This window comes from Flectobacillus longus, from assembly GCF_030056705.1.
Lineage (GTDB): Bacteria > Bacteroidota > Bacteroidia > Cytophagales > Spirosomataceae > Flectobacillus > Flectobacillus longus.
Genome location: NZ_JASHIC010000038.1, coordinates 1 through 57,671, shown reverse-complemented (window position 1 = coordinate 57,671; position 57,671 = coordinate 1). Strand labels below are relative to the sequence as shown.

The window sequence follows — 57,671 nt, the reverse complement described above, 5'->3', positions numbered from 1 at the left end:
TAAGATAAAATCAAGCTTTTGGTCAGAGCTAAAAAGTGTCCTAATCTGTTTTTTTAGAATTTCTTTACATTCTTCATTTTTTTGAGATGTAATGTCTTTGGCTAGAACTAGCCAGTAAATTATTTCAGTGTTGAGGTCGTTATAAATAGGGCTAATTTTAATATTTGCCCAAAAACTTTCTTTTGACTTTTTATATTGTAGCAATGAAATTTCGGCTATGCTCTTTTTCTGGAGTGTTTCCTTCAGATGATATATCTGTCGCCAATCGGTATTGGGGCCATTTAATATTTGTATTGTATTGCCGATAACTTCGCTCAAGCCAAAACCTGTAAGCTCACAAAAAGCTTGATTGACATATACGATTTCAGGTAGTTCGGTTTTATCTTGAAGTCTTTCTAAGATTAATACAGCATCGGTGGTATGTGCGACGACCTTTTCAAAAAAATTTGTATTATTGATTAATGTCGATTCTTGAGCTGAGACTGTCAGCAGTATATATACACCATGATTATACTCAAAATAGCAACATTGAATTTCTATATGCTCATGTTGTAATGTATTTGCGATGTCTGATTTAGTGCGTAGAGATTCTTGTATAACAAGTAGGCTACATTCAGCAAAAGAAGCCTTGAGAAATGGGATAAACTCTTGATATTTTTTTTTAAGGGGCTTAGAACTAATGCCCATCATCTTAGTGAAGGCATCATTTATGTCGGCGATAATGATGTCATTACCAATTATCTCAAATAGTAGATATGGTTTTGTGAGTTGCTTGATTACATTCAACATATATTCGAATAGTTAAGAATATACAAACTTAGATTATCAATTTGGGTGATAATATATGATTTTTTACAGTTGAATTTACTTAGGTAAAACAATTTTTCATTGATATTGTTGAGCAAAAATAGAAAATTCTTCTATTATGAATATTATAAAGCATTTAACAAAATAGAAACCTCTGTAGAACTTGGTACTAGAAAAGAAGGGATATTTTGATATGAAAAATTTACTCAAAAATGAAATACTCTTATAGTGAGTGAGATATATCATATTTACAGTTACACTATTTTATAGTTAGAGTGTTGTCTCTCTTTAAAACCACTGATGATAATGTTTTTAAAATATCTTTTTCGTTACAACTTTATCCTTTTATTGACTCTCAGAAAATTAAGTTGTGCTTCTCTCTACTCAGAAAAAGTGATTCTATCAGGATTACTATTCAGATTGTACACAAAATCTAGATGCTGTAACGAAAAGTTACCATTCGTGACATTAAATAGCTACTTCATATCATTGAAGCCAGTTCATAGATTTTTAGGACAAACTTTTGCATGTAGTATTTCTACCAGAAAATAAGAATGTGCAGTATTTTTGGGGAAGCTTACATAAGCACTAATACTTGAGCTTTTTTAAGACATAAATATAATCCTTACTTTAATATTTTAATACGTAATAGATTTTATCTCGATTCATTCTGATAAAGTCTTGTACTATTTTTATTTTAGATTTGCTCTTCCTTTTTTACTTTGCTACTTGTGCTGACTCTCTTAATCTACTATATTATGTTTTGACTTATCTTCCAATGAATTAAATCTAGGGAGATAGTTGGATAAAGCAATGAAGCTAAGTCACTATTTTTTGTAGTAGAGACTTAACTTTCTTTTCTTACTAAAAACAAAGTTTATAGATAAACTGCCTTGCTCTAATTATAGCTCTTTAAAATATGTATTATTCGGGTAGAATATTACCAACCGTTTGATACCCCAGCATGCTATTAATCCAACTTTTAGCTTCTATTGGAGAGGTTACAAATGCTTGATTTATAAAATAAAAAGTACTACTACCTTTTTATACGACTACACAAAAGCCATTATAGCGCTATATATTCCTTCCTGTGTTCAGAATAAATACAATAAATTTTGATTGTTCTGAATATTAATTACAAATTTCTTCAAAAGACTCATATTGTTATGATGTATTTGTTATAATTTATATTGTAATAGTTTTATTTTCTTTCTTGTGTTTTTTTTAAAACAAGAAATTAGTCGATTTTCCTTCTTTTTTTTCACTTACCCCTAATTCAAGGGATTTTAGAAGAAATTAAAACTAAATACATTTGTAATGTTAATCAAACATACGTTTGATTAACATTACAAACATCTCTTACTTTTAATCGTTTTAATAGCCTCTTTGTTTAATGTTAATTATTCATTTTTAAAAACATAACGACAAAAATATGCAGATAGGGATTATTGATTATAATAGTAGTTTTAGAGAAATGTTAAAGAAGTACCTAACACAATTGAATGAAGTTGAAGAAATAATTACAGATTATCGCATTGAAAACTTTTTGAAGAAAACCAAAGAAGATAAAAACATCAGTATAATTTTTATACACGAAAAAATTATAAGAGCTTCTTCTTTTGGAGAGCTTCAAGATATTAAGAATAAATTCCCCAAATCACGTATTGTGGTAATTAGTGGAGGTGATACAACAGATCCTGTTTTAAATTGGATTAAAAAAGAAATTAAATTTAACATTTTAAATGCTCTATCTGAAGCTCATTTTATTGAGATAATTGAGAAAATTAGAAATGAAAATTTAAAAATATCACCTGATTTATTGTTGACAATGCTAAAGAAAGTAACAAAAGACTCTCAAATTAAAAATATTGGTATAAATATTATATTGTCGAAGCGAGAATTAGAGGTAATGAATAATTTACTTAATAGGTTGACTTACAATGATATATCTATACTTCTTCAAATAAGCCCTCATACTGTAAATGATCATGTAAAGAAAATTTATTTCAAGCTAAATATCAGCTCAAAAGGAGAGCTACTGTCTTTATTTATTCCTTAGAGATATGTAAAACTCTTATCTGAATCTGATTATTCTGACTTGAGTAAGTTAATTCACATCTGTCGGATGGTTATAGCTACAATCATATTGTGATTACAACTCAAATATGATCACTATTTTCCTGTTATCAAAAGTCATTTTTCGACACTCTTAAATTCATAATTTTCACACATCATATCAATAGATTTACTCACTTTAGAAACGCTAGAAATAGTGTCTCTAAAGCGTATATCCCCTTAACTATCAAACCGTAATTATATTTTATCAAAACTATTTTAGTATATGGTTTACTTAAACAAGTCTGGTGATTTTTTGGTATTACCTAACCCAGAAAATCAAGAAAAAGAAACAAATAAATATATTTTTATAAAGCAAAACTCTTCATATAAAAGACTTACTTACAGTGACTTAGTTTTGGTGATGAGTTCGGGAAACTATGTAGAGTTACTCACTTTTACACAAAAAAAGTTTATCCTAAAATCAAGTATTTTACAAATTACTAATGACTTGAATTACGAAAAAATGATTCGGATTCATCGCTCTTACTTGATTAACATTGATCACATCATTGAATTTAGTTTACAAGATGTCACCCTTAGCAACGGTTGTGTACTTCCCATTGGAAAAAATTTTCAAGAAAATTTTCTTCAAGCTGTGCTAAAAATTTCTATTTCTGCCTAAGGAGACTAATTCAACATTAATGATATTGAACTAAACATACCAACCATAATATATTATACACATGATCACTGAAGTATATAATTTAGCTTTCCTGATGGGAATTATCATCATAATCGTACTCTTTATAGGAGGGTTCTATTTATTTAAAATGCAAATGAGAACTACTCAACGTAATCAATGTCCTCATTGTAATCAGAATTATGGAAAAAGAATATCTACTCCATTTGTATATGATACCTTAAGAAACATTAAACACATGTCAATCAAAACTTATAAATGTTTGTCTTGTAATAGTGTTTTTTTTGTTAAATATCATTAAAATCTTAATACAACTATTAAGATTTTAATGATATGTTATAATACAAAATAAAATTGCATTATAACGCATTGCGATGTAAGCCATTGGCCGTAAGCAAAAAAGCTTATATTATTTCTCATAAAATAATATAAGCTTTTTTGCTTACGGCTTAATGCGGGGAAATTATTTTAATTTTGCCCGATAACTTATTGTTTGGAGTGAGTAGCCACCAAAATTTGCTCATTGATTAACTATTTAATTGGAATCAAAAATGACTTTAGGATTGGATTTTGTTTGATATCTACAAGATGTTTTAATGTTAATGGTTTTACAAGAAAATCAATAACCATAGGATAGGTAAATGCTTTGCTCTTTTCGAGGTCATCAATGGAGGAGGATACTATAACGACATAAATAGTACATGAAAGAGAAGACTTAAGGTATCTAACAAGCCCCATCCATTCATAATAGGCATATTCAAGTCAAGTAAGACTATATGAAAATCGTCATTAGTATTATGATTGGTAATATTATAATTTAAAGCTTCAGCGCCATTCAAAAATTGATTAGGGGTACACGCTAACTCTTTTGTAACCAAGAATCTGTGTAATAACTGTATGGCTCTATCATCATCAACTAGTGAGATGTGAACGGTCGGACTTAAACTTGGAGAATTAGACATAAATTTTTTAATTTTGGTTTAAAAATGTGTTAGATTTCAAGCTTCATAACCAATTTTGTACTCCATATCTTAAACAAATATTCTACACTCTTAGTGTTTCTGTACACGATTTTTCCTTCATTTTCGGTCAAAAATAATTTAGGCTTTATTTTGCTCCAGTTATCCACCCCAAAAGTACAAACCCCTTTAATTATAATTAACTTTTACAGCTAGTTACTCCTTTTACTATAATATTTGAAACATTAGATGATTTTTTTAAACAATAAATTCATTTAATATAATGATTATTCTTCAAATGTGTAAAATATAATATTTTAAGTGCTTGATTTTCAAATGATTGAATTTTTTAAGGAAAAACAAAACTACCACTTGTTAAATTACAATTTAAACTTATTTATTTATTGTTATTTTTTAGTAGATTGCTGACGTTATAATAACCTTAACATACTCAATTTACATGAAAAATCAAATCCAAACTCTGACATGCTTAGTGGCATTTGGCACTATTCTAGCTTCTTGTAGTACAGACATTTAGATAATGCTCCTTCAACTTCCAATGCAAGTGCAAGTAAAATTGAAGCCGTTAATTTTGAACCAAATGAAGTTTTGATAAAATTCAAAACAGGAACTTCTGATGCCAAAAAGGCACAGATATTATCCAAAATAGGAGGTAAGGTAAAAGAGAAAATCTTAACTAAACTGATGCAAAAATTTGGCGATAATGAAGGTGTTAATTTAATTGAGATACCAATAAATGCTTTGGAAGCAATAGGAAAATCCAAAGATTTGGCTGAGATCGAATACATAGAACCCAACTATATATACACACACAATGCTACATCCAATGACCTGTACTATACTAATGGGTCCTTGTGGGGAATGTATGGTTCAGCAACTACACCTGCCAATCAGTTTGGTTCACAAGCAGCAGTGGCATGGGCAAATGGAAAAACATGTACTAGCAATGTTTATATCGGTATCATTGATGAAGGTTACATGTACACGCACGAAGATTTGACTACAAACGCAGGTGTGAACCCAGGCGAAATTGGAGGCAATGGTGTTGACGATGATGGAAATGGATTGATTGACGATACTTATGGATGGGATTTTGCAAATAACGATAATACAGTGTTTGATGGCTCATCCGATGACCATGGTACACACGTAGCAGGCACAATTGGTGGTAAAGGTGGAAATGGTATAGGCGTAGCAGGGGTTTGTTGGAATGTTAAACTTTTGAGCGCAAAATTTTTAGGTTCGAGAGGAGGTACTACAGCTAATGCTATCAAGGCTGTAGACTATTTTACAGATCTAAAGTTGAGACACGGAATCAATATTGTTGCCACCAATAATTCATGGGGAGGGGGAGGCTTTTCACAAGCTTTGCAAGATGCTATCTCTCGTGCAAATAACGCAGGTATTTTATTTATTGCTGCTGCTGGAAATAATAGTAGCAATAATGATGCTACTGCTAACTATCCATCAAACTACAATGTTGCCAATGTCATAGCCGTAGCCTCAATTACTAATACTGGAGGATTATCGAGTTTTTCTAATTATGGAGCTACACAAGTTGACTTAGGAGCGCCAGGTTCTGATATCTATTCAACTGTTCCTGTAAGCTCAAAGGGTAAAGTTATATCAGGTTATGCAAGTTATAATGGCACTTCTATGGCAACACCGCATGTCACAGGTGCTGTTGCGCTTTACGCTTCAATTAATACAGGTGCTACGGCAGCTACGATTAAAAGTGCATTACTGTCTTCGGTTACAGCAACTCCATCATTATCGGGGAAATGTGTAACAGGAGGAAGACTTAATGTTAATTCGTTCTAACAGAGTAGTGCTCAAGAAAGTTGCTCTTCCAACATATCGTCATTCCTAATTTAGTGATTTAGCGATTGAATGAATGAGTGATTAATTTAAAATTTGTATTCTGGCAGCATAGACGCAATGATTGCGTCTTAAGCCAAGTCATATCTAGCATAATAGCATCAAAAAAGCGGTTAGAAAATATTTTCCGACCGCTTTTTTGATGAAAACTTAGAGAATAACCCCAATCTTAAAATTCGGGATGACTCATGTTGTATTTTAAAAAAGATAATTAATCCTGTTTGTTAAATAAGGTAGTGGGCAAAATTAAAATAAATTTTACCCGCTTTAAGCTCTAGGCTTTATGCTATAGGCTATAAGTTGAAAAGTATTTCTCATGTAGTAATAGAAACTTTTTTGCCTAATGCCTACGGCTTACAGCATAAAGCGTATTAATGCAATTTTATTTTGCATTAATACTTAAGTAGCCGTTCAAAATGAGATCTAATCGATTGAAAGTATAAGATGATGATAATTAAAAATTTATATTCAAAATTCGTCACTCATAATTCATCACTCAGAAATCCGCCTATTCGCTTTAACTTTGTACCGAATCTTAAAACAACAAGTTATGCTACTTCATCATATTGTTTCGCCTGAATGGTGGGCTAAATTTGAAGGATTATCCCATTACGAATCCGAAACTTTAGCACAAGAAACCTTTATTCATTTTTCTACACCCGAACAGGTAGAAGGCACACTCAATCGCTTTTTTGTAGGAGTTCCTCGTTTGATTTTACTACATATCAACCAAGACTTATTAGAAGCAGAATTAAAATTTGAATCTGCTGGTGACCATGGTGTTTTTCCACATCTGTTTGGTAAATTAAACATGAATGCAGTGTTTAAAGTGGAAGAAATACAGCCAGATACAAATGGCGTTTGGAAAAGATAGGACTTGTAATTTTCTCATATCAATAAAGTGCCTTAATTATCCTAATTTCGTAATTTAGAATGAGGATTATTGAAGCACTTTATTTTTATATTAACTGATAACTAATGAAATTCTAATAAATTGCGACAAACCAATAATCTATTTTTGTATCTAATCAATCAAAAAAGGACTCATTTAATCTGCTAAGAAATTGAATTTTTCAAGGAAACGAAATATTGTAAAGCTCAAAAATCATCCTTTTGGAAAGATCTTTTGGAGTTATTTTGAAGAACTTTATCTTCGGACCTTATCAACTAATCAATCGCTCAGAAAACAAACGTTTCAAGTAATTCCATACCTTGTAGGAGCACTTATTACAGGTACAGTTGCTTTTTTGTATAGTCGTATTTTTAGTTTGGCTGAGCATGGGTCTATTTTATTATTTGAATATTCACCGCTTAGTGTTTTTGTGATTACTCCGCTTTCGTTTGTGTTGTCTTGGTGGATAGCACAGCGGTTTGCACCGTACACCAAAGGCAGTGGGATACCTCAAGTAATGGCAGCACTAGAGTTAGAAAAGCCAGAAGAAAAGTCTTTTATCCGTTCTTTTGTAGGATTTAAGGTGATTTTGGTAAAGATATTTTCTAGCGCTATAAAAGTGCTTGGAGGAGGTATAGTGGGTAGGGAAGGTCCAACTATTCAAATTGGGAGTTCAATTTTTCTGGAAATAAAAAGGGCTTTGCCTAAATGGTGGATTAATATTTCCGAAAAAAATATGTTGATTGCAGGTGCTGCTTCAGGACTTGCTTCGGCATTTAATACTCCCTTAGGCGGCGTGATTTTTGCGATAGAAGAACTCTCAAAATTTCATATCAAATATTATAAAACGCCTCTATTTATTGCAGTCATTACCGCTGGTTTAACGGCTCAAGGACTGGGTGGCTCATATTTATATTTGGGTACTCCCAAAACAGGTTTTGAAGGATTGAAAGTAATCGTAGGAATCGTGATAGTTGGGGTACTGGGAGGATATTTAGGAAGTAAAATGTGCGTTTTACTTTTGAAGTTTATGCAGTTTTTTGGCAAAATAACCTCAAATCCTAGGAAAGTACTCGTCATTATTTTATGTGGATTATGGGTAGCAACAACAATATACTTTTTGGGTTTTGAAGCAATGGGCTCTGGTAAAGAAATTATGGAGCGAGTATTATTTACCAACTATAAGTCTGTAGAATGGTATCTGCCCCTTGTAAGAATTGTAGGGCTTATGACCTCGTTTGGATTTGGAGGTGCTGGTGGCGTTTTTGCACCGTCCCTAAGCACGGGAGCTACTGTAGGTGCGTATGTCTCGCAGCTTTTACATCTAACAGGAGGTAACGCCAACTTACTAATTCTGATTGGAATGACTGCATTCTTGACAGGTGTTACACGTGCGCCTTTTACAAGTGCAATCATTATTTTTGAAATGACAGATAGGCATTCAATTATTTTCTTTTTGTTAATTGGCGGGTTTTTAGCAAACATTATCGCCAATTTCGTTTCATCACATTCATTTTATGACCAACTAAAGGATTTGTATTTGAAAGATGTGAAAGAGAAAATAGAAGTTAAGAAAGAGTAATAGGGGACAAGTTTTTGGATAGAAATAACATAAATAAACCCACAACCTAGAAGTATTACCTAGGGTTGTGGGTTTGTAATTGCTTACTCAAACAAACTATTCTTTTCTGCTTTTTTGATTTCTCGCTCTGCATCCTCTGGGAGCATGAGTCCTTCTTTTACCATATCTTCGGCTGCTTTTTTGACTAATGAAACATAGTGTTCGGAGTTGCCATATCTTTCTTCTAGTGATAAACGAGGATCATTTTTTACTAATCTTTCTGCTTTGGTTTTGGCAAATGGTAGAAAATATCCGTCTAACGGCGCCAAATTTCCTTCGCCATAGCCTTTGATTCTGAGCGACCAGCCCGTGTAAGTCCCTAACGGAACTCGTCTTGTTAGTGTATGTAATCCACCGATTTCGTTATTATCTTGATCGACTGTGGGTACCAGAACTGTATAAACTTTGTCTTTGATGAGTTTGGCTGGTTCATGGACAATGCCTGTCATCCATTTTGCTTGAAACTCCTTGCCAAAGTCCCTAACCGTGTAGCCATCAACCAATCCTTTGAATGGAATATTGGGAAGTGTTTGCCAACCGATCTCGGTACTTTTAGCAAGCGTTTTGTCTGCCACCTTAGGATATTGGCTCGCAGGCGGATTTTTACCTTCCATCACCCACTGTTCTAGTGCCACATGTAAGGCACGCCATGAATCATTAAAAGAGTTAGTATTGTTAGACTGCCCTGTGATTTTATTGATATTTTCGTTTGGTGCAGGTCCGTGCTGTGTACTGGCAAAATGATAAATTCTGACATTTTTAGGAATTTCCAAGTCTGTTTTACCATATACATCTGTGGTACGAAGCGACATACGCATTTGCCAATATTCTGTTGAGCTTACAGTATGCATAATTTTGGGTAAAAATCCTTGCTTGGCACAGTTTTCCAGAATGCCTCCAGTGGTGCCCGATAGCGGGTCGGTGGTGATATTCCAAGTAAAAGGAGCTTCGTTGCCAGCAAACAGTATTTCTTCATGCTGTAATCCTGCACCTCCAGGGCGCCCAAAACGGATGTTAACCGAAGTTTTGCGAGTAGCAACGTGTACGTTTAGTCCATCAAAAATAATTTGATTTTTTTCACTTGCATTAAATCCTAGATGAAGGAATGTTCTCAAAAAATTACCACATTGTGACACGCCTATCGCAACAGATTTTTTGATATATCCTGCTAATGGGTTTTCGGAGCTTTTATCATAACGACAAAAATCTACTATATCTCTAGTTGCGGCAAGTCCCAAACCTAAGACTAAAGGGTTTTGTGCGGTGTATTGAAATTCATAGATATAATTCGGGTCAAAACCACCCTTTAGTGAAAGTTTGGTTGTACTCGGTACGCAGTCGCCTTTACTACAGTCACTAAAAGACCACTCTGTCGATGGAATTTCGACAGGCTCATCTAATGGGTTAAATTTTCGGGTTAGACGTGCTGTTTTGGTATCTAAACTGGCGGTTTCGTAAGGGGTATGGAATTGTCCAGTGAAAGTTGTGCCACTCAAAGGAACAGTTGGCATAAGTTCATTTACGATAAACTCGGTATGGAGCTTACCCATAATGGTTTTGCCATTTTGTGTTGCTACTGGTACTTTAATTTTAATCTTACTATCGCCATACAAATCACCCTGCCAGCCTCCCCAAAGGAACACATAACCTCGTTTCATGAGTGTGGTATCTGGTCCATACGCATTGCCTCGGTTCGGAACATTGTAAAATAGTAAACCATTGGATTTACTCATATCTACAGGTTTCAGCATCACAAACTCAGTGACATATTCAACCATACCATGGCTGTTGCGAGGGGCAAGCGTAATATCTTGAATGATTTTGTTGTGAGCCTCAAAAGGATTTACTTCACCATAGGCCAATCCTGTAATTCTCACAAAGGCGCCTATATTGCCAAATACACGGCCATTTTGATAGGATTCTTCCTTGAGGATTTCAATTTTAGTGATTTTTGCAGAAACAGAAAAGCTGCCTATTGCCCACAAGAATAGAATAAATAACGTAATTTTTTTCATAAAAAATTGGTTGAAGGAGAATGAATTTGGGTACTGGTACAAGTATTCAGATAGCATTTTGATTTACAATAATTGGATTAATCTTGTACTTAAATGGCTACAAATATAGAAGCTGTTTAATCATTTTCGTTACAGCTGAATAAATTCACCCGCTAAATGGAATCCTTGTTCAAGAAATCTTCAAATTGTGAACTTTAACGTCTATTTCACTGTGTGAAGTTTTACTAAAAAGCAAAACCCAAGCCTATGGGTTTTAGCTTGGGTTCTTTTTTAATGCAGTAATATGTAAGGACGGTTTTAATTTGAAATGTTGTGACTCATTAGTTAAGATGAATGAGTCTTTGTGCTCTGAGTAGTAACTCATTCATTCTGAATGGTTTTTCTACAAAATCATTGGCGCCTAATCTAAAAACGTCATTGATGGTATGCTCGTTACTGGTGCCAGACAAAACTAAAATAGGAGTGTCTGAAAACTTAGATTCTCGAATATGCAGTATCAACTCTTTTCCTCCAGGATAAGGCATGTTCAAATCAGTAATGACTACATCTGGTTGTAAATTGTCGAAATGTTCGATGGCATCTAAACTATTTTCGGCACTAATCACTGTACAATCGTTTCTAGAAAATTTGTCAATCAATAGTTTTCGAAGAAGTGGTTCATCTTCAGCAATTAGTACTTTCATTTATGAAGTTTTATGGGTTGTTATTGGAATTGTCCAACAACATACCTACGAAATTGGATATAATATGGATTTAGTCAAGAAGGTATTTTTTAAAAAAATTAATTAAATAGATGCTTTAAGGAGTAAGTTCAAAGCTTACAGCCTATCACGCATAAAATGTTCACTCATACTTAATTCTTATTTACGTTCTTGTGAATTTTGGCGTATTCAGATGGCGCATATTGATATACTTGTTGGAACATTTTTCTAAAATATTTGGCATCTTCAATCCCCACGATGGTAGCTACCTCTTGTACCCGTAAATCGGTGCTGGCTAAAAGTTGAGCAGCACGCTTTAAACGAATATCCCGAATAAACTCTACCACCGACTGACCCGTAATAGATTTTATTTGGCGATAAAAACCTGATTGACTCATAGCCATTGCTTTTACCAACTCTTGTACATTAAAATCCTGATTGCTCAAGTTTTCTTCCACGATTTTCATAGCCTTTTCCAAGAAGGTTTTCGTATCATCAGGTATTGAAACAGCACTTGGCTGAAGCAATATTTGTCGTTGATAATAATCCCGAATCAAAAGGCGATTGTGTAGCAGATTTTGGACTTTGGTCTGTAATAACTGTGGATGAAAGGGTTTTGACAAATATTCATCCGCACCATTTTCCAAGCCTTCAATTTGGTGTGCTGCCGCCGAGCGAGCCGTCAGTAGCACCACAGGAATATGGGAAGTTTTAGGGTTTTGTTTCAGTTTCCGACATAGCTCCAAGCCGTCGATATTAGGCATCATGACATCGCTGATGATGAGATCTGGCATTAACTGGCTGGCTTTTTCCAAACCATCTTGACCGTCTACGGCAGTAAAGGTCTGATAATGAGAGTCAAAAAGTTTTTGAATGTATTGACGTACTTCAGGATGATCTTCTACAATCAATACTTTTTGGGCATGACTGGCATCATGGTTTATATTGATACTTTGGAGCGGTTGCGGAGTATTTTGCAACCAAGAAAGCTCTTTTTGCGCATTTTGCGTAATTTCTTCAGGCTTCAAATGTGTAGAACCATACGGGAGTTTTATGGTAAAAGTTGTCCCTTTTCCAATTTCACTTTGAACCAAAATTTCACCATGATGCGCTTCGATAAATTGTTTTACCAATGACAATCCAATACCTGTTCCTACCAATTTCATGGTTTCAGTATGTGAGGCTTGAAAATAGGGGTCAAATATCTGTGAAAGCGCTGATACTTCCATGCCAACGCCGTTATCCTGAATGGATATTTCCAGATAATTATCTGACAATAGGTGATTTTCAAAAAGGGCCTCTTTACTTGGATTGCCTTTTGTTTTGACTATCACCTGAATTTTTCCTCCCGATTCTGTGTATTTGAAAGCATTGGAGAGAAGGTTTGTAAGAATAATTTCAATTTTTGAAGAATCAAAAAACAGTTCGACTTCCTCTTGTGGTAAATCAATGGTATAATCAATTTGTTGTTCTTCAGATTTTAACTGAAAAATCAAAAGAATTTCACTCAACATCGGAATAATATTGTCTTTGCTGGCCGAAATAGAGATATGCCCTGACTCTACTTTTCTGAATTCTAATAATTGATTGACCAAATCATATAATTTTTTACTTTGCTGATGTACCAGTAGCAATTTGCTTCTAAATGGACTTGGCGTAGTAATCATTTCCTCCAATGGCCCTAAAATTAAGGTTAGGGGAGTTCTTAATTCATGCGAAACATTGGTAAAAAAACGAAGTTTTAGGTCGGTTAACTCTTTTTCTTTTTCAGTTTTAAAGGTTTCCAGCGAAAGTTCATTTTGTAGTTTTTGATGGCGCAATGTAATTTTACGATACAAATACAAGCCAGCGATAATCAAGCTTAGATATAAGAGATACGCCCACCAAGTTTGATACCAAGGCGGTAAAATATGAATCGTAATAGTTTCAATTTTAGACCATTGTCCCTCGCCATTATACGCTTTTACATAGAGTTTGTAATAGCCCGAAGGTAAATTAGCGAAATTGGCAACACGAGCATTGGAGCCTACATACACCCAATGCGGATTGTATCCCTGAAGCTTATAAGCATAACTTGTTTTGGCAGGATTGGCAAAATTTAGTCCCACAAACTCAATTGAAAAGTCATTTTCATTCGCATGAATTTCAAGCTCATCGAGTTGATTAAAAGGCGCAGGAAGCACCACTCGATTGTTGATTTCTTCCCCAATTTGTACCGTTTGGTTAAAGATTTTAAGGTTGGTAAAACGAACAGTTGGCGCTTGTAGGCTTGGTTGGATTTTTTCAGGATTAAAATACGTAACACCCTTAATTCCGCCCAAATAGAGTATCCCTGAAGCATCTTGATAGGCCGCACCTACTTTGAATGAATTACTCTGAATACCATCGGCTACGTCATAATGTATCCATTGTCCTGATTTTGGACTATATCTTCCCAACCCAGAGCCTCCAATCCAGATATTTCCTTGTTTGTCTTGCAAAATACCTTCAACATTTGATTCTGGAATATTGATGCGTCTGACAAGGTATTTACCATTTTTAAGGCTTTCAATTTTGTTTAATCCTCCGCCAATCGTACCTACCCAAATGGCACCTGAAGGGTCTTGAACTTTTTGCCAAGCAAAATTGACACTCAAAGAATTTGGATTGGTTTCTTCAAAACTAAATTTTTGTAATAACTTTAGCCCAGTGGTTTGAATTTGAAATAACAAAACACCCATATCGCGCGTGCTTGCCCAGATTTGTTCCTTGGTTTTGTCATACAAAAGATGTGTGAATTGTCGAGCCTCAAGGTTGTTTTTGATACTTGAATATACGTTGAGAACTTTACCTGTTTTATCCATTTTTAAAATTCCATTTTCAAAAGTAGCTATCCAGATATAACCATCTGAGGTTTCGATAATGCTTTCGATACTGGTTGAAGGAATAGATAAATCAATTTTATGCAAAGTCCCATTTTGCAAAATATACAAACCATTGTAGCGTGTACCCACCCAAAGTGCACCGTTGGTATCCATAAAAAGTGTAGATACGTCCGTACCTGTGGCGTCGCCCTTTAGTTCTCGATTGGCAAAGTTTGTGTAGGATTTGGTATCAAAATCATATTTTGAAAAACCATTTCGGGTGCCTATCCATAGCCAATTATGCTTAGGGTCTTTTAATACCGCATTGACATAATTGTTGGGTAGGGTAGGAGTTTGAAAAAAACGACGTTGGATATTTTCAAAAGGCTTTCTTTTTAAATCTACTTTATTTAATCCACCTGCTGAGGCAGCCAACCATAAAATATGGTTAGAGTCTTCATATACCTGATGAATCCGCCCTGAATTGATGCTATTAGGATTGTCATCTTTGGGTAAAAATACTTGAGGCTTACTTTCAAGTACACGAGCAGGCTCACTAATGTCGGCCCAACAATAAAGTCCAAAGTTGGTGCCTACCCACAAACGATGAAACGAATCGATGCTGATACACTCCATATCTTCAATGGAAGTGGAAGCTTTGTGTAAGATGAAATTTTTGAACTCCCGCTGTTCGGCAGGACTGATAAAGTATAGGCTATTATCAGCGCCAATCCATAAATTACCTTTCGTGTCAAACTGTAAGGCACGAACTGTTTCAGTGGGGAAGGGTGCTTTTCGCGCTGATGTTTGTTGAGCAGATGATAGGAAAAAAAGCCCTTGATTGACTGTTCCAATCCAAACTTGTTGTTTGGCATCTACTACGACCTCATTGGCCATATATTGTAATTGGTTTCCTAAAATGGCGATACGACTTATTTTTTCTAAAACGTGCGTATCATTCAGCGTTAGGACAAACACGCCGTCGCGTGTGCACGCATAGAGGTGATTGGATTGGTCGCTGGCAATCGACAAGATACTAGCTTTACGAAGCAATTGTATTGTCGATTTATCAACGGTGGCGCTAATGTTTTCGGCAATGTTGACGAATTTATCTTTGTTGACATCATAATAACCGAGTCCAGCACGTTCGGAGCCATACCATAAAGTACCATTGTTTTGTTTATGGAAAACATGAATTCTGTTCGAGGTAAGTCCATTTAAAGGATTTACTGGAAGTTTATATTTCTTTAATTCGAAGCCATCATAACGGGCAATGCCGTCGTTGGTACCAATCCAAATAAACCCCAGATTATCTTCTACCACACACATGGCATCGCTATGTGGCAAGCCCTCATTTACGGTGAGGTGCTCAAACTGAAATTTGTTTGAGTTTGTTTGAGCTGATGGCTCTTTGTGTACTAAAGCCATCAGCAAAAGCACAAGAAATAATTTTACTACTTTCATACTATTAACATTCAATCGTCTACACAGAATCATATTTATAAGGAAAAGAGGTAGAAGGACTACTGTAGTTTTAGTTAAAAAAACTGATTTCCTGACAAAATTGTGTAAAAATAACACAAATTAAGCTTCTGTGATTTTATCCCCCGTTTTTGACGAAAAAAGCCCCCGTCTGACCCACCGTTACCCCTTAGTTTTGTATTATTCAAATGTAGGATTTACCCATTCTTAGACAGATAGCAAGTATTTCCTCAAATTCTTCTAATTCAATAAAATCCCAATCAAACGCTAGGAGCCTATGAAAATCAAATGGTTACTATTATGTAGTCTAGTGCTTAGTATGGAAAATCTACAGGCTAACAACCTTGTAGCAAATTCTACTAATGCCAAGTCTACTCTCGGCGCTTATACGCTAAAAGAAAAAACAATTACTGGTCAGATTACCGATGAAAAAGGCGAAGGCTTACCAGGGGCAAGTGTGGCTGTAAAAGGTACGAGTATTGGTACTAATACAGATTCGAAAGGTAATTTTACCCTCAAAATTGATGACTCGAAAGAGGCTGTGATTGTGGTGACTTATGTAGGATTTACTACTCAAGAAACTACAGTAGGTGGTCGCTCGGTAGTGAATATCCAGTTGAAAGCCGATACCAAATCATTGGATGAGGTTGTAGTGGTAGGATACGGTACACAAAAACGTTCGGACATTACGGGTTCGGTTGCTTCAGTTCCTAAAAACAGATTATCTCAATTGCCCGTTACCAACGTAATGCAAGCGGTTCAAGGCTCGGTAGCTGGGGTAAACGTTTCTCAATCTTCTTCTGTTCCTGGCTCAGAACCTTCAACAATTGTTCGTGGCCAAAACTCAATCAATGCGAGTTCAGGTCCTTTCGTAGTGGTTGATGGTATTCCTTTGAGCAAAACAGGAGGTTCATTAAACGACATCAACCCGAATGACATCGAGTCGATGGAGATTTTGAAAGATGCTTCTGCGGTGGCTATTTATGGTACAAACGGTTCTAATGGTGTTATTTTGATTACTACTAAACGTGGTAAAACTGGTAAACCATCTATCCGTTACAGCAACTACACAGGTATTGAAGATTTCTCTCATGTGCTTCGTCCTCGTAATGGTGCTGAATATTTGCAGAAATACAAGGATTATTTAATCCAAACTGGTCAAACTCAAACAAGCCCCGTACCAAACTATAATGAGTTGACGAACTATAACAAAGGTATCGAAACGGATTGGTTAGACTTGGCAAGCCAGACAGGTATCATGCAAAACCACAACTTGAGTATTTCGGGTGGTACACCAAATATCAAATACTTTATTGGTGGTGATTACTTGAATCAAAAAGGGGTAATTAAAGGATACCAATATAAAAGAATCAGCTTCCGTTCTAACTTAGATATTAATGTAACGGATTTCTTGACTGTAGGTACGTCATTGTTTATCAATAATAACAATTATGATGGCGGACGCACAAATTTATTGAATGCTTCGGCGATGAGTCCGTACGGTCAGATTTATAACAATGACGGTACTTATACGATTTACCCGATGTTCCCAGAGCAGTTGTACACTAACCCAATGTTAGGTTTGACAACTAGCCGTGTAGATGGTAATACCAACTTGAATGGTAATGCTTATGGTGAAATTAAATTCGGTGGCAAATTGACAGGGTTGAAGTACCGTATGAACTTAGGTTATTCATTTATTCCTAAACATACAGGTTCATACACTGGTCGTCAGGCAAACGATATGTTAGGTACAGCGAACTCTTTCTATTCGCAAACCAACAGTTTTACCTTGGAAAATATCCTTTCTTACACAAAAGACTGGGATAAACACCATTTGGACTTGACAGCGCTTTATTCTGCTCAACAAAGAGAGTACAACGAAGCATCAGCAAGAGCGACAGGTTTTGTAAATGATGAATTAGGTTTTAATTCAATCGGTGCGGGTGCTACTCAATCAAGTTCCTCGTATGCAGATCGTTATGGTTTAAATTCTCAAATGTTACGTGTAAACTACTCTTATGACAGTCGTTATTTGTTTACGGTAACTGCACGTCGTGATGGTTCATCAGTATTTGGTGCTAATACTTCAAAATACGGTTTGTTCCCATCTGTAGCTCTAGGTTGGAACATTATGAATGAAAACTTCATGAAAAACAATAGTATTGTTAACAATTTGAAATTACGCTTATCGGTAGGTAAATCAGGAAACGAAGCTATTTCGGTATACCGTACAATTACTACTAACAACATCGTTCGTGAGCCATTTAATGGTTTGAGTACAATTGGTGCTGTAGCTGGTAACCTTGGTAATGGTAACCTTCAGTGGGAAACTACCTTGAGCCGTAACATCGGTGTTGACTTTGGGTTCTTAAACAACAGAATCAACGGTAGTTTGGAATTGTACAAAAACAATACTACAGGTATTTTATTGCAAAGAAGTTTACCAATTGTAACAGGGTATTACAACGTATTTGACAACCTTGGCGAAACGTCAAACACAGGTATCGAATTGACTTTGAACACTCGTAATGTAACAAAAGGAGACTTCAAATGGGAAACAACAGTAGTATTTGCTTCGAACCAAAACAAAATTGTTGACTTGTACGGTGACAAAAAAGATGACTTAGGAAACCGTTGGTTTATTGGTCAGCCTATCAGTGTAATCTATGACTACAAATTGGCTGGCGTATGGCAAAAAGGCGAAGATGCTTCAAAACAAGACCCAGGCGCTGTTGCGGGAGATTTGAAATTTACGGATGTTAACGGCGATGGAAAAATCACTGCTGAAGACCGTATTATTTTAGGACAAACTGCTCCAAAATGGACAGGAGGTTTGACAAATACATTCCATTACAAAAACTTCCACTTAAATGTATTTATCCAAACAGTTCAAGGTATTACTCGTAACAACAACGACTTGACGTATGCCGATGAAACAGGTAAGAGAAATACTCCAATCGACGTAGGTTACTGGACTGCTGAAAACATGAGTCAAACACGTCCTTCATTGGCATACAAAAACCCAAGAGGATATGGATATGCATCTGACGCAAGCTTTACCAGAATCAAAGACGTAACCTTGAGTTATGTGTTTACGCCAACAATTTTGGATAAACTAGGTTTGGGTGGCTTGACGGTATATGCAAGTGGACGTAACCTTTACACATTTACCAACTGGATTGGTTGGGACCCAGAATCTTCGCAATCGCAAAGAGGTTCGGGCGACTGGACAAACAACTACCCATTAACTCGTCAATTAGTATTGGGCTTGAATGTTAGTTTGAAATAAATGTAAAGTTTGCCTGTAGCTTTTTGAAGACAAAATGGAACATTTATGCTCTTTGTCTAAATCCTAATTAAAATTTGATTTCCATGAAAAAACTAAAAAATATAGCTTTATTGGCGTTAGCAATTGGTACGGCAGCTTGTAAAGATTCCTTTTTAGCAGAAAAGCCTTTTTCATCATATACCCCAGCAACACTCAATGACTCGCTCGGCGTAGAGGCTTCTTTGGTAGGTTTGTATAACCACACGAGTACCATTTTTACTTGGTCTGACCGTCAGGGATGGGTAAGTGTTTGGCAAGTTGGAACCGACGTAGCCAATGCAACTGCTAACCAAGAAGGTATCGAAATCCCATATTATAACTACAACTTGTTGACACCTACCGACGGTGCAGCAGCTCGTACTTGGGATAGAAACTATATCTTGATTAACTTATCAAATATCATTATCAACTCATTGGATTCACCCAACTTGAAGAATATTACTTCAGTTGGTAAAAATAAAATGAGTGCTGAAGCGAAGTTTTTCAGAGCGTATGCTTACAATAACCTAGCTACTTGCTTTGGTGGAGTGCCTTTGTTGACACAAGCCTTAACTGCTCCTAAAACAGATTTTACGCGTGCTTCTATTGATGAGGTAAACAACCAAATCGTAGCGGATTTGACTTTTGCAGCAACAAATTTGCCTGATATTGAAGATGTAAAAAGCAATACAAAAGGTAAGTTGTATGGTCGTGCTAATAAGTTTATGGCTATGCAATTGTTAGGTGAAGTGTATTTGAGAATGGGCAAACCAGAGTTAGCAGAAACACAATTGAAAGCAATTATCGACAGTGGTAAATTCAAATTGGTGAAAAACAGATTTGGTATTAAAACTAGTCAAAAAGGCGATTATTACTCAGATATGTTTGTGTATGGTAACCAACGTCGTAGCCAAGGAAATACAGAAGCACTTTGGGTATTAGAACAAGAAAACCCAAGTAGCGTAGTAGGTGGTAACACTGGTAGTGCTCAGCAAAGACGTGTTTGGGGCGCAGCGTATCACAACGTAAGAGGTATGGCTTTGTCTGACTCTACAGGTGGTCGTGCTTTGGGTCGTTTGAGATTGAGTAACTGGGTTATTTACAACTTGTACAAAGATGGCGATATTCGTAACTCATCAAACAATATCCGTCGTCGCTATGTATATAACGATCCAGCGCAAACAGCAACTTATGGCAAACAAGTACCTTATGCAGGTACAGATACCTTGTTCAACTTGGCACCTCATACCACAAAATGGTATCAGTTTGATCCAAATGATACCTTTGGTTTTGCCATGATTAAAGACTATGTTTTGATGCGTTTGGGCGAGACATATTTATTGTTAGCCGAAGCACAAGTACAACAAGGTAAGTTGCAAGAAGCAGCCAATACCATCAACGTATTGCGTGCAAGAGCATTCCCGAACTATCCAGCACAAGGACAAGTTTCGGCAAGTGATATGACCTTAGACTTTATCTTGGACGAAAGAGCACGTGAATTAATCGGAGAAGAAAATCGTCGTATGACTTTGATGCGTACCAAAAAACTAGTTGACCGTGTAAAACGTTTGAATGCTAGTAGCGCAGTAAACCCAGTTCAAGGTATCGCAGACAAGCATTTGTTATTACCTATTCCATTAAATGAAATCCAGTTGAACAAGGATGCTGTTCTTCAACAAAACCCTGGCTATTAAGTATTAGTGCTGAATTATGAGTTGTGAATGTAATTTTTAATTATCAATATTTTACACTCAAAACTGATCAATTCTTATTTTACATAATTACTTAATTGGACTTTAAAGAGCCCGCTTTTGGCCAGCAAGATTGTTAAGCTTTAATGCTGGATTATTGTAAAACCTAAAGTATTAAGAGAGCGAATACTTTATGGGCAATAATTCAATTGTAGCTCTCCGCATCCCAAATTTCTAGATGGCGCAAGCGTAAGCTTGTGCCATTTTTTGTTCCACCTAACTAGTTCGAGTCTGAAGACTTGGACTCATTTTTTCCAAGGTTTAAAACTTTGCTGGAAGAGTAAAGTGCTTCAAAAAGATTATAATGTGTGTGCGTTCAAGTTTGAAAACTTGACAAAAAAATAGATCCAAGTTATAGACTTGAACCAGATGTATTTAATGTTAATTGCAGTTTTTCAACGGCGTTTTCTGTAATGGTTTCCCGTACTTGGATTCTTATACTTTCCTCCTTTATGAGAACTTCCTCTACCACCTTTATAATGCCCTCTTTGTGCAGAGACTTGGGTTGTTGTCAGTATGGTCATTGCAAATGCAATTAGCAATCCAATTAAAGTCGATTTTTTTAACATGATTTTGAAATTTATTGGTGACTAAATATTAATTACTCTTGTAAGCTCCCCCAAAAATTGTACAGTTTAAAAATTCAAATGCGTAGCTGTCTTTAAAGGTTTTGGAAAGGTCATTATTATTTTCTTTCACCACTGGTGAGAGTTTTGAGAAGTCTTTGTAAGTCTCGTAAAACTGCTTCATTCTCCAAATATTTTTATCGGAAAAACCTATTATTTCTGGTTCGTATGTCTGTATAAAATTGGCTAATTCTGACACAAAAGTGTCGCCCAATTCTGATTATTTTATTTTCTTGCTGATACATTCTCCAATATTCCAATAAAGATTTATGAGTTCAGCGTTTACGGCTCTGATAGCATTAGTCTGAGATTGTTTGATTAGCTGAATTATATCCTCAAAACGATTGTCCATTGTGTATTTCATTGTGCTACAAATTTCTATTTTTTTCAGTCGTAGCTCTCCTATGGAATCGGTTTTCTAACGAATAGGGCTTGCCGAAGTGGTGGATTTCAAGCACCGAAGTTCAAATTTATTACAATAGTTTATTAGAATTCCAAATGTTCAATTTAGAACTTCTGTCACCATTTGGGCAAACCCTTCTTAGCTACTGCCATACTTTTCAATTCATTTGTGATTATTCTGAAAAAGTTTCAAATGTTTGTCCATTGTAGCGATATAGTCCACAATTTCGAGTTCCTACCCAAATAGTACCATTTTTACTTTCTAAAATTAAGGTTACGGATGTGTTACTTAATCCATCTTTCTTTGTAAATTCATTAATTGATTTTCCGTCAAATTTCCAAAGACCGCCTGTGGTTATGTCACGGTCATTGGTATAATCAGAACCATACCAAATATTTCCTTTGCTATCTGCCAACATAGTTTGTAGTAATTCTCGTCTCAAATTTTGAGGTTGAGTATAATCTGAAAATGTTTTTCCATTATAAGTAATCATACCAAAATGCCTGGTGTTAAATAACAAAGTTCCATTCCTGTCTTCAGTTATTTTACGTACCCAAGTTTCGTTTTGTGGTTTGAATTTGGTTAAAGTTTTTCCATCAAAAAAAGCGATGCCTTCAAATGCCATTGGTCCTGAGCCAAACCAAAGGTTCCCAATTTTATCTTCAAACATACATTGCATACTTTTTAATGTAAGGTTACTATCATTGACTATAATATGATTATCTAAAAAACGAGTGAAGTTATTCCCATCGTAGCAAACAACACCGTCTACCGTACCAAACCAAAGTATTCCTTTTTTATCCTGCATAATGCTGTAAACATCATTTATCAAAGGTGGATTGGGACTTGCAAAATTAAAGGATTGATAATTTACATTTAATGAGTTTGATATTTGTTGAAATGTCTTTCCATTATAGTAACAAATACCCTTATTGGTTGCGAACCAAATGTTGCCTTTTCTGTCTTCTAATATCGAACGAATGGAATTACTATTCAAACCATCTTTTTCGGTAAATTGGATAAATGATTTTCCGTCAAAACAAAAAACACCTTCTGTACCTGTTGCAAACCAAATATTTCCTTTTTTGTCTTCCAAACCGCACGAAATGCCTTGATATTCATTTGATCCTTGTGTTTTTGTTAGCTTGTTTTTTTTACTTGTAAATGATTGTTGTTTAACAACAGTTTCATTTGACTGTTCTGTTTTTGGCTGTCCGTTACAAGATGTGAGAAATATTGATACCAACAGTAAAGAGAATATTGGATTTCTGAGTTTTGCCATTTTATTTCTGTCAGTATTTTTAGTTTGTATCAATGTTGCGTCGTTGTCGCCAATGGTTGCAGCTAACGGAAACGTCTTAGCGATGTGGCGGGTTTAGGAGCATAAAATTGTCAACCAGCGCTGAACTTGAATAAAAACACAATATACCAAGTTTGCACGCCAACCCACCATTACGCAAAACCGCAGTGCCTGTTGCACAACTTAAATATATAGAAATAACAATAGACTTCCACCTTGTTGAGAACCTTTAATTTTGCCTTGGAAAATTGCCTAAAAATGTATTGCCCAGTCAATCTAGATAGCTTGGTAAGTCTTTATGATTATTCTCTGACAACTAAAAAAATATACCTCCTTTAAATGGCTTTAAAAGAGGTTTGGAAGTGTATGCTGTAGGAGAGTTTTTAGTGAAAATATATTGTGAGATAGCTACGTGTGTTATAGGCTGGCTTTAATGCCAACTTTCGTGTTCAATTAACACTGATACCAAATAGTCTTTAGGGATTTGACAAGACATTAAGGTTCCGTGACTTAAACAAGATGCTTTATCGTCCCAAAGCATTGATTTTAAACTTCCGTCCTGAGCAAATGGTTTAAGTACTGTTGCTGTTTCAATATGTCTATTCCAATAAGCAACAAAAACTTTATTCTTAGAATTTGTCTGAAGTAGATATTTACCATTAAAAGAGTCAGCTTTAATTATTAAGCTTTCTGGTAACTCCCAACTCTTTACAACAACTCCGTTTCTAATCAGGGCAATTCTGTAACAAATTAATAAGGTTTTATAGCCCATGGGTATATGTTTGCCACATTGGTCAAACGAAAAGTCTATTAGGTTATCACTTAGATTTGAAAATCCATTAGCAGATGCAAAATAACCACCTTCAAAACTTTCGTCAAAGGGGTCGGGATTGTTTTTGGGAAAGTCGTATTTTAAAACTTGTTCTATCATATAATTTGGTAAGCTGACCGCTAAGGTTTCGCAGCTTAGCGCAGTGGCGAATTTCGGAGCACAAATGTTCAGTTTTGTACAAAAGTTCAATCGAAGAACTACTGTTGAATTTAGTACTGAACTCGCCATTTTGCCAAACTGCTGTTGGCGGAAGTTATTTCATAAAACTTCATACAATATATCTCTTATTTCATTTTTTCTCTTTTCAGATTTTGCCTTTTTCATGCTTTCAATTGTCGGCAATATTAAGTTATCATAATCTGATTTTTCTCCAACAAGGTATATTAAATATAACTTTTCGAATAAGTCTAATTTTGAGGTTGTGACTTCTGAAATGAATTTTTGTTTATCAAAATCTTCTTCTAATTCAAATTTTCTGTAACGAACTTCCCTTTGATTTTTTATCCATTGAAGTAGCTTTTTAGAATCTACGGTAGGAGTATTAAATAGAATTTTCAATGCAAAGTTTAAAACATTACCTGTGTCTATTGTTGTATGCCAGTGTATAGTGTTTTGATACTTAATAAAATTTAGGAGTGTTTCATAATTATCAATCGCAAATTCAGTTTTCGATTTTAATATTATTGGCATCAGTAAATCTAGAAATTTAAGATAAGACTCAGTTTCATCTAAGAAATACTTATTTAAGTCCTTTTCATTCAGTGGGAAAGTAATGAAATTAACTTTTTCATCTTTGATTAGTGCTAGCTTTGAGGTGTCATCTTTCTTTAAATATATTTTTGTTCCTTTGAAGTTGAATATTTCATATTCTTCTAAGCCGAAAGATTTAAATTCTACAAGTTCTTTTATTCGATTTTCTATTTTTGGTAATTTTAAACCTTTATATTCTTGCTTTAAAACTTTGACAAATTCTTTCAAGTCATCAATATCACTCATGCCAATCGAAAAAACATTAAAGTTTATAAAATCAATTCGCATTTTTTCATTTTGAATTTGTCTAATTGAAAGAAGTTTTTCCTCCTTTATTTTTTTTAAGTAATCATCTGAGGTTCTACTTTTGATGTAAGACTCAAAATCACCTTTTTTTATTGATTCAAAAGCACAATGATATTGAGTTGGTATACGCCCATCATATTCCTTTAGATATTCAGCTGAGTTTATATAAATTACAATCTCATCTCGAAACTCTGAAGAAAAAACAATTTTCGAAACAGGCATTACTACATTGTAATTGAATAGTAGTTCTTTTAATTTTGTATTATCAGATTTTAGTATTTTAATCAATTCCTCATAAACAATAGGCACTTCTGCTTTATGCATTAATATTTGCACTAAGTTGAATCTCAAAGTAGTTGATATAGTTTCGTTATTGATTTCTTTAATTATTCGTTCAATAATATAATTTTGATAAGTCTTAGTTTCAATTAGTGTTTCAATAAAGTGTTTGAATCTATACACTTCTCTATAATGATCATTTTTTTCTGAATAACTTCGTTCCGGATGAGTTAATATTTCATTGAATATTTTATCAATTATTTCAATGAAAAATGGAAACTCAATTTCTGTATCATCTTTAAGTATTTGAAGAACTATTTTGAGAGGTCGATACATTTCAGGAATTATATCATTAACGGCCAGAATATCCTTTACAAAATTAGTGGCGTACTGCCTTCCCAAACGACTTTGTTCACTAAACTTAAATAGTGATGCTGTTAGTTTAATTACTTCACTCCAAGCTGAATTAAAAACATACTCTTCAAAATTGGCCTTATGACATCCTTCTTTCCATCGTGTTTTAAATTCAAGTGCTGTAAAGTATTCTTGGAATGTTTGATGAACAAATCCAAACATCGATTCTCCATTTTCGTTTAAACCCTTTTCAAATAGAAAACCAGCATCTTCCCTTAGAAAGTCAATAATGTCTTTCAAATCTTGAGCTTCTTCTCTTGGTTTTTGGTAAGGATAAACATTTCTATATTCTTTTTGGAAAAGTGTTTTTAATTCACTTTCTGTAATTAAACCTGTTGTAAAATTCTGATGAATATGATATGAAATTGGAGCAAGAATGGCAATAAGTGTTTCTTTGTCAAAATTTGAGTTTCTTTGTGATTCCCTTTGACGAACCCAATTTTCCAGAAAAGTTGATGTGGCAATATCGTACAGAGAGGCTCTTCTTTCAGGTAATGTTCCACTTTGGTAGTGTATAAGTGTAATAATTGTAACAAGTAACGGGTTACTTGCCATATTCAAAACTGATTTATTTTGTCTTATTGAATTATAAAGTTCGTTTGCGTTTTGTTTTGCTTTTTCCAAATCATTATCAGAATTTGATACTACCGATAAATACCAATTGGTGATAAATTGCCTAATCTGCTTTTCGCCAAATTTCATTACCTCGAGATGGTTGAAGTAACCGTTTAATCTAGTTTCTTTATATCCAACAATTCTGGAGGATACGATAATTTTTGTATCAGTGTATTGAGCTATAAAAGCATTAATTCGATTTACTACAGTATGGCGAAGGCTTGTTACATTTATCTCATCTACTCCATCAACTAAGACAAGTAATTGATTACTTTCAAGTTTTTGAGTAAACAACAACTCATATTTTTTATCAATTTGATCAATGATATATTCTGAGAGGTTTTTTGCTGTTGTTGAAACATACTTTGCAAATTCACTACCTTTAATTATGACAGGAACTAAGTCGCTAAATTGACTATCTGTAGGCCTATTTGTGCAAATATTATAGGCTAAATGTTTTAAAATTGTTGATTTTCCAGAGCCAGGATCTCCTAAAACTACTAATTTGTTAAAATCATTAAGTGCATTTTCTAAGGTAAATATTATTTCTTTTTTTCCCTTTTGAAGTTCATCATTTGTTTTTCCGATTTCACTTTCGATTTTTAGCTCTAAAGGAACATAAATGTTTTCTAGATTAATTTTTACTTGAGTGTTGTTAATTTTAGGTGAAAAGCCTTTAATATCTAAAAATTTGTAGTAATTGTGAATGAATAAATCATATTCGTTTAATCCTTTACAATATAAATCCCATTTATCGAGTTCTGGTTTATTATCGGAAAATTGTTTTTCCAATAATTCGCAAACAGAGTTGATTTTATCAAGGTCGTTTTGTTTATTTAATTCTGCATATAAATCAGTTCGGTCTATTATGTTTTTCACATTAAATGTGATTTTACCATCTATTACCTTATCGATTTTAGTTTGGTCATATTTTTTTTGCTTCTCAGTTATAATCAAAATATAAACACTATCAAATCCTTTATAAAGATCATTCTCAATAAATTTAGCTAATGTATGTTTAACTTTTTCTAGGTTAGCAGTAGATGTAACTTGAAACGCAATTCTTTTAACTTTATCTCTTAAGTCAATACTTGGATAGGTTTTACCTTCAACATAATTGACATTTTCCAGATTACAGTCATAAATTTTATTTAAAACATTTATTAAAATGTTTTCAGCGTGGATATTGATGCTAAATTCCCCATTTGAATTCAATATTTTTACTTGTTCTCTAAATCGAGAAAGTAATTGTGAAACTCTGTAAAGTTGATATTCTTGGTTCATGTCTTTATAATTGCTACTAACTCCTAAATATACGAAAATACTGCTGTACCATACTTGTTGTACTTTTTTTGCTACAAATCCCAACCATTTAACTGATCGAAAGCACGCAGAGATAGTGCTCTCAATTTTTCTTTTGCCCACAGAAAAGTGAACTTGCAATTTAATGGAATTTAACTGCGGCTAACTACCGAAAAATAAGAAATGGAAATTTTTAGGGTTATTTTTGAATTTTATTAACCAAAGTCAATAGACCTTATCTTCTTAGAAGTCCTTTCGTTAACAGATATACGTCTGATGTTTTTGGTTAGATAAATATGACTTTTCGCTTTTAGACAAAAACGATCATTATGAAAACAAAACTCTTACCTCTCTTATTACTCTTCTTTATTTTAATGTCCTTTGCGCCCGAAAAACGTCAATGGGTGGCTATTGGTGATTCGATTACTTATCTCAACGATCATCCCGAGCAGACAGGCAATCGCATTACAAAGGGATATATGACTCTTATTACACAAGAGCATCCTGAACTCAACTTTATCAATCAAGGTCATAATGGCTGGACGGCTGTGAAGATTGCGGAGAAAATAGAAACCTTGAACATCGTAAAAGCGGATGTTTACACCGTTTTTTTGGGTACCAACGACTGGTGGCAAGGTAAGCCTATTGGCTCGATACAAGACTATGAAAACAGCACAGGTTATAATACTTTCTTTGGGGCATACCGAATTATTGTAGACTACTTAAAAAAACTAAACCCTGAAGCAAAAGTTGTCTTGATTACGCCAATGCAAAGGGTTGATTTTGTGTATATCGCTAATCCTAAAAATAATGCTTTCGGCTCATATCGTGCCAAAAATAATCAGCAATTGGAAGCTTTTGCGGAGGCAGTTAAGGCTATTGCGAAAAAGGAGGGATACAAATCGCTAGATTTGTATCATGAGAAAAAACTAGCACACAAAACTCTAGTAAATTTCAAAAGACTCAAAGATCCACAAACGGGGGAATACAAAAATTATCAGTTCCCAGATTTTATCGATGTGCCTTTTAATCCTGAAAAAGACGAATATCCATATCCAGTCGAGTCCATTGCGATGACTTATGATGGACTACATCCTTCCGATAAAGGCTACGAGATCATAGCCAAAAGGCTTTGGAAATTGATGAAGTAAGAGAATAAAGCTATTTGAATTTTTCAAAAGACATATTTTATTGATTAATTCTTCGTCTTACTTTTTAACTAGGTGTTCCCGCCTTGATACAAAAAGTAACCGCAGCGGCGGCCGCAAAAAAATCAAGAATTTATAATCGGAGTGGCGTACCACCTCGCTTCGCACAAACAGTATAAATTCATTGCTTACGCCAGCAATTTTACAAAAGTTTAAACAGTTTCATACTTTAAAACACACAGTCGGTATTGTTAAAAGTACCGACTTTTTTTATGTCCAAAAACTTTGTAAATAAGCCAATTCAGCTAAATGAAGAATATTTTACAGAGACGAACTATTTTATTATCCGAAATATGAGCATCACGATTTAATTATTTTGTAGTTATCCAAGAATAATAGACCTATTTGGTTGATGGATGGATTTTTGGCATAAAAAATGCGGGATTTTTACTCTAGAAAATATACGTAACGCAAACGGCTTTTTTCTAATTGAAAACAACATTACAAGTATGGATAATTTCTCCCCGCATAGGAAAATTTACCCTATTTGTATTGTCAACAGGAATCCAAACCTTTAGCCCGCCAAGCACAGGTTCTGGTCATGACTGGATATAAGTACTAGAAATTTTCTGCAACAAAATTTCTATCTGTATCTAAAATACCTCGATTTGCTTGGGGCAAAGTTTGACTTTCCCATTCTACACTACTTTAAGTTAGTTTGACGAAATCTGGACATTCCAGCATCCGCCAATACTAGAATCACAATGCCATAACGCAATGGCATAGTCAGAATTAACTTAATCCGTCGAGGTAATACAATTATGAATAAACTACCGCTCATTGTTTATTTGCTATTGTTTGCGCCTTTCTTATTTGCCCAACAAACTCAGGAGACTCCCACTTGTGGAGTAAATGACTCTCAAATGTCTGCTGATGCCCTAAGTAGAGTAAGAAATGCCCAAAAATTTATACTAGCTTCCAAAGCTTCCCGAACTACTCAAAGTGGTCCTTGGATTTGTCGTCTTGCGATAGAGATTGACTCTGAAACTTTTGAAAAGTTTGACTCAGATTCAGTTTATATCAAAAGAGAGGTGCTAAATGCCATCTCGCAGGTATCAAAGGTCTATGAAAAAGAGATGAATGTTCGGCTAGTCCCTACCGTTATCCATATCTGGAAAGATGCTCAGAAAGATCCATATCGAGGCAATCGCAATATTTATGATTTGCTGGGTTTATTCAATTCTACTTGGAACTACCAAAATGAGTTTAGAACTATAGCTACGCAGTTTGATAAAGCGCTTTTTATAACTTCAAAAAGCTTGCAGGGCGCTGCTGGGATTGCCTATTTGGGTGGTACCGAATGCGTGGTACCATGGGGACAGGCTGGGCTCGGAACGGTGGCGCATGAGTTGGCGCATACTTTTGGGGTTCCGCACACCCAAAGTTGTGAATGGCCCGAAGGCCCTTTGGATTATTGTACTCCTTCAGAAGGCTCATGCTATGATGGCGCGCTGAACACTACGGCGGGAACGATTATGAGTTATTGTGGGCCAAGACTTTCCACTTTTCATGAACTTTGTCGCTCGGTTATCCAGCAATATGCCAAGGATAATCTTCCTTCAGCGACTTCCAAGCCAGAAAGTCCTTTATTATCTGCTAATTACAACTTTCAAAGTCATGCTGTCATCGACTGGAAACCTGTAGTTACAGCAGATTATTATATTGTTCAAACGGCGTTATCTGCTAATTTTTCAACGGTACAAAAAACGGATACTGTTAATAAAAGTGTGTGGAGTTCTGCTCTTTTACGAATGGGGCAAAATTATTTACGTATCAAGGCATGTAATAGTATCGGCTGCTCTGATTGGAGCAATGCTGTTTGGAATGTTCCAACAGAAGCCGTATTGCCACCATTTGCAAAATATCCATTAACATCAACAGCCAATCTATCGACCAATTTTACTCTTACTTATACTTCGGTTCCTAATGCTTCTGCTTATGAAGTGCAAGTAGCAGCACTTTCAGATACAGATTTTAAAAACCCTATTTTTCAGACAAGTTCTTCAAGTACTTCGGTTTTGACCAAAATGAATTATTATGCCAATCAGCTCAAATGGCGTGTTCGTTCGGTGGTTGGAACTACCAAAAGTGTTTGGTCTGAAGTACAATATGTATTGGTGAGTAATCCCAATAACTATATTTCTACTAATTATCTGACAGAAAATTCTTCTCTAAAAGTGCTGGAGTATTCGGGTAATTATATCAATAATCAGTCAGTAATCAAATTGACTATTGCGACAGATTCAAGTTTCAAAAAGATTTTATGTACGAAAAGCGCTCAAAATATTGCAGCGAAATCAACTTATACCTATTCATTTTGGTTGGATTCGTTACAGAGCAATCAGACCTATTTTGTGAAGGTTGAAGAGCTATACAATGAACCCGAATATTTGTTGAATATACCAAGTGGCGTTGTATCGACTACCAAAACAAGTTTTGTGTACAAAGGACTTTCTCAGGGTACACAGGTAGCTTATTTTGGTAAAGACAACAACCCTGATTTGGCAAATTCTATCAATGCGGTCGAGATTCGAGAGAATGAAATTGTGGCGCAAAATGCCAGAGGGATTTTTACGATTCAAGTCAATAATCTACAGATAAAAACCTTTGACCATGCCAATACAACTGGTGCGATTGGGAATCAAAATTATGGTTTGTCACTTTCGGGAGGTGACCCGACTATCAAAACGATTCAGCTATTAGGAAAAAGACTTTTACCAAGTAGCTCTTTGGTGTATGCCTTAAGAAAGTTGGATCCTGTGGCAGGAAAGATGTTATCTTCTGTAGAGCTGTCAAATCCCGATAATATTTCGCCTTCGAAGTTCGACTATGCCAATCAGTTGTTTTATGGATATTCGGATGTGAAAGGGGCTTCTGTTTTTGGAAAAATAGAAAAAGATAGCTTAAAAACGCTATTTACCTACAAAAGCACCGAGTCAAATGTATATTTCCAAACACCTGTTTGGAGCCAAAATAGCATGTGGGTGGAGGTTTATAAATACAATTCTCAAAGTAGAGAACTTTGGCAATACGATTTAACTAGCAAACAAATAAAGACTTTTACGAAGGCTGAATTACCGCAACTTTCAAATGCTATTAATCAAACTTTTATGGATAGCAAAGGTGTCTTATGGGTGTTGCAAAATGGGAGAGTCCTAAGATATTCGGAGGGTGCTTGGGAGATTCAAAACTATGCTTCGTTTCTGAAACCTACCTATATCGCCGAAGATGCTCAACGTAATATTTACGTTTATGATAGTGGCAATATCTTTAAATATGCCGATCAAACATGGTCAAAAACTGGCAATATCGTATTAAATACCACTGGACTGAGTAAGATGTTGGCGGATGTAAAAGGGAATATTTGGTTTCAATATCCTAATTTTTTGATAAGATATAATACTTGTTCTGGAGCGCCCAACCAACCTAAATTGACTGCTCAGAGTCCTTCGATAGAGTATGGACAGCAAGTGCAGCTAACGGCCCAAGGCTGTGCTCAGGTTACATGGAGTTGGTCAAATAAGATAGAAGGTTCTCAACAAAAAACGTCTACTTCTGCCACGTTGATGGTAAATCCTACGGTGACCACAACCTACTCTGCTACTTGCGAAAATAGCGGTTGCACGAGTTTGCCTTCAAATACAACGGTCAATGTAATTCCTATTGTAAAATTCCAGTCTTCAGGTATTCAGACGGTATGTGCGAGTGACTCGATTAAGTTGGAAGCCAAAGTTTTTGGAGAAATTGCCAATTCAGAAAGTTTTGTCATGCAGGTGAAATTGGCAAATGGTGCTTCTCAAACCATCAAGCCGATTAAACAGGAATTAATAGGTACTCAAACTTATCGTATTACAGATTTATCGCAAAGATTTGGTACGGGTGTTTTTCAGGTAAGTTTGCGAGGACTAACTACAGGTTTGTTGTCAAAAGATACGCTGACAGGAAAAATTGCCAGCTTGCCAGCGGTATCTGCAATGGGCGATACTACCTGCGCAGGTGAACCTGCTCAGATAAGCGTCCGAGGGGGAAGTACTTATCAGTGGTCGGGACCAAACGGTTTTTCTTCGTCCAATAGCTCAATCGTATTTAGTAAAACTCAAACCGAAAATTCAGGAACTTACCTTATTAAGGTAACTGACGATAACGGCTGTACCAATACTACCAAAACAGTTTTGTTAGTAAAACCATCACCCAAAATAGAGGCAACCTTCAATGAAGACATTATCAATCATACTTTGACTCTATCTGCCTCAGGTGGGGTAAACTATCTCTGGCAAGGGCCTAATCAATTTACTTCTACGAATGCAAAACCTATCATTGAGAATGTTACTGCTGCATACAACGGAACCTATACGGTTCGAGCATGGGGTGGTAATAGCTGTACCAATTATGCCCAACTCAAAGTAGCTTTAGCCATGCCACTTGGTTTTGAAGGAGAAATCAATCAGAGTTTGTCAGCCTTTCCCAATCCAGCGAAGGATGTTGTAACCTTAAAAAGTACTCTGCAAGGAGAAGTTGATGTGAAGTTGGTAGATATGCTGGGTAATATTGTTTTCGAATGCTCATTTAGAGAATCTACCAAAGTCTCAACGGCCGACTTGAATCGAGGAGTATATCTGGTCTGGTTTCAATCGAATAAGGATCGTGTTTCACAGAAATTGATTTTAGAGTAGAGAATTGATTGAGTGAATGGTGATTGAGCGATTTAGTGATTATTTTTAATAGATATTTTACTAGTAGAGATGCAATGCTTTGCGTCTAAGATAAGTATTCGTGCAAAATATAATTCAATAAACAGAATTACCTTGTATTCCTTTGTAAAAGCTCCTACGGAGCTGATGAAAAGATTGGTTTTTGAAAAAATCTAATAAGCAAGTATTAATGCAGAATATCATCAAGGTTTTTAGCATTTAAAAGGCGGTCGAAATTAGTTTTTCAACCGCCTTCTTTGATACTATATTTCAAAATAATACCTCATGGAGACGCAATCATTGCGTCTCTACGAGCGGAATGGAGATAAATAATCACTCATTCGCTCCATCACTAAATCACTCAATGAGCTTTAGGAAGCTTTCAGTGCGACAATAAGGACAAAAATCATTGACGCTAGTAGTATCAATAATAAAACCAATGCTCCGAATGACCTTTTGAGATGCCTTGAATTAGGCTTTTTCTTTTTCATGTGTAAAAGCCTTTAGTCGCTTCGAAAGAATGTTATCCATTTTTTCGAGAGAAGTAATATTAATTTGTATTTCAAACATAGTATATAAAATAGCAAGCGTCACGGCTGCTATGCCTACTGATAATGCGAGTATCATATTGGTAAGATGATTATATGAAAAATGATTTTGAGTAAGTATGCGGACAAAATTTATTAGATTTTGCCCGCATTTTTTTGGGAAGTTTTCTCCAAAAAACAGACTACTTTTGTTCCAAAATATAGTTGGCTACGTCGTTGATCTCCTGTTCACTCAACCCTAACGCAGGCATCTGTGGATAATCAGGACGTTTTTTGCCAGGCTTTAAAATCCAATCGTGTAATCCTTTGGCATCGTTTTTATAAATACTGACCATTTCCTTGATTGGAGGACCCACCACTTTTACATCCATGGCATGACAAGCGCTACATTTTGCTTGAAAAATAGCTTCACCAGGATTATCAGAAGCTGGTTTTTCGGCAGGAGCATTTTTCATTTCTTCCGTGGCTTTTTTGACCTCTTTCTCATAAGCAATCGTCTTCGCTTCTACTAATTTTTGGTGCGGTGCTAAAGCCGTGGCACGATAAATATGGCGTCCTGAGCCCATGAAAGTAATCGTCAGACCAAGTGTAAGGGCTACTTTCCAGAAATTATTCGCAATATCTTCTGCCTTTCCAGTAATACCTTTCCAAATCCAATACATGGCTGGCAAAGCAAAGATGACACCAGTCCCAATCGTGAAAATTAAATGCCAACTAAAACCTTTGGTAGGCAAGGTTAGCAACACTACTGGACCAATAATAAACTGTGCTGCTGAAGCGCCAAAGGTTAAAGAATAAGCCTTTTTACGAATCTCATAGCGTGTGAGTGTGGTGAAGTGATTGTCAAAATCATAACTTTTTCGACCAAAATACCAGAAAATAAATAAGCCCGTAGTGCCTAAAGATGCCAATAAGAAGTGAAAATATCTTGGGAATACATTCGGTAATGTCAAGGCATGAGCAAAGCCTTCAATGGTATTCCATTTTTCTGGAAATAGCATCAAATTGACGTTGACCAAAAATATCAATGGAATAAAAAGAAAAATTGCCACAGATAACCCCATCATCGAGATATGCAGCGCTTTGTTATTTTCTAGAATTTTCCAACTGTATTTGTGTGCGTAAGTCAACAAGAAGGCTACTGTTACCAATGGAATTACTGAAATCCAAAAGATACCTGTTAGCGCATTGGCTGAGTAAAAATAAACCGTATATAAGGTATTGATACTCAACAATGGTGCTACACCTAAGACCACTGCTAAACTCTTATTGACAGTAATAGTCTCAGCAATTTCATGCGCCAATGTATCATATTCTTTGTCTTTTAGGCCTTTTATCTGACTCCAAAGTGTGAGGATACTACCGCCTACCATCAAATTGACAAAAAGGATATGTAATAAAAATGAAAATACCAGCAGTACAATTAAAACCTCCTTTGGTAGGGGTAAATCCAAAGGTAAATCACGAGGAACTGGTGTTTGAAGCAAAATATGATTAAACATGATAGTAAAAGCTAAGTGAATGAAAATTTGAATAAGTTTTATGAATGGGCCAATTACCTCATCGAAGTTGCCTGATGGTCAATAGGCGTCCCATCTTCCTGAATATGTTTGATGTACTCAACCAAAGCGCCAAGCTCCGCCTCATTGCCAGGGAAAGGAGGCATAAAATATCTTGCATTCTCGATATGCTTGATATAGTTTTTCATTAAGTCTCCATTCAGTTTTTCGCCTGCTTTCAAACTATACATGTTTTCAAATTTGTCCACCACTGAGTTAATCCCTCGTGTGGTATGGCAGCGACTGCATGAAATCATAAATACTTGTTCGCCAGCCACAAGTTTATTTTCTTCCGTAACTTCTTTGACAGGCGAATAGGTAGCGTGAGCCAAAACACCATCTCTTTTGAAAAGTGGATAGTCTTCTTTTCTCAAAGTATTAGAGTACATATAATTGCCTATCACATAAGGTTTGCGGATAAACTCTCGGATTCGTTCAAAAATCCCTGCAAAACCAAGCATACCTATTACAGGTAGGATATACACAATGGTTGGAATTTTGAGTTTGGGTTTGAAATAGACTGTTCCAGCAATTAGGAATACCGTGGTTAGCGCACCAATAATGAATTTTACCAATAAATCATACCATGATTGAAAATCCATTGTACCTACAGCTACTGGCAAGTTTCCAATCATCAGTTCTGGAATTTTGAAGTAATACGCCAAAGCGCCAGCCAAGGTGAATGGAAGCATCAATAACATCCATAAAGCAATCTTTTTGGAAGAATCTTGCTGAAATGATGAACCGTTTTTTGTAAACAATTTGGTTAAAAACAAGCCGATTGCCCCAGCCATCAACGCTGCCAAAGGTGTTCTGAAGGCTAATTGAGGAATATATATAGGGTTAGTGAATCCAGCAATAAAGGTTTTGTTTTCGACCCAGCTTCCTGTATCCATCATAAAGCCCAAAATTGATACAATGATAGACATCGTTATCCATGAGAAAATACTAAGTGCAGCTCCTAATTTGATGTGTTTGGCCTTGGCTTCAATACTTCCCAAAGAACGCTTCCAAGAAAGATAATACAGTAAAATTAAGACCACTTCGGTCACAAATACAGTCCATTCTACGAACCAAGCGCCATAAAAAACTCTGATAAGTGAACCAATAGAGGCAGGGTTTACTAAGGACGAGGCAAACCAAATTCCAACGCCAGTCATAGCGCCGATGGTGGTGGTAATGATAAAGGCAACTGTCATGAGACGATGCGCCAATTGATCCCATTCGTTGTTTACGATGGCGTTTTTACCGCCCTTTTTGAAGCCTAGATATTCTATCCATGTTACCAAAGGAATAAATCCAACAGCAAGTCCATGATTGATTAATACGTGTAATACGGCGATAATGGCAATAAGAAGCCTGTCGCCCATGAAGTCTAAATGAAATATGGGAAAATCCATCTGAATGTCTATGTTAAATGAATAATTCGGCTACAAAAGGATGTACTTTTTACCACTTCATGCTATCCATGAAGCTGAGGTTTTAACAGATTGAAAGTACAATCCTTAGAATTAGCCAATAAATTTTGGTGGTTTCTAGGGTGTATTTGGGGTATTAACAATACCATTATTCGACAAACCAATATGATGATAGTTTGCTAAGCCAAAAGAAACCAAGAAGATAAAAAATTAGACAAAACACGGAGGATGGATAATCCGCTGGTGATAAAGGTGATGGTAGAGATTATTGTAGGAAAAGTGATTTTCGATCGATAATGATTGATAATTAGGCTTAGGAATGTCTATGCCAACTTTCTCAACAAAAAGATTAAATGCAATCGTAATAGTGGAGGGTCTGGAAGATTTTTGTTCGGTACTAGATTTTTCGTTGTTGTAATCCAGAATCAATTGAAGCTCATGTTTCCATGTTTGTTGCGTCTTGGCAATGGTACTTTCAGTGTGCGCTACCCCTTTGTTAAATTCTTCGTTGGCCGTTAATGAAAAAGCCAGTAAATGAATAATCAAACCTTGGGCAGCCATAATACAGACAATCGCCACTAGTACCGCATTACGAGCGTAACCAGCCTGACGTGGCGTTATTTTGTCAATATTGATTCCCAAGTACTTCATGAAGATATTTTATTACGAAGTAAAATTACCACTAGAAAGGTAGGGAAACAAGGTGTTTGTTAGAGATTTTGTGGTAATAATCAAATGGAGCTTTTTATTTTATTCGCAATAGGCACTAAGCTTTATGCGGTAGGCTAAAAGTTAAAAAGTATTTCAATTAATAAAATACTTATGCCTATTGCTTACGGCCTAAAGCGTAATGATGCAAATTTATTTTGCATCATTACTTGAAAGGTTTTTCTATAATTTCACCTCAAATACTTGCACTAACTGCGGAGGCGTATTGGTTTTGCCTTCTCCATCAGCTTGTTCTACAGGCTGAACAAATAAATGTAATTGTAGTTTACTTTTCCATAGCTCCGTATCAAAAGACGGTTCCCACGAACCAACATAAGTATTAGTCAAATCTTTCACTTGCCATTTGGTATGATTCAAATCTGTGTTTACCGCTACTGATGCTTTACTACCTCTTTCTTCATCTCTGAAAACTACCATTGCCGACAATTTTCCTTTGGCAGACCACGCTACCAATTGCGGACGGGCAATGGGAATTTTTTTGGTACCCATTCCACTCAAACTAAAGGCTTGCGTTCTAAATCCTAGCGATTGTGTATGCCATTTTCCATCAAAATGAATAAGGTGATATTGTGGTACATTACTTCCTTCAGGTCTGAAATAGGTAGCAATGTATGGATTACCCGCTTGGTCGGCAACCATCGAAGTTTGGTTGATTAACTCGCTATTTTGAGGAATTTTGCAAGCATATTCTGCATTAGAGGTATTGATAGGGAGTTGGTATTTTTCACCTGAAGTTTTCTGCCAAGTTTTTCCACCATCTTTTGAACAAGCATACGCCATATCGTGATTACTGGCTACGTCGGCACTTTCACGCCATACCCAAGAGATATGGATATTGCTTTTGGCATCGACAAAAGCTTGCCAATAAGCACTTCTTTTGCCTTCGCCATCAATCAAATTTTCATGCAACATCGACCATTTACTTGTAGAAATATCATAGCTTTTGACAACAAGATTTCCTTTTCCTGATGCCCCATTTCTGTAAAAGAATAGCAGATTTCCGTTAGGCATTCGGTAAAATTCAGGATAGCTGACACTCTTTTCAGTTTCGCCAGTCATTGAGGTTGGAGAGTCCAATTCTAAGGATAATGGGCTTTTACTTTTGGCATAGTGTAAAGGGTGATTATGATGATCCCAAGCGATATGCAAATAGCCCTTGCCATCGACCATAATGCTAATGCAATTATGGGCATCTGTAACATTTCCTTTCAGGTCGGTGGTTTTGAGCTCCCAATTTTTGCTGCCTAGTTTTCTTTTTCCTAAAACTACATTCCCTGATTCGTTATAATAGGCAATGAATTGGTAGTTTTTGTAGCTAACCAAAGAGTTTTTACGAAAAATTACCGCATTGACCGAATTATTCGCCCAAGCTTTACCGACTGGAATTACCTTTACCGTTTGTGCTTTTAGGCTACCACCAATAAGAAAACTTGATAGCAATAAGCAGAAGAATATTTTTTTTAGTAATGACATTTTTACCCGTTTTATATACATGATTTCAGTGAAAACTGAATTGGTGAACCAGCTTCAAACTTTACTTTATTTTCCATTCATTTTGCCACTGAACCAGAGGAATCCCATTTTCGAAAGAAATAGGAAGCCATAGATAGCGACTGTCTTTCAAGTCTTTTGGTTTCCAGCGATCGGCCATAAAGATATATTGATTTTTCTTTGAATCCACCGTCAATATATAAGTTGATTGTCCATCAAAGGTTTTTTCAGCCATAGTACCTCGCATCGGGTCGCCCTCTAATTTCCACGGACCAAAAATAGAACTTGCCGAATGGAGGGTAGCCGCATTAGGATCCCAACCCGTGCATCCACTGGTGATAAGAAAATATTTACCATCTTTTTTGAAAATCGCAGGAGCTTCGCGGTGTTTGCTAAATAACAAGGTATCTTCTTTGGTAACGTCCAAATAGTCTGCCGTTAGTTTTACTACTCGCAAATCATAATTTTCACGAGAAGAATAAATATGATATGCCGAGCCATCATCGTCGACAAAGAGCGTCATATCTCTCGACATATTGCCGTTGGGTCTGAAGCTTTTTAAATAAGTAAATGGTCCAATGGGATTATCACTGACCGCAATACCCGCACGAGCTGCCTTGTATCCCTGTCGAGGTAGTTCCAAGTGAAACCACATCACATATTTGTTTGTCTTTTCATTGAAAATCACTTTAGGTCTTTCCATTAAGCCCCCAACCGCAATCTCACTGGTCGAGTCCTTTGATTTGGCTAATGCTACACCTTTATTTTCCCAATGAATTAAATCTTTGGAGCTATATACAGACACGCCTTCTGAGGCCGATTTGCCACGAATTTCGCCATACCAATAATAGTTTTTCCCACGTTTCAAGAGACCACCACCATGTGCATTGATTACTTCCTGATTGGTGTCTTGCCAAATAGCACCAGGTTTAACAGTAAGGTCAATACCTTTTTGTTGAACACTTTTACATGCTTGCAAACCTACTGCCACAAGTGCCCCAACTATACAAATCGTTTTTTTCATATTTATTAAAGGTTTTACAACAACAAAAGTAAAAAGTACAATTTCGAGAGATAGGGGAGAGATTCGCCAATTATGGGGGAATATTGCAATAAACAGGGATTTAGTCGACAAAAAATGCCTTTGCTTAGACTCATTCTAAAAAAACGCAAAAATGAAGTAACGTTCAGTTAAAAAATAGGGTCTTTGAGGGTGTAGAGGTTTTTACCAATAAAAATCGGTCTGAAAATAATCAAATCTAAACAAACCATTGTCCGAAACGAAACACCAATACAGAGAGATTATGAATAATAAACACTTAAAATTGGCAGTAAAACTATTTTCTGCGTTACTTCTCAGCCTTTCATTTGTAGCCTGTAACACCACTGAAGATGTTACCGACGCTACAGTTAATGTAGCCGATATTGAAACTTATACCAAGGATACGACCATCGCCAATGCGGTTCATATTGACTACGATGGTACCACTCCAACCATTACCAACAATATTGCTAGTGGTGTAGATGTCTCTGTAACAAATGGTGATGTCGTAGTAAAATCAACCAATAATAGTACGCCAATCAGCTATGTTATTTCTGGGCAAAGTACAAATGCGAGTCTTAAAATTTATAGCGATGCCGCCTTTAATTTAGTGCTCAATGGGACAAGTTTGGTCAATTCCGATGGCCCTGCGATTAATATCCAGTCTAGTAAAAAAGCTACAGTTACCTTGGTTGGAGGCACGATGAATCGTCTAATCGATGGAGCTAATTATGCCACAAGTACCGAAGATCAAAAAGGAACTTTCTTTAGTGAAGGTCAGCTTGATATTACTGGTGCAGGAAGTATCTTGATTTATGCGAGTTACAAACATGCTATTGTGAGTGATGGTAATATAAACATTCAAGGAGGAACTATTTCGGTTACACAAGCCGCTGCCGATGCAATTCATGCTTACAGTAATTTTCAAATGACGGGAGGAAATTTAACATTGGTTTCGACTGAAAGTGGTGTCGAAGTCGAAGCAGGATATGTTAACATTTCGGGAGGAGCGATGGGTATTACAGCCAGTAGCGATGGCATTACGACGAGTTATACGGGCACAGATACCAGTATTTTGCCTTATGTACAAATCAGTGGAGGTACACTTACTGTAAATGCTTCTGGCGAAAAAGTGAAGGCTATTAATAGCAATAGTTATCTAAATATGAATTCATCCACTGCGACTGTTGCTCTATATACTTCGGGGAATGGTTGTAAAGGAATAAAAACAAGTGGTGACTTGACACTAACCGCTGGCAAACTTACAATTTTGACAGGAGGGGCTTCTTATTATAATACGACAGATAAAGCAACAGTTTCGTCTTCAGGGATTAGTTGCGGAGGAAATTTGGCTATTCAAGATGGAACGATTTCAATTAGCAATACTGGAGTTGGTGGTAAAGGAATCATAGTTGATGGAGCTTCGACAGTTGCTGGTGGAACTATTACTCTCACTACTTCTGGGTCTATTTATACCTATAGCACGACTGAAACAACCGATGCCAAAGCATTTGTTGGAACAGGTTCAATCGCTATTAATGGAGGCTATTTAACAATCTCCTCTTCAAATGATGCAATTAAATCAGCGGCTTCGATTACGGTAAATGGCGGTTCGGTAGATATTACCACTTCTGTAGATGGTCTTTCGGCTCCTAAAGTGACCATTAATGCAGGATATATTTCAGTGATTTCTACAGATGATAGCATCTACACTAGTACTACAACTGATGGTACTTCTAACGATGGCAGTTTGCTAACCATCACGGGCGGGACAGTAATTGTGAGTTCTTCTGGAGGCGAATGTATTGATAGTAATGGTAGCATTGCTCAATCTGGTGGAACGGTAATTGTCCAAGGCACCACCTTATCTACGACAGTGGCTTTTGATTATAACGGTACATTTAACATTACTGGTGGAGTATTTATCGCTGGTGGACCAAACAATACCGCTGTAGCAAAAGCAACGAGTGCTGGTTCTACTCAACCAACCGTATTTTTGAAATTTACAGTCGGATATGCAGGAGGAAATCCATTCTCATTGATTGATGCAAGTGGAAATCCTTTGTTTACGTTTATACCAACTCGTGCTGCGTATTATTTTGTCTATTCTTCTCCTACCTTAAAAAATGGAACATCGTATAATGTTTTCTCAGGTGGTGAAAATGGAGGTACAAATATCGGTGGCTATTACAATGGTGGAACTTTCAACGGAGGTATTTCGAGAGGCACAGTAACTATTTCAGGACAACTCACTACTGCTAGTCTGTAAGGATTTTAAGCACCTTAATATTAGAGATGCTATGCTTTGCGTCTAAAACTGTATCAAAAAAAGCGGTCGAAAGCTAATTTCGACCTCTTTTTTTGATGACAAATTCAAACATAATATATTTTTAAAGGTAAGACAATGCGTTTCCATTGATAAGACTTAGAGTAAAAAATCACTCATTCACTCAATCTTAATTCACTCAATTTCTAAGCCCCAAAATAATGATTTCCAAGAATGATAAGTAGACCTGCATATACTACAATGACAATTGCCCACATTAAGGAAGATTCCAAATAACGAAGTGTCTTGTCAAAAGAGAATTCTTTGCGTAATGATAAAATATATTCCATGACAATAATGAAGTTTACAATGTGAGAAAAAGATTTGTCACTCAAGCTTATCCGAAGATAAGCTTGAAGTATTGGTTTTTAAGGGTTTTGGCAAAAGCAACGATAACCAATCCAATGATAGCTATGGCATAAAATATTTCGGTGGTTGGGTAATTCAATTGAATAAGCACACCGACAATAAAAAGGCGAATAGCTTCCAAATAGATAATCCAACGTTTTTGCTCTAATAGTGCCCCACAGTTAATCAACGATATTAAGATGAAAAAAGCCCAGAGTATTTGTGAGGTAAGACTAATACTATCTAGAAAATAAATGATGACAAACAGCCCAATGAGCAACGAAATCATTTGAACAACCACATAAGTATAAACACGTTTACTGTTATGGTCTTCATTAAACTGAATAATAAATCGTTTCTCTAATTCTTCACGAATGCGAGGGTCTAGTGTCTCGGGTTTTCCAAAAATAATCTTCAATCTTTCTTTGAAGGTTTTGGCGTGCTTAAAAGCGTATGCCAACTCAATCATATAATGAAAATGTTGCCAGAGAAAACTATAACTTTTGAGCGGTTTGGTCAATCCATAAACAGGCTCTTCAGTTTCTTCAGCAAAAGTACCAAATAGCTTATCCCAAAAGATAAACATATCGCTGTAGTTTTTATCTAAATACTGCTCGTTGCTAGCATGATGCACACGATGGTGTGAAGGTGTTACGAAAATATACTCCAAAAATCCTAGCTTCCCAACAGTGCGCGTGTGCGTAAAAAATGGATAAATCCCATGTATCAAAAGTACAATGCTAATCATATCTGCATTGAAACCTATAATTGGTAGGATAGACCAGAAAAATGTTCTTGCAATAGCCTGAAAAATCGTAATACGAGCCGAAACCGTAAAATTGAATTCCTCACTTTGGTGATGTACAATATGCACACTCCATAAAATATTTACCTCATGACCTAATCTGTGGTACCAGTACCACAACAAATCTGTTAGCAGGAGCAGGGCAATCCAAGCAAAAACGCCTGATTTAATATCAAAAAAACCAAGATTTTTTTGCAGGTAATCATAGTAAAAGTAGAATAAGCCAATGCTGAAGCAGTCAATCAGACGCTCGGCAATACCTACATTTAAGTTTGCGATGGTATCCTTGAATTTATAAAATTTCTTTCCTTGAACCTTCGAAAGAAAATATTCAAGCCCCATGAAAACTAAAAATAGTGGAATAGCAAATGCCAAATATTTAGTGTGCATAGGTTTTATCAATGAGTTATGAGTTTGGCGTGATAATAAATTGGCTGATATGAGGTTTTCAGAATCAGCAATTAAGTACTAATGAATTCTTGTGATATATCTGAAAATCAATGTATTGACTTTGGTTGAGATACAAAAGACTCTTCCATTGGGCTGCCAGCTAGGGCAATGCCCAATGCCGAGTACAATTCTCCAAAAACAATCTCAATGATTTCACTATAGTTAGGCGGTGGCACTCAAGAAGTATGAAACCACCCATTCTTTGCTTGAAATGCCACCAGCAATTCTTTGTACACGTTGAATGTCTTGGATCACCAACCAATTTTTTCACTTAATAATACTACCTAACAATCAGGTAACCCCCAATAATATACGCTAAATCCAATTAATACAATAATGATGATTACTACTATAGATAATAAGAATCGGATGCCTAATTCAGATTTGTCTAAAAAATCATCAGTTATGGACTCTGTTGATTTATTCATTTTAATCTATAGTTTTTATATACTAATAGGTTAAAAAAAATGAATTTTAGTTTGTTAATAAATAGTAGTTCACAACGAAGAGTTGTGAAGAATGATTCTTAGCATGCGTTGCTGATATACAAACTTTAAGTTTGAAATATGTAAAACCAGTCTATGCCGCCAACTCTTGACGAATCACAACAGGAATATTTTTATTAGCCCCAAAAACGGCAGCTAACATTTCGGTAGGTTGAAACGGTTTGTCAAAATTGAGATCAACAGCCGAATAAACAACCTTTTCTTGTGTATTGATAACAATGGTAGCAGGCAAAGGAACATCTTCTGAAATACCTGAAACATAGTCCCAAACAGGATATTGTTTATTGAATAGTCCTAAACTTTGAGCTATTTTTTGCTCAGGGTCTGCCAATAAGTTGAAGCCAATGTTAAAATGTCTTTGAAAGTCTCTAACTTCTTCAGCTTTGGCATTTACAATGACTAAGAGGTTACCACCAATGGCCAAAATTTCGTGATATACTTGTTGTAATTTTTCAAAATGTTGGATACCATATTCGTTCCATCCAGATGATAAGAAGCTAATTACTAATGGCTTGCGACCAACCAGCTTTTTGAGTTGTACAGGATTTTGATGTATGAAAGTATATGGTAAATTTTGAGCGACCAAATTTTTATAGTCAAACTCTATTTGATTGATTCTCTTTCCTAATTCAATATTAATAGCAGGTCTAGCAGTTCTTTTGCCTACATATACAGGAAGCGTAGCGTCCCAGTTCAATTCATATCTTTTTTGCGTAGCTAACATATTCTATCTAGGTCTTTATATTGTTATGAGTTGTTATGTCTTGTTTGATGATACAAAGGTATATGATATAAACTATATATCCTATAAACTTTATAGATTAATTGAATTTTAGTTTACAAATGAATAATAAATGATTCTAATTTAATAAAATTGGGTATAAGTGTAATTTATGTGTTTTGACGGTTAGTGAGAATTAGTGTTGAAAGTATGGGTTAAACCTAGTAAAGGTTATTGTTAGAATTCAAAAAGCTATCTAACAATATGTCTTATCCGTCATTTTTATACACTGAATGTATAAAGTCTATTTTCAATAATAATTATTTGATATTGTATTGAATAATTTATAATTATTTATATGTTGAAAAACCATTAAAACTGTACTTTATCGTAGATTATTGATTGTAATTGTGTATTTTTGTGGCTATTTCAATAATTGCTTTATCAAAATTTATAAATCATCTACAGAAGTTCATGAATAAATTTTTACTAACAATAGCTATTGCTATTACCTTCGCATTTTCTGCAAATGCACAATCAGAATCCTATGTACCGTTCAGAGTTCATATTTCTCCTTTCACCTATGTGATTCCAAATTATACTAAAGGTTACGGTGCTGGTGCAGGTATCTCTATTGAACCCGCCTATGCCATAAACGATAATTTTGTAGCTGGATTAAAATTAGAGGCTGCTCTATTCGGATCAGGAACAGAAACCTCTTCTTCTATTGGTGCTGTTGGCTCTTATGTTCTAACGGGTGATTATTACCTTGGTGAAGGCAAAAGTAGATTTTTCGGCGGTCTTGGTGTAGGTCTTTTTTCTGGAGCTACGGCCTCGATATATGATAATGGGTCGACTACGGCTGAGGCCGCAGGTGGTTCAGGCTTTGGATTCGTTCCTCGTTTGGGGATTCAGTTGAGCCATTTCCGTTTGGCTGCTGAATACAATTTAGCACCTAAAAATATGTCATACTTGGGTATAAAAGCTGCCATCACCATTGGCGGTGGTATGTACTAAAATATAATAAATTTCACAAACACATTTAGATAAAGCAATTTTGAAGAGGAACCCACTCAGGTTCCTCTTTTTTGCGTAAAGATAGAAGCATTATATTTTGCAAAAATTGCAAAACTCAAAGAGTATTTTTTCAAACTTACCCCTTCTTCTAACAGATAACAAAAGAAAGATACACTGTGAAAAGAACATTTTTACAAATAAATCCAACGGACAATGTGTTGGTGGCTCTTTGTGATTTGAAAAAGGGTGAAGAAGTGGTTTTCAAAGGGAAAACAATCATTTTACAAGATGATATCGCTGCCAAACATAAGTTTACTATCGATGATTTAAAGCAAGGTGAGGAGGTAACTATGTATGGTGTATTGGTGGGCAAAGCCCAAATGCCTATACCTTCTGGTGGTCTTATTCACACCTTTAATTTGAAACATGCTTCCGAACCTTTTCAAGGGAAATTAAAGGACTACACTTGGCAAGCTCCCGATGTTTCGGCCTGGACAAATCGTACTTTTATGGGTTACCATCGTGCTGATGGACAAGTGGGTACGCAAAATTATTGGTTGGTGATTCCACTGGTATTTTGCGAAAACCGCAATGTGAATATCATGAAACAGGCTTTCTTGAAAGCGCTTGGATATGCTCAACCAGATTTGTACCTCGACCAAGTAGGTTCGTTACTCGATGCTTATCAGTCTGGTGCTGATATAGATTCTCTAAAAACTTTTCAGTTTCAGCAAAAGAAAACAGATTATCGTCAAAATCGTGTATTCAAGAACGTTGATGGTATTAAGTTCTTGACGCATGAAAGTGGTTGTGGCGAAAATCGTGAAGATTCTGAAAACCTTTGCAATCTCCTTGCAGGCTATTGTGTCAATCCCAATGTAGCGGGTATTACTGTGTTGAGTTTGGGATGTCAACATTCTCAAGTAAGCATTTTGCAAGAAGCTATTCATAAAATTTCTCCTAATTTCGATAAGCCTCTATATATTCTTGAACAACAACAAGATTTGGGTTCGGGTGAGTCACAAATGTTGGCCGAAGCCATTCGTCAAACATTTGTAGGAATGATTCAAATCAATGAAATCGAAAGACAGCCTGCCCCTTTGAGCAAGTTAAGAGTTGGTGTAAAATGCGGAGGTTCGGATGGTTTTTCAGGTATATCCGCCAATCCAGCTATTGGTCATACCGCTGATTTATTGGTGGCGCTTGGTGCCAACGTGATGATTGCAGAGTTTCCAGAGCTTTGTGGCGTTGAGCAAGAACTGCAAAACCGTGCAGTAAGTACAGAGGTGGCAGATAACTTTGGATATTTAATGAAAGAATATGCTCGTCGTGCTGAGGCCGTTGGTGCAGGATTTGATATGAACCCTTCGCCAGGTAATATCAAAGATGGTTTGATTACCGATGCAATCAAGTCGGCAGGTGCGGCCAAAAAAGCGGGTTCATCGCCAGTAGTGGATGCTTTAGGATATGGACAATATTCGAAAAAGGCGGGCTTGAATTTGGTTTGTACCCCTGGTAACGACGTGTTGGCAACCTCTGGCATGGCTGGCGCAGGTGCTACAATCCAGTTGTTTACCACTGGTTTGGGTACGCCAACAGGTAATCCTATTTGTCCAATGGTAAAACTTTCTACCAATACAAAATTGGCACAAAAATTACCAGAAATCATAGATATTGATTGCGGACCAATTATCGAAGGCGAAAAATCAGTAGAAGAAATGGGCGAGATGGTTTTAGAATATATTATCGGCTTGGCTTCTGGTGAGTACCAAACAAAGGCAATGGAGTTAGGGCAAGATGACTTTATGTTCTGGCGAAGAGGAGTGAGCCTTTAAGTAGCAATGATGAATGGTGAGTGGTGAACTATTTGTGATTTCGGATTTCTGATTTCGGAAATAACTCAGAATAAGTAAGTGGGCAAAATAAAATTCAACTTTTGGGCTTTCGGCTTTCAACTAAGGGCTTTCAGCAAAAAAAACATGGAGTCAAGGAGGCTTATTTGCCTAATGCAATTTTTAAGAAATAAAACAATCCATTGGCGATTTTAAGCAGCCAAATAAATATACATCTTATGTTTAGTTTATCAGGAAAAGTAGCAGTAGTCACAGGTGGTGGAAGTGGCATTGGTAAGGCCATTGCGGTATTGTTTGGAAAACAAGGAGCAGTGGTACATATTTTAGAGCTAAATGCCTCTGCTGGAGAATCTTCAGTAGCTGAAATAATTGAAGCTGGTGGACAAGCCCAAGTACATGCTTGTGACGTAAGTAATCAAGCTCAAGTAAGCAAAGTGATTCAACATATTGGCAAGGTAGACGTACTTGTCAACAATGCTGGTATTGCTCATGTAGGTTCATTAGAAAACTGTGATGCCGATGCTTTTGATCGAGTATATAACGTCAATGTAAAAGGAGTTTATAACGCGCTTTATGCGGTAGTTCCAGTCATGAAAGCAAATGGTGGAGGTGTTATATTAAACATGGCTTCTATCGCATCATCGATTGGTTTGCCAGACCGTTTTGCTTATTCTATGTCAAAAGGTGCTGTATTAACTATGACACTTTCAGTGGCAAAAGACTATATCAAAGATAATATTCGTTGTAACTGTATCTCGCCTGCACGTGTGCATACACCATTTGTGGATGGTTTTATCGCGAAAAACTACCCTGGTCGTGAGGAAGAAATGTTTGCTAAACTTTCGGCAACGCAGCCAATCGGTCGTATGGCAAAACCAGAAGAAGTAGCCGCACTCGCATTATATTTATGTTCTGATGAAGCTTCTTTTATCACTGGTACAGACTATCCAATTGATGGTGGATTTATTCGTTTGAATAACTAATTGTGAACCTTCTTGCTTAAGGCTATATGCCCTAAGCTGAAAGCTTAAAAGTATTTTGAGGAAATAATAAGAATATTTTTGCCGAAAGCCAACAGCCGATTGCTGAAAGTCTAATAATAGAATTTCTTTTTGACAGAACACTATAAATCAATTATTCATAAATTATCTCAATTCCTATGCGTAAATCAATTTTTGCCATTCTATCGTTGCTTTTGTTAGCTTCATTTGTAGCGGACAAACCTAAAAAAGTAATCTTCTTTGGCGACTCTATTACTCAGGCTGGTGTAAAACCTAATGGCTATATTACTCGTATTGGAGAGATGTTAGCTAGTAAAAATCTTGCTTCAAACTACGAACTAATTGGTGCAGGTATTGGCGGAAACAAAGTATATGACCTTTATCTGCGACTTGAGTCTGACGTTCTTGAGAAAAAGCCTGATGTTGTTTTTATTTATGTAGGTGTCAACGACGTTTGGCATAAAACTACTTCTGGTACTGGTACCGACCCCGACAAATTTGTGAAATTTTATCAGGCATTAGTGGATAAAATTAAAGCAAATGGCGCTAAAGTGGTTTTGTGTACGCCAGCAGTTATTGGCGAGAAAAATGATTTTAGTAACCCACAAGATGGTGACATGAATCATTATTCAACCTTGATTCGCAAATTGGCTGAGAAAAATAATTTGCCTTTGGTTGACTTAAGAAAAGCATTTTTGGCGTACGATTTGGCTAATAATCCTACAAATAAGGATGCAGGTATTTTGACAACCGATCGTGTTCACTTAAATGATTTAGGAAATACCAACGTGGCAGAATTGATGTTGGCTGAACTTTTAAAATTGTAATCAGAACTTTTAATTAAATATTTCAACTAATAATTAGTTGGAAAAAGTAAAATTATGAAACTAATAAGATTTGGTGAATTTGGTAAAGAAAAACCAGGTGTAATTATTGAGGGAAAACGTTATGATGCCTCTGGTTTTGGAGAAGATTATAACGAACAGTTTTTTGAAAATGATGGTTTAAATCGCTTAGCTACGTGGATTGAATCTAATCAGGGTACTTTGGCAGAAGTAGCAGAAGATGTGCGTTTGGGTTCATGTGTGGCTCGCCCGTCAAAAATTGTTTGTATTGGATTGAACTTTGCAGACCATGCACGTGAAACTGGCGCTGCAATTCCTCAAGAACCTATCATTTTCTTTAAATCAACAACTGCTTTATCAGGACCAAACGACGATATTATTATTCCTCGTAATTCTGTAAAGACAGACTGGGAAGTCGAATTAGCTTTTGTTATAGGCAAAAAAGCACAATATGTTGACGAATCAGAGGCATTAGATTATGTAGCAGGATATTGCTTACACAACGATGTTTCTGAAAGAGAATTTCAAATCGAAAGAGGAGGTAACTGGTCAAAAGGTAAAGGATGTGACACCTTCGCACCAATGGGGCCATTCCTTGCTACACAAGACGAAATCGAAGATGTTAATAATTTGAAAATGTGGTTGACTGTGAATGGAAAGACTTTCCAAAATAGTAACACTGACCAATTGATTTTCAAAATCCCTACATTGGTTTCTTACCTAAGTCAATTTATGACCTTATTACCAGGTGATATTATTTCAACAGGAACACCTCCAGGGGTTGGTTTGGGCTTTAACCCACCAATTTACTTGAAAGAAGGCGACGTAGTGGAATTAGGTATCGAAAACTTAGGTTCTTCAAAACAAGTTGCGAAAAACTGGTCTAGAAATTAATCTGCTTAGAGTATAATTGAAGGTTTTGACCGAGTAAGCAATGGTATTTCGCTAAAAGGTTTGTCCAAATTCACTTACGCTTGTATATTCAGTTTTGAAATGTTTCTTAAATAAATGCTTTAGGCTATAAGCCGTAGGCATTAGGCAAAAAATGTATTAATAATTTCGTAGGAAATCCTTTCAGCATAATGCCTATTACGAGTAAAATTAATCATATATCTACAGTCCATATTGATAGTATCCTTCTGATTATGAGGATATTCTGGTAACAGATATATGATTAACTAATAACTTCTTTTTACTTACTTGAAACATTTCAAAACAAAATATGGTCTCTTAGAATAACTAAGGTGCTTTTTAGTGAAAATGAACTATAATCATCCTTCAATTAGCTGACAACATTATGAAAATTGATTCGCATCAACATTTTTGGCAATACGACCCTTCTAAACACGAATGGATAAATGATGAAATGAAGAAAATTCGTAAAGATTTTCTTTCAGAAGATTTAGCTCCTATTCTCAAACAAAGCGGTATAGATGGCTGTGTAGCTGTACAAGCTGACCAGTCAGAAGCTGAGACCGATTTTTTGATTGAGCTTGCTTCTAAAAATGACTTTATCAAAGGTGTAGTTGGTTGGGTAGACCTTATGGCCGATGATGTGTACGACCGCTTAGAATATTATTCAGAATTTAAAATCGTTAAAGGTTTTCGACACGTTGTTCAAGGTGAACTTGATCCAGAATTTATGCTTCGTCCTAAATTCAAGGCTGGTATTACTGAACTTGGTGCTTATGATTTCACCTACGATATTCTGATTTATCATTACCAACTCGACCAAGCTATTCGTTTTGTAAAGTTTTTTCCTGAACAAAAATTTGTACTTGACCATATTGCCAAACCTGACATTAAAAGTGGAGAGTATGGCACATGGCAAACCGACATCAAAAAGTTGGCTTTACACCAAAATGTGTATTGTAAACTTTCAGGAATAATTACCGAAGGTGAATGGGAGGGCTGGAAACCTGCTGATTTTAAAGTGTATTTAGAAACCGTACTCAAAGCTTTTGGACCCGAACGACTGATGTTCGGCTCAGATTGGCCAGTATGTTTAGTCGCAGGTCAATACGAAGAAGTATTGGGAATTGTGACAGATTTTATTGGTAATTTGACTCCATTAGAGCAAAAGAAAATTATGGGTGGTACGGCTCAAAAATTCTATAATCTCTAAATTTCCAAATGAACTTAGGACTTAAAGAAAAAGTCATCATTGTAACTGGTGGTGCAAAAGGTATAGGCGAAGGTATCTCAACGTCTTTAGCTGCTGAAGGAGCTTTTGTAGCTATTGTTGGTCGCAACGAACAAGATAACCTTCGTACAGTAGAGGCGATTCAAGCCGCAGGTGGTCAGGCATGGTCATTTGTAGCAGAATTAAGCGAGCCTGCCGAGTGTGAGAAAGCGATTAAGGAAATTGCTACAACTTTTGGTCGCATCGACGGACTTGTCAATAATGCTGGTGTAAATGACGGTGTTGGCTTGGAAAGTGGTAATTATGAGCGTTTTATCCAATCACTTCACTCCAATCTGATTCATTATTATTTGATGGCACATCATGCGTTGCCATACTTAAAGGAATCAAAAGGAGCTATTGTAAATGTGACTTCCAAAACTGCCGAAACTGGTCAGGGAGGAACTTCAGCTTATGCGGCTTCAAACGGTGGACGCAATGCTTTGACCCGTGAATGGGCGGTAGAATTATTGCCATTTGGTATCCGTGTCAACGCTTTAGTGGTAGCGGAATGTTATACGCCATTGTACGATAGATGGATCAAATCATTGCCAAATCCAGAAGAAACTTTATCAAAAATTACGGATAAAATTCCATTGGGCAAAAGAATGACCAGTTCTCAAGAAATTGCGGATATGGTCGCATTTTTATTATCAAAACGCTCAAGTCATACCACAGGACAACTCATCCATGTTGATGGAGGATACGTTCATTTGGATAGAGCTTTGATATAGCTTAATTAAATTGCCTTTAGGCTGTAAGCAGTAGGCATTAAGCAAAAAATATAAAAGTGATTTGATTAAAAACACTTTTATATTTTCAGCATATTGCATACAGCTTAATGCCTATGGCGGGTAAAATTAATTTCATTTTGCCTACTAACTTAAGCTCTCCTCAGTTTTAGAATCAAGAAAAGGCGTTCGAAATTTATTTTCGAGCGCCTTTTCTCATAGCGGGCGACTTAAGCCGCCCGCTAGAGGAAACTAGCTGAAGTTGGAAACTTTTAATGAAACAGCTTGTTTATTTTATGTTCGTAATGCTTAAAATATTGAGTTAAGTGACAGGAAAGATTAAATTAATACTATATCTCTGATTACTGGACAATATTGAAGTTCCTAGTTCAAGACTTAGTCTTGGACTTACTTTTTAAACAGTTTAAAACTATTTTCATAAAATTCAGTGGCGAAGTCCAAATGTCTGAATGTCTCTTACTCGTTTTGTCCAGTAATCATCCTTCTGATTGTGAGCAATAACTGATATACTATTAACGAATAAATTTTTAAAATTTGTAATGTTAAAAATCGCCCATTCTCCTATTTATCAACTTCCCTTGCCTGAAGGTCATCGCTTCCCGATGCTCAAATATGAGCTAATTCCTGAACAACTTTTATACGAAGGAACTTGTGTGGCTGAGAACTTTTTCGAGCCCCAACCAGCACAAGAAAAATATATTCTGAAAGCTCATAAACAAAGCTATTGGGATTCACTAAGAAGGTTGACGATTGATGCCAAAATGGTGCGAAGAATCGGACTTCCTCTGTCGGAGCAACTCATTTTACGCGAAACAATTATTACGCAAGGAACGATTGATTGTACAAACTTTGCTTTTGAAAATGGAGTTGCGATGAACGTTGCAGGAGGGACACATCACGCCTATTCAGACAAAGGAGAAGGTTTTTGTCTGCTCAATGATGTGGCGGTCGCTAGTTATTTTTTGATGTCTGAGAAAAGTATTTCGAAGATATTAGTGATAGATTTGGACGTACACCAAGGGAATGGCACTGCCGAAATTTTTGCCAATGAACCAAGGGTATTTACATTTTCGATGCACGGAAAAGAAAATTATCCATTGCATAAAGAAATCTCTGATTTGGATATAGAGTTACCAACCTACACAACTGACGATACCTATTTGAATTTACTGTATGATACCTTGCCAAGATTGATTCAACAAGTGCAACCTCAGTTTTTATTTTACATTTCGGGGGTGGATATTTTGGCTACCGACAAGCTAGGGAAACTGTCTGTTAGCATGGAAGCTTGTAAGCGTCGAGATGAGTTTGTTTTTGAACAGGCGCAAAAAGCAGGACTACCAATAGTTGTATCGATGGGAGGAGGATATTCACCTAAGATTACAGACATTGTCGAAGCGCACTGCAATACCTACAGACTGGCTCAAAAAATGTATTTCTAGAAAATATCTATATCTGCTGTAGTATTAGGTTTGTGTATTTTCTTTTTCTCAAAAACTACAGCTTTCTTGATTTTACACTCCATTTTTCCAGTTTGTACTTGTAGATTGTACTCGAAAAATTCAATAGCACGCTGAACTTTTTTATGATTCAGTGTTAAGAAATAGGGCTGACGACCATTTTTTTGAACTAATCTTACATCTAATTTGTAGATAGTTCCTTCAGGAAATTGCGATATTACATGGTTAGTACATCCTATTGTTAGGTCCGCAGGAATCAACTGACCGTCTATGGTTTTAAGACGGTAACGATGTAATCTTCTATCAAAATATGCCTTGGCAAAAACATCCAAAAAGACCTTCTTTTCCAAACCAGGCATTTCTGAGACCAATGAAAGCTGCATAATTCGTAAAAATCTAAATATTTGACCTAACAGGCAAAGGTAAGATTTATTTTACAATTATTTAATAAAACGGCTTTAAAAGCTATTATTGATGGTTTTAAATCTAGGATATACGTGTAATATAAAAGAAAAACCTCCCGAAGGAGGTTCTGATTATTTTTTACTAGTAAAGAAAGTTAGTGTCCCTAAAAGATAGTTTGGTAAGGTTGTAAAGTGATCTGTGCCTTGAACTGTGATAAGCGTGACATCAGCTGCTCCTTTTGCTTTCATTGCCGCCACAGCCGTCTCCGAATTGAAATAAAACACATGTTGGTCAGCAGTACCATGATACAATTGAGTAGAGGTTTTAGGTTTCCAATCAAAAATATCGTTGTCTTTTACACCAGCAATATATTGTGTGTCGGTACCGTTATTGATGCCATTTCTGAAAGTATCGGCATAAGCCAAATTGATGCTTACAGGAATAGATGCTTGTGGTCCTTTACTGGCAACATCTGCTGCATACGGCGCATTGAAGTAATAGGAAGCTGGGCGATTTAAACCATAAATAGAATTATAAGCCATCGTCACCCAAATATATAAAGAATTGTATTGAGCTATACCATGCGTTTTTTGATTGATGATATAGTTCATAAATGCAGTTTTGTTATATGCACCTGCACCACAAGATGATGCCACCAAATTGAACTCATTGGTGTATTGTTCTTCCATTTTCTTTTGCAATGCCATTGTCGCAAATCCACCTTCCGAATACCCTGTTATCATAACTTTCTGACTCCATGCTGCTTTTTCTTGAGCAATAAGTTCTTTGGCTGCACGAAGCATATCCAAACTAGCTTGTGCCAATGTTTCTCGGTGCTCATAAGGGTGATCTAGATTAGCACTAGCACCATAACCGATGTAGTCGGGGCAAGCAATAATAAAGCCATTTGATGCTACGATTGATGCCAATTGATATGCTTCACTGGCAGTTCCATACAACGATGGTGCATCATTTTTGTCGGCAATAGTACCATGTTGTTGACTAATCAGTGGAACACTTTCAGTAGTTTTAGGAAAAATCACTAAGCCTGAAGCTTGAATAGCCTTGCCATCAACACCTTTGGTATTATAAACCACTTTGATAACCTTGATTGGATTTTTGATAAGACCTTTTACCACTCCAATCACCAAAGCATTGTCTGACCCTAATGCTGCGCCGTCTACTCTTGCACTTAATTGGGCAGTGGTAAACTCACCGACTACAGTTGAGGTAACCAAATATTGGTTGCTAGGAGTGGGGTCGTTGTTGGAACTACTACATCCCCAAAGCAAGCTGATGCTTAGGAGTAGTAACAATAAGTAGGATTTTGAAGTAAAAAGTTTTTGCTTCATAAATTTCAGCGAGAGTTTTATTGTTAGGGACTAAACTGGAAAAACTAATGGGTTATTACCGATAACGGAAATTACTGCAATTTATTGACAAATTAATAAGGAGATACGCCAACAGCAGTCCAACCGCCGTCAACGACCAAACTTTGTCCAGTTATGTGTCTGGCTTTCGGAGAAAGTAAGAAGAGCATAGCCTCTGCAATATCCTGTACGGTGGCAGGTTTTCCCATAGGTGTAATGCGTGACCATGTCGATAAATAATCTTTATCTTCTAAGGTTCTTTCTGTTAAAGTAGCGCCAGGAGCTACCGTATTGATGTTGATACCAAGAGGAGACAAGTCTATGACGAGATTTTTGGCTAATTGTTCAATAGCGGCTTTTGTCATGCCATAAGCAGCCAAAAATGGATGCGCCTGATGCCCTGTTACTGAAGAGGTAAGAACAATACTTCCTCCAGTACGTTGTTCTTTCATCACTTTTGTAGCCTCTTGTACCAGAAAAAAACTCCCAAATAAATTTACGTCCAAAAGCTGTTTGAGAGAAGCTGGTTGGTATTCGAAAAAATCACCAAACGTGGTAATGCCTGCATTAGCAACTACCAAATCTATTTTCCCAAAATAATAGACAGCCTTTTGAACCAAACCTTTTATAATTTCCAGGTCTGCGCTATTACCTATGACAATTTCACAGTTGCCACCTGAGTCTAGGATGGCTTTTTGAGCATTCTTGGCTGCGTTTTCGTCCATATCATTTAACACAATATTGACTCCACGGATAGCTAACAAGCGTGCAACTTCAAACCCTATACCGATACCAGCACCAGTCAAAATGGCGGTTTGTCCAAGAAATGTTTTTGTCATAGTTAAATGGTAAGTAAAAGGAAGTTATTAGTTAACAGTATATCAGTTATCAGAATAAACACATAATCAGAAAGATACTATTACTATGTGCCGCAGATATATTATCAATTTAATCTTTCTTATTAAACTTTATCACGGTTTATTATTTATTGTTCTGAAAGTAACTCTAAGATTATGTAATCCAACAGCAATATCCATGATTCGATCTAGGATTTGACTGGTTCTTAGGCGTATTTTCTC

General features: G+C 36.1%; 37 protein-coding genes and 2 pseudogenes (1 of these 39 running past the window's edge). 18 read left to right on the top strand and 21 right to left on the bottom strand.

What is annotated here, in order from left to right:
- Positions 1-789: the 5' portion of a PAS domain S-box protein gene (locus QM491_RS23310; protein ID WP_283329945.1), read on the bottom strand. It extends 2,535 nt beyond the left edge of the window; only the first 789 of its 3,324 coding nucleotides appear in the window; its start codon is at positions 787-789; its stop codon lies beyond the left edge, outside the window.
- 1,450 nt (positions 790-2,239) lie between these two features.
- Between QM491_RS23310 and QM491_RS23305 the strand changes: the two genes are divergently transcribed.
- A complete protein-coding gene (locus QM491_RS23305) occupies positions 2,240-2,866 on the top strand; it encodes a helix-turn-helix transcriptional regulator (RefSeq protein WP_283329943.1) in 627 nt (208 codons plus the stop codon).
- Between the two features lie 282 nt (positions 2,867-3,148).
- Positions 3,149-3,547: a LytR/AlgR family response regulator transcription factor gene (locus QM491_RS23300; protein ID WP_283329942.1), complete on the top strand. Its 399-nt coding sequence runs from the start codon at positions 3,149-3,151 to the stop codon at positions 3,545-3,547.
- A 698-nt stretch (positions 3,548-4,245) separates the two neighbouring features.
- On the opposite strand, the gene QM491_RS23295 is transcribed toward QM491_RS23300, so the two are convergent.
- Positions 4,246-4,527 (bottom strand): response regulator, encoded by a 282-nt coding sequence (locus QM491_RS23295; protein ID WP_283329941.1) that lies wholly within the window; start codon positions 4,525-4,527, stop codon positions 4,246-4,248.
- Between the two features lie 549 nt (positions 4,528-5,076).
- On the opposite strand from QM491_RS23295, the pseudogene QM491_RS23290 reads away from it, so the two are divergent.
- From QM491_RS23290 to QM491_RS23280, 3 genes and pseudogenes are all read left to right on the top strand, one after another.
- Positions 5,077-6,366, top strand: a pseudogene (locus QM491_RS23290) (S8 family peptidase); the annotation flags it as partial.
- Between the two features lie 607 nt (positions 6,367-6,973).
- Positions 6,974-7,297 carry a DUF952 domain-containing protein gene (locus tag QM491_RS23285; protein WP_283329939.1) on the top strand — a complete coding sequence of 108 codons (324 nt, stop codon included), beginning with the start codon at positions 6,974-6,976 and terminating at the stop codon, positions 7,295-7,297.
- 190 nt (positions 7,298-7,487) lie between these two features.
- The gene (locus QM491_RS23280; RefSeq protein WP_283329937.1) at positions 7,488-8,897 is read left to right on the top strand and encodes a chloride channel protein; all 1,410 of its coding nucleotides are present in this window, start codon (positions 7,488-7,490) and stop codon (positions 8,895-8,897) included.
- Between the two features lie 83 nt (positions 8,898-8,980).
- On the opposite strand, the gene QM491_RS23275 is transcribed toward QM491_RS23280, so the two are convergent.
- The 3 genes from QM491_RS23275 to QM491_RS23265 form a co-directional block, all read right to left on the bottom strand.
- Positions 8,981-10,951 carry an alpha/beta hydrolase domain-containing protein gene (locus QM491_RS23275; protein WP_283329936.1) on the bottom strand — a complete coding sequence of 657 codons (1,971 nt, stop codon included), beginning with the start codon at positions 10,949-10,951 and terminating at the stop codon, positions 8,981-8,983.
- 320 nt (positions 10,952-11,271) lie between these two features.
- Entirely contained in the window at positions 11,272-11,634 is a 363-nt protein-coding gene (locus QM491_RS23270) for a response regulator (RefSeq protein WP_283329935.1), read from the bottom strand.
- Positions 11,635-11,804: 170 nt separating this feature from the next.
- Positions 11,805-15,959, bottom strand: coding sequence for a two-component regulator propeller domain-containing protein (locus QM491_RS23265; RefSeq protein ID WP_283329934.1), 4,155 nt, complete (start codon positions 15,957-15,959; stop codon positions 11,805-11,807).
- Between the two features lie 337 nt (positions 15,960-16,296).
- Here QM491_RS23265 and QM491_RS23260 point away from each other — a divergent pair, with 337 nt between their 5' ends.
- Both QM491_RS23260 and QM491_RS23255 read left to right on the top strand, forming a co-directional pair.
- A complete protein-coding gene (locus QM491_RS23260; protein WP_283329933.1) occupies positions 16,297-19,269 on the top strand; it encodes a SusC/RagA family TonB-linked outer membrane protein in 2,973 nt (990 codons plus the stop codon).
- Positions 19,270-19,352: 83 nt separating this feature from the next.
- Positions 19,353-20,981, top strand: a complete 1,629-nt coding sequence (locus tag QM491_RS23255; RefSeq protein ID WP_283329932.1) for a RagB/SusD family nutrient uptake outer membrane protein — start codon at positions 19,353-19,355, stop codon at positions 20,979-20,981.
- A gap of 654 nt (positions 20,982-21,635) precedes the next feature.
- On the opposite strand, the pseudogene QM491_RS25570 reads toward QM491_RS23255, so the two are convergent.
- The 4 genes and pseudogenes from QM491_RS25570 to QM491_RS23240 form a co-directional block, all read right to left on the bottom strand.
- Positions 21,636-22,016, bottom strand: a pseudogene (locus QM491_RS25570) (DUF1016 N-terminal domain-containing protein).
- 223 nt (positions 22,017-22,239) lie between these two features.
- A complete protein-coding gene (locus tag QM491_RS23250; protein ID WP_283329931.1) occupies positions 22,240-23,349 on the bottom strand; it encodes a ligand-binding sensor domain-containing protein in 1,110 nt (369 codons plus the stop codon).
- A 448-nt stretch (positions 23,350-23,797) separates the two neighbouring features.
- On the bottom strand, positions 23,798-24,298 hold the full coding sequence (locus QM491_RS23245) for a hypothetical protein (RefSeq protein WP_283329929.1): 501 nt from the start codon (positions 24,296-24,298) through the stop codon (positions 23,798-23,800).
- Positions 24,299-24,457: 159 nt separating this feature from the next.
- Positions 24,458-27,847, bottom strand: a complete 3,390-nt coding sequence (locus tag QM491_RS23240) for an SMEK domain-containing protein (RefSeq protein ID WP_283329928.1) — start codon at positions 27,845-27,847, stop codon at positions 24,458-24,460.
- Between the two features lie 347 nt (positions 27,848-28,194).
- On the opposite strand from QM491_RS23240, the gene QM491_RS23235 reads away from it, so the two are divergent.
- A complete protein-coding gene (locus QM491_RS23235) occupies positions 28,195-29,016 on the top strand; it encodes an SGNH/GDSL hydrolase family protein (protein WP_283329927.1) in 822 nt (273 codons plus the stop codon).
- Positions 29,017-29,834: 818 nt separating this feature from the next.
- Entirely contained in the window at positions 29,835-33,746 is a 3,912-nt protein-coding gene (locus QM491_RS23230) for a M12 family metallo-peptidase (protein ID WP_283329926.1), read from the top strand.
- Positions 33,747-34,235: 489 nt separating this feature from the next.
- On the opposite strand, the gene QM491_RS23225 is transcribed toward QM491_RS23230, so the two are convergent.
- The 6 genes from QM491_RS23225 to QM491_RS23200 form a co-directional block, all read right to left on the bottom strand.
- Positions 34,236-34,391 (bottom strand): hypothetical protein, encoded by a 156-nt coding sequence (locus QM491_RS23225; RefSeq protein WP_283329924.1) that lies wholly within the window; start codon positions 34,389-34,391, stop codon positions 34,236-34,238.
- 103 nt (positions 34,392-34,494) lie between these two features.
- Positions 34,495-35,814 (bottom strand): c-type cytochrome, encoded by a 1,320-nt coding sequence (locus tag QM491_RS23220; RefSeq protein WP_283329923.1) that lies wholly within the window; start codon positions 35,812-35,814, stop codon positions 34,495-34,497.
- A 53-nt stretch (positions 35,815-35,867) separates the two neighbouring features.
- Complete coding sequence (locus QM491_RS23215) at positions 35,868-37,271, bottom strand: cytochrome c (protein ID WP_283329922.1); 1,404 nt, start codon at positions 37,269-37,271, stop codon at positions 35,868-35,870.
- Between the two features lie 228 nt (positions 37,272-37,499).
- Complete coding sequence (locus tag QM491_RS23210; RefSeq protein ID WP_283329921.1) at positions 37,500-37,940, bottom strand: hypothetical protein; 441 nt, start codon at positions 37,938-37,940, stop codon at positions 37,500-37,502.
- 240 nt (positions 37,941-38,180) lie between these two features.
- The gene (locus QM491_RS23205) at positions 38,181-39,491 is read right to left on the bottom strand and encodes a BNR repeat-containing protein (protein ID WP_283329920.1); all 1,311 of its coding nucleotides are present in this window, start codon (positions 39,489-39,491) and stop codon (positions 38,181-38,183) included.
- Positions 39,492-39,552: 61 nt separating this feature from the next.
- A complete protein-coding gene (locus tag QM491_RS23200; RefSeq protein WP_283329918.1) occupies positions 39,553-40,533 on the bottom strand; it encodes a glycoside hydrolase family 43 protein in 981 nt (326 codons plus the stop codon).
- Between the two features lie 280 nt (positions 40,534-40,813).
- On the opposite strand from QM491_RS23200, the gene QM491_RS23195 reads away from it, so the two are divergent.
- On the top strand, positions 40,814-42,820 hold the full coding sequence (locus QM491_RS23195; RefSeq protein WP_283329917.1) for a carbohydrate-binding domain-containing protein: 2,007 nt from the start codon (positions 40,814-40,816) through the stop codon (positions 42,818-42,820).
- 203 nt (positions 42,821-43,023) lie between these two features.
- Here QM491_RS23195 and QM491_RS23190 read toward each other — a convergent pair whose 3' ends face one another.
- The 3 genes from QM491_RS23190 to QM491_RS23180 all read right to left on the bottom strand — a co-directional run bounded on the left by QM491_RS23190 (position 43,024) and on the right by QM491_RS23180 (position 45,710).
- Positions 43,024-43,167, bottom strand: a complete 144-nt coding sequence (locus QM491_RS23190) for a hypothetical protein (protein ID WP_283329916.1) — start codon at positions 43,165-43,167, stop codon at positions 43,024-43,026.
- A gap of 47 nt (positions 43,168-43,214) precedes the next feature.
- Positions 43,215-44,420 (bottom strand): sterol desaturase family protein, encoded by a 1,206-nt coding sequence (locus QM491_RS23185; protein WP_283329915.1) that lies wholly within the window; start codon positions 44,418-44,420, stop codon positions 43,215-43,217.
- A 639-nt stretch (positions 44,421-45,059) separates the two neighbouring features.
- Entirely contained in the window at positions 45,060-45,710 is a 651-nt protein-coding gene (locus QM491_RS23180) for a redoxin domain-containing protein (RefSeq protein ID WP_283329914.1), read from the bottom strand.
- Positions 45,711-46,181: 471 nt separating this feature from the next.
- Between QM491_RS23180 and QM491_RS23175 the strand changes: the two genes are divergently transcribed.
- The 8 genes from QM491_RS23175 (at position 46,182) to QM491_RS23140 (ending at position 54,799) form a co-directional block, all read left to right on the top strand.
- Positions 46,182-46,724 (top strand): hypothetical protein, encoded by a 543-nt coding sequence (locus tag QM491_RS23175; RefSeq protein ID WP_283329913.1) that lies wholly within the window; start codon positions 46,182-46,184, stop codon positions 46,722-46,724.
- A gap of 176 nt (positions 46,725-46,900) precedes the next feature.
- Complete coding sequence (locus QM491_RS23170; RefSeq protein ID WP_283329912.1) at positions 46,901-48,559, top strand: UxaA family hydrolase; 1,659 nt, start codon at positions 46,901-46,903, stop codon at positions 48,557-48,559.
- Between the two features lie 236 nt (positions 48,560-48,795).
- The gene (locus QM491_RS23165) at positions 48,796-49,560 is read left to right on the top strand and encodes an SDR family NAD(P)-dependent oxidoreductase (RefSeq protein ID WP_283329911.1); all 765 of its coding nucleotides are present in this window, start codon (positions 48,796-48,798) and stop codon (positions 49,558-49,560) included.
- Positions 49,561-49,736: 176 nt separating this feature from the next.
- Positions 49,737-50,405, top strand: a complete 669-nt coding sequence (locus tag QM491_RS23160; RefSeq protein WP_283329910.1) for an SGNH/GDSL hydrolase family protein — start codon at positions 49,737-49,739, stop codon at positions 50,403-50,405.
- Positions 50,406-50,459: 54 nt separating this feature from the next.
- Positions 50,460-51,317, top strand: coding sequence for a fumarylacetoacetate hydrolase family protein (locus tag QM491_RS23155; protein WP_283329909.1), 858 nt, complete (start codon positions 50,460-50,462; stop codon positions 51,315-51,317).
- Between the two features lie 403 nt (positions 51,318-51,720).
- Positions 51,721-52,548 (top strand): amidohydrolase family protein, encoded by an 828-nt coding sequence (locus QM491_RS23150; RefSeq protein WP_283329908.1) that lies wholly within the window; start codon positions 51,721-51,723, stop codon positions 52,546-52,548.
- Positions 52,549-52,556: 8 nt separating this feature from the next.
- On the top strand, positions 52,557-53,339 hold the full coding sequence (locus tag QM491_RS23145) for an SDR family oxidoreductase (protein WP_283329907.1): 783 nt from the start codon (positions 52,557-52,559) through the stop codon (positions 53,337-53,339).
- Between the two features lie 557 nt (positions 53,340-53,896).
- A complete protein-coding gene (locus QM491_RS23140; protein ID WP_283329906.1) occupies positions 53,897-54,799 on the top strand; it encodes a histone deacetylase family protein in 903 nt (300 codons plus the stop codon).
- Here the strand turns inward: QM491_RS23140 and QM491_RS23135 are convergent.
- The 3 genes from QM491_RS23135 to QM491_RS23125 all read right to left on the bottom strand — a co-directional run bounded on the left by QM491_RS23135 (position 54,796) and on the right by QM491_RS23125 (position 57,431).
- Complete coding sequence (locus QM491_RS23135; protein WP_283329904.1) at positions 54,796-55,200, bottom strand: hypothetical protein; 405 nt, start codon at positions 55,198-55,200, stop codon at positions 54,796-54,798. The two genes, QM491_RS23140 and QM491_RS23135, sit on opposite strands and share 4 nt — an antisense overlap.
- A gap of 153 nt (positions 55,201-55,353) precedes the next feature.
- Positions 55,354-56,574, bottom strand: a complete 1,221-nt coding sequence (locus QM491_RS23130; RefSeq protein ID WP_283329903.1) for an alpha/beta hydrolase family protein — start codon at positions 56,572-56,574, stop codon at positions 55,354-55,356.
- A 92-nt stretch (positions 56,575-56,666) separates the two neighbouring features.
- Entirely contained in the window at positions 56,667-57,431 is a 765-nt protein-coding gene (locus tag QM491_RS23125; protein ID WP_283329902.1) for an SDR family NAD(P)-dependent oxidoreductase, read from the bottom strand.
- Positions 57,432-57,671 lie beyond the last annotated feature (240 nt).

Excerpts from the sequence above, each read along its gene's own strand:
- QM491_RS23215 (WP_283329922.1), bottom strand. The coding sequence starts at position 37,271 with ATGGATTTTCCCATATTTCATTTAGACTTCATGGGCGACAGGCTTCTT.
- QM491_RS23210 (WP_283329921.1), bottom strand. The coding sequence starts at position 37,940 with ATGAAGTACTTGGGAATCAATATTGACAAAATAACGCCACGTCAGGCT.
- QM491_RS23180 (WP_283329914.1), bottom strand. The coding sequence starts at position 45,710 with ATGTTAGCTACGCAAAAAAGATATGAATTGAACTGGGACGCTACGCTT.
- QM491_RS23185 (WP_283329915.1), bottom strand. The coding sequence starts at position 44,420 with ATGCACACTAAATATTTGGCATTTGCTATTCCACTATTTTTAGTTTTC.
- QM491_RS23125 (WP_283329902.1), bottom strand. The coding sequence starts at position 57,431 with ATGACAAAAACATTTCTTGGACAAACCGCCATTTTGACTGGTGCTGGT.
- QM491_RS23200 (WP_283329918.1), bottom strand. The coding sequence starts at position 40,533 with ATGAAAAAAACGATTTGTATAGTTGGGGCACTTGTGGCAGTAGGTTTG.
- QM491_RS23270 (WP_283329935.1), bottom strand. The coding sequence starts at position 11,634 with ATGAAAGTACTAATTGCTGAAGATGAACCACTTCTTCGAAAACTATTG.
- QM491_RS23175 (WP_283329913.1), top strand. The coding sequence starts at position 46,182 with ATGAATAAATTTTTACTAACAATAGCTATTGCTATTACCTTCGCATTT.
- QM491_RS23160 (WP_283329910.1), top strand. The coding sequence starts at position 49,737 with ATGCGTAAATCAATTTTTGCCATTCTATCGTTGCTTTTGTTAGCTTCA.
- QM491_RS23130 (WP_283329903.1), bottom strand. The coding sequence starts at position 56,574 with ATGAAGCAAAAACTTTTTACTTCAAAATCCTACTTATTGTTACTACTC.
- QM491_RS23250 (WP_283329931.1), bottom strand. The coding sequence starts at position 23,349 with ATGGCAAAACTCAGAAATCCAATATTCTCTTTACTGTTGGTATCAATA.
- QM491_RS23295 (WP_283329941.1), bottom strand. The coding sequence starts at position 4,527 with ATGTCTAATTCTCCAAGTTTAAGTCCGACCGTTCACATCTCACTAGTT.
- QM491_RS23150 (WP_283329908.1), top strand. The coding sequence starts at position 51,721 with ATGAAAATTGATTCGCATCAACATTTTTGGCAATACGACCCTTCTAAA.
- QM491_RS23300 (WP_283329942.1), top strand. The coding sequence starts at position 3,149 with ATGGTTTACTTAAACAAGTCTGGTGATTTTTTGGTATTACCTAACCCA.
- QM491_RS23255 (WP_283329932.1), top strand. The coding sequence starts at position 19,353 with ATGAAAAAACTAAAAAATATAGCTTTATTGGCGTTAGCAATTGGTACG.
- QM491_RS23305 (WP_283329943.1), top strand. The coding sequence starts at position 2,240 with ATGCAGATAGGGATTATTGATTATAATAGTAGTTTTAGAGAAATGTTA.
- QM491_RS23135 (WP_283329904.1), bottom strand. The coding sequence starts at position 55,200 with ATGCAGCTTTCATTGGTCTCAGAAATGCCTGGTTTGGAAAAGAAGGTC.
- QM491_RS23275 (WP_283329936.1), bottom strand. The coding sequence starts at position 10,951 with ATGAAAAAAATTACGTTATTTATTCTATTCTTGTGGGCAATAGGCAGC.
- QM491_RS23285 (WP_283329939.1), top strand. The coding sequence starts at position 6,974 with ATGCTACTTCATCATATTGTTTCGCCTGAATGGTGGGCTAAATTTGAA.
- QM491_RS23260 (WP_283329933.1), top strand. The coding sequence starts at position 16,297 with ATGGAAAATCTACAGGCTAACAACCTTGTAGCAAATTCTACTAATGCC.
- QM491_RS23140 (WP_283329906.1), top strand. The coding sequence starts at position 53,897 with ATGTTAAAAATCGCCCATTCTCCTATTTATCAACTTCCCTTGCCTGAA.
- QM491_RS23155 (WP_283329909.1), top strand. The coding sequence starts at position 50,460 with ATGAAACTAATAAGATTTGGTGAATTTGGTAAAGAAAAACCAGGTGTA.
- QM491_RS23235 (WP_283329927.1), top strand. The coding sequence starts at position 28,195 with ATGAAAACAAAACTCTTACCTCTCTTATTACTCTTCTTTATTTTAATG.
- QM491_RS23225 (WP_283329924.1), bottom strand. The coding sequence starts at position 34,391 with ATGATACTCGCATTATCAGTAGGCATAGCAGCCGTGACGCTTGCTATT.
- QM491_RS23195 (WP_283329917.1), top strand. The coding sequence starts at position 40,814 with ATGAATAATAAACACTTAAAATTGGCAGTAAAACTATTTTCTGCGTTA.
- QM491_RS23230 (WP_283329926.1), top strand. The coding sequence starts at position 29,835 with ATGAATAAACTACCGCTCATTGTTTATTTGCTATTGTTTGCGCCTTTC.
- QM491_RS23265 (WP_283329934.1), bottom strand. The coding sequence starts at position 15,959 with ATGAAAGTAGTAAAATTATTTCTTGTGCTTTTGCTGATGGCTTTAGTA.
- QM491_RS23220 (WP_283329923.1), bottom strand. The coding sequence starts at position 35,814 with ATGTTTAATCATATTTTGCTTCAAACACCAGTTCCTCGTGATTTACCT.
- QM491_RS23245 (WP_283329929.1), bottom strand. The coding sequence starts at position 24,298 with ATGATAGAACAAGTTTTAAAATACGACTTTCCCAAAAACAATCCCGAC.
- QM491_RS23240 (WP_283329928.1), bottom strand. The coding sequence starts at position 27,847 with ATGAACCAAGAATATCAACTTTACAGAGTTTCACAATTACTTTCTCGA.
- QM491_RS23190 (WP_283329916.1), bottom strand. The coding sequence starts at position 43,167 with ATGGAATATATTTTATCATTACGCAAAGAATTCTCTTTTGACAAGACA.
- QM491_RS23165 (WP_283329911.1), top strand. The coding sequence starts at position 48,796 with ATGTTTAGTTTATCAGGAAAAGTAGCAGTAGTCACAGGTGGTGGAAGT.
- QM491_RS23145 (WP_283329907.1), top strand. The coding sequence starts at position 52,557 with ATGAACTTAGGACTTAAAGAAAAAGTCATCATTGTAACTGGTGGTGCA.
- QM491_RS23205 (WP_283329920.1), bottom strand. The coding sequence starts at position 39,491 with ATGTCATTACTAAAAAAAATATTCTTCTGCTTATTGCTATCAAGTTTT.